The organism is Bacillus thermozeamaize, assembly GCA_002159075.1.
Classification (GTDB): domain Bacteria; phylum Bacillota; class Bacilli; order ZCTH02-B2; family ZCTH02-B2; genus Bacillus_BB; species Bacillus_BB thermozeamaize.
In genome coordinates, this window is record LZRT01000060.1 from 57,672 (window position 1) to 108,948 (window position 51,277).

Here is a 51,277-nt window from a genome sequence, read left to right on the forward strand (position 1 = left end):
AATCATGAGCAGCCAACGATGCGAAAAAATGACCCCAAACATGCTGTGAGGATCGGGATGTTGCGCACGGGACGAATCACGCAATTTATCCATCCTTTTGGGGATGATGAGCAGGAAAACACGGCACGGGTTCAAAACGCCCTTTACGATTTGTTTTCTGACCGGGGATTCTTGGATTCGAGGTGGCATTTTCTCCAGCATGATGCGATGATCGTGGGCTTTGATTATCTATATCCAAAGATAGAGTGGACGAGCGAAGAAGGGGCCAGGCTGTGGAAACGCGGTATCATTCCGATCATGAGCTGGGTCCGGAATGGCGAGGTTTATGTGAAAATCGGCCGGAGAAAATGGGAAACGTTTGACCGCGCATTGCTGAGTTTTGATCCCTATGCGATGAAGGAGCAAACGCTGGATCAAGGTTTGATTGAGGGGTATGTGGCGAAAGAGGTTCAAGAGATTCTGGCGCAAACCGAACAACAGGTGTATTTGTTTGTCAACGCCGCCCTTCGCCGCCACTTATGGCACAGATTGGCCAATGACCGCATTCAGCTGGATCAACTGCCATTTGAACACGCGTTTGCGGGTCAGGAAAGACTACGGGTGATCCGGATCAACACGACCGACGAGGTTCCTTACGCCGATGTGCCCAACGTGAAAGGGGAGCCGACGAGAGGTCAGGGATTGTTCAAGGATAGCCCTGGAATCTACTATAGTGTGGGTGCCAGACCCGACACGATGCAGATTTCCAAGGAGAAAAATAAGTGGGAGAATCCACGGACGATGATTGTCAAACAGCGGGTAGTGGAAATTATTCCATTAGGTTGTTCCACGGAAGAGGAAAGGGATCAACTGGCCATTCTGACCCATCAATTGCGGCAAGTCAGCCTAACATACAAGGAGCACACGATCCTGCCTTATCCGCTTAAACGGTTGCAGGCATTTGAGAAATATATGAAGTCGATGGATGAGGTTGAAACCGTGGATGGATTTGAGGAGTTGGGGGATGAGTCGGATTAGAATCTCGATAAAAAGCCTTTGTATGTTCTAGGATGAAACAACAAGACATTTGGAATTGAAAGGCGAGTTTCCATAGTTCGGCTTTCAACTTGCATATTTACATTTGTATTTGAATTGTATTTGGAGATTTGTATTTGGATGATTTAAGATATGAAACAGTATTTTTGATGTCGTCGATCGGCAATCATGCAAAAATCCTGGGAGATCGACGACACATTTATTTGGAAGTCTAAACATGTCTTCGATCCATGGAAGACGTGAGTTTCAAGGAATTTTGATTGTCCGTTATCTTCCAAAACGAATTAAAATCATCTATAATCCCTTTTAAGGAAAAGTATTGATATGATGGGACCGAAATGGGTTTGTAGCTTACCTATGAGGGATTGAAACGAGTATGACACGGATGATAAGATGGTCTCTTATAAGGGTTTGTAGCTTACCTATGAGGGATTGAAACACGGCTTCAGAAGATGACCAATTGGAAATCGTGGTGACGGTTTGTAGCTTACCTATGAGGGATTGAAACAAGGCCAAATACTTCACACGACCGCGAAAGTTGGACTTTGTTTGTAGCTTACCTATGAGGGATTGAAACCTCTACGCATAAAAATAGTTGACATCGTACGCTACAGGTTTGTAGCTTACCTATGAGGGATTGAAACCGGTATAGCGGTAGATTCTAATAAAAATATATATGGTTTGTAGCTTACCTATGAGGGATTGAAACTGGCATTTTCCTATCCATAAATCCAGCCGTTTACCGTTTGTAGCTTACCTATGAGGGATTGAAACTTGGATGCATACACCGTCCGGGTGCGCTGTTCTGTGAGTTTGTAGCTTACCTATGAGGGATTGAAACACCGTTGGCATACAGCAATGCGTCTGAACGCCATTTCCGTTTGTAGCTTACCTATGAGGGATTGAAACACCTTTGGCATGTCTCACACCCCTATTCCAGCGGCTCGTTTGTAGCTTACCTATGAGGGATTGAAACAGGGAAAGGTGGTGGATATATACGCAAATGCACCGAGTTTGTAGCTTACCTATGAGGGATTGAAACCCAAAGGCGTTTCATCCTTTAATTCCCACACCCCAAGTTTGTAGCTTACCTATGAGGGATTGAAACGGCGCATTCCTTCCGATAGGATTCCTTCAGAAGATACGTTTGTAGCTTACCTATGAGGGATTGAAACTAGTGCTCCAGTGTAAATTTCGCCATTTTAATCCTGTCGTTTGTAGCTTACCTATGAGGGATTGAAACACGAAACCTTGTCTTCATCGGCCTATGGATGGCGGCGTTTGTAGCTTACCTATGAGGGATTGAAACGTAATAGCCCTGGAGAGCAGGACAGAAACATTGCGAAGTTTGTAGCTTACCTATGAGGGATTGAAACTTCGGAAGGGGAATGTCCCGATCAACTCGGCCACGAGGTTTGTAGCTTACCTATGAGGGATTGAAACCCAGATGTTCCCGAACGCAACGCGGTTGTCACGGCAAGTTTGTAGCTTACCTATGAGGGATTGAAACTATTCCTCGCGGTGGGCTTCGTTGGCCGAATCGTAGAGTTTGTAGCTTACCTATGAGGGATTGAAACAGGTATGGTAAAAAGCACAACGGATTGGGCAATCCGCGTTTGTAGCTTACCTATGAGGGATTGAAACTGACGAAAGCTTCCCAATTTATGGCAAAGCGGATGCGAGTTTGTAGCTTACCTATGAGGGATTGAAACATGGGAACCTCGTTTACCGTTGTAAAACGACGGTCAATGTTTGTAGCTTACCTATGAGGGATTGAAACTCCTTCCTTCCGTTGACCACCTGCGCATCCGCATCACTGTTTGTAGCTTACCTATGAGGGATTGAAACTCCTTCCTTCCGTTGACCACCTGCGCATCCGCATCACGGTTTGTAGCTTACCTATGAGGGATTGAAACCGGGATAGTCGTTACACCTTACGGTTGTTTGGCATGTTTGTAGCTTACCTATGAGGGATTGAAACAAGGGGATGAAGCGGACGGCATCTTGCAGATCGATGTGTTTGTAGCTTACCTATGAGGGATTGAAACAATCCTTCCTCGCCCCGCCGATTTTCTCCCCGACATCGTTTGTAGCTTACCTATGAGGGATTGAAACGCTTCTCCTTTAATGTGATATGTACCGTAGGATCTCCAAGTTTGTAGCTTACCTATGAGGGATTGAAACGATGCATAATTCACGTAGTTTACGATCGTAATCAATGGTTTGTAGCTTACCTATGAGGGATTGAAACCTCATCTTTTCTTCGGCTATGCGGATGTCGGAAATGGGTTTGTAGCTTACCTATGAGGGATTGAAACGGGTATGGCCACTCCGGAAAAAGATCCAACTCTCGCGTTTGTAGCTTACCTATGAGGGATTGAAACCTTTCTTTCAGTCTTGGCACGTGCAACCGTCCCGGGTTTGTAGCTTACCTATGAGGGATTGAAACTTTTGCGCTGCATCGGCTTTGCGGCTTTGCGCTCTCAGTTTGTAGCTTACCTATGAGGGATTGAAACTGAAGCCTGCGGCTGGCTTCCGCCTCATCGGACGCCTGTTTGTAGCTTACCTATGAGGGATTGAAACGCGATCGCCCTAGCAATCTTACGCGTGACGTAAGCATGTTTGTAGCTTACCTATGAGGGATTGAAACTCCAACTTAACCATTCACTTCCCTAACGTCACATACACGTTTGTAGCTTACCTATGAGGGATTGAAACTTAGCCCGTCGAACAAGCCGTTGGCTGCAAGTGGCGTGTTTGTAGCTTACCTATGAGGGATTGAAACGCGGCGAAAAGAGGAAGCGCGTGGAAGTGTACCACAAGTTTGTAGCTTACCTATGAGGGATTGAAACGCGCAACCCCATCGCCAATCGTGCATGATAGTGGCCTGTTTGTAGCTTACCTATGAGGGATTGAAACATGTACCGGATGGGTGCCGTATCGAGCAATCCATCCAGTTTGTAGCTTACCTATGAGGGATTGAAACCCGGTTTCATGATGCCGCCTCCTGTCTTTTTCGCAGTTTGTAGCTTACCTATGAGGGATTGAAACTACCCCTCCAACAGGCAAACCTTGGAATGAAAGCCAGTTTGTAGCTTACCTATGAGGGATTGAAACGTCTACGTCATCACCTCCACACCTAGATTGCCTGTCAGTTTGTAGCTTACCTATGAGGGATTGAAACGACTCAGCCAACTGCCAAGCCCTTCCACTGCAGTCGCGTTTGTAGCTTACCTATGAGGGATTGAAACAAGCTTCCGGGCCACCGGTTACCGTCACCATAAAAGCGTTTGTAGCTTACCTATGAGGGATTGAAACAAGCTTAGCAATCAGTCCATCGTGATCCTAGCTGAAGTTTGTAGCTTACCTATGAGGGATTGAAACCGTCCGCGCATACATACCTGTCAGCAAGCATCTCTTTCGTTTGTAGCTTACCTATGAGGGATTGAAACATCCGATCAACACCAGTTATGTCGTCAAGCAATTTTGGTTTGTAGCTTACCTATGAGGGATTGAAACTTAGAGTCGGGGCTCCCGTCGTAGCATGCCCTTGCTGGTTTGTAGCTTACCTATGAGGGATTGAAACGCATTGGCTTCAGCTATGGATCTTTGCTGATCCGCATAGTTTGTAGCTTACCTATGAGGGATTGAAACATCCTGATCAACACCAGTATAGTCGTCAGCAATGTATTGGTTTGTAGCTTACCTATGAGGGATTGAAACAAGAGCAACCATTTCCTCAATGGTTTGCAACAATGGAGTTTGTAGCTTACCTATGAGGGATTGAAACGCTTGGTCAATGCCTCTCTAAGAGCCTGAAACGTCTTCGTTTGTAGCTTACCTATGAGGGATTGAAACAAGGAATCAATGCCCGTTTGGTTGATTTAAAGAACGGTTTGTAGCTTACCTATGAGGGATTGAAACCTCGGTCAAGGAATTCCCTTTGTCTGCTTGTTCATCCGGTTTGTAGCTTACCTATGAGGGATTGAAACGTGGATGAATAGTATTCGTGATCAGGTGGTGGTTAACGTTTGTAGCTTACCTATGAGGGATTGAAACTAAGGTTCACCACCATATTCAAACCACTCCGTGATCCGGTTTGTAGCTTACCTATGAGGGATTGAAACGCTCAGCTTCCATGTCGATTGAAACGTTGACTGTTTATGTTTGTAGCTTACCTATGAGGGATTGAAACTGCGCCTATACCTACGACGAAGCTGTGAAAACCCTCGGTTTGTAGCTTACCTATGAGGGATTGAAACGAAATATTTGGGGCAGACGCTTGGACAAGCAGGGGGGGGTTTGTAGCTTACCTATGAGGGATTGAAACGGGGTGGCCTTATGGTTGACCCTGAAGGATTCAAAAGTTTGTAGCTTACCTATGAGGGATTGAAACGATTCGTTCGCGCCGATAGGTAGCAGGTAGTCCCAGTTTGTAGCTTACCTATGAGGGATTGAAACAAGAACCTCGCAAGCCGTGACCCTTCCAGCTACTGTTAGTTTGTAGCTTACCTATGAGGGATTGAAACAGAATTTCTGAGATTTTCAATGCTGTTAATATACGGGTTTGTAGCTTACCTATGAGGGATTGAAACCGGCAGAGAAACGAGCTTGCCTACCGTCACGAGTACCGTTTGTAGCTTACCTATGAGGGATTGAAACATAATGGTATTATAAAATATGTCTAAGTTTCTTGTGGGAGTTTGTAGCTTACCTATGAGGGATTGAAACTAATATCACATTTTACGGGCATATGCCCGTTTTTTGTTTGTAGCTTACCTATGAGGGATTGAAACGTTTATCAGTTGATAAGGCATATGCATTACGTGGACTGTTTGTAGCTTACCTATGAGGGATTGAAACATCTTCATAGTCCAACTCAACAAAATTTGGAGCGTGTTTGTAGCTTACCTATGAGGGATTGAAACCCGCCTTGAATATTTCTTTGTAGGTTTTTGCGACAGTTTGTAGCTTACCTATGAGGGATTGAAACACGTATTTAAGCAACCTTTGTGCAACATGTTTCAATTCATGTTTGTAGCTTACCTATGAGGGATTGAAACACGTATTTAAGCAACCTTTGTGCAACATGTTTCAATTCATGTTTGTAGCTTACCTATGAGGGATTGAAACACAAACATATCTAGCAAAAGTGCAACCATATCCAGTGTTTGTAGCTTACCTATGAGGGATTGAAACCTACATACACCACTTCTTCAAACACATCATCCATGTGTTTGTAGCTTACCTATGAGGGATTGAAACATGTCGTAGACAACCCTTCGACTAACATCAAGCTGTTGGTTTGTAGCTTACCTATGAGGGATTGAAACAAGTCAGAGCGACATGAGGGATATACCGTTCATTGGGTTTGTAGCTTACCTATGAGGGATTGAAACGATTATGTCCGTGATCAACCATCTCTTGTGGCTTTTAGTTTGTAGCTTACCTATGAGGGATTGAAACCACTGAGTTTTCGGAAGTTGAAGGCGGAATGTACGGTGGTTTGTAGCTTACCTATGAGGGATTGAAACGAACAACATGGGCCTGATTCTGTTAGTTGTTCCTCTCCGGTTTGTAGCTTACCTATGAGGGATTGAAACTGTTTCCTGTACCTAATCCTAATCCTGTTCCGCAGCGTTTGTAGCTTACCTATGAGGGATTGAAACGCCGGAACCGGGCCCGGAACCATATCCGGAACCTGTGCGTTTGTAGCTTACCTATGAGGGATTGAAACTACTTCCTATCCCATACCCTGAATTTCATCTCCCTCGTTTGTAGCTTACCTATGAGGGATTGAAACGTGACGGCTGGAGATGGTTCTGTAGAGGTACATAAAAGTTTGTAGCTTACCTATGAGGGATTGAAACATATAGCTCCTGCATCCCCTTCCAGAGCACTGCGAGTTTGTAGCTTACCTATGAGGGATTGAAACACATGGTGGTGTTGGACGAGCTGTCGTCATTCAAAAGTTTGTAGCTTACCTATGAGGGATTGAAACCCGCATCCCTGAACAAGTGCGCGTCACCCAACGCAGGTTTGTAGCTTACCTATGAGGGATTGAAACCGGTCCGAACAGCCTCTTCAAAACCGACGCCAGTCAGTTTGTAGCTTACCTATGAGGGATTGAAACATGGTGTGATTGGTCACCGGAGCGCGGGTGTGAGTTGAGTCCGTATAATTGTGTAAAATTGGATCCTCTCTGTAAAAAAAGAGAGCCATTTTCAATTCCCCTCGGTTAGAATGTAGTTGACCTGACAACATTCCAAGGAGAGGGGAATTTGAAATGGCTCAATATCAGATTACCGTAGATTCGCAACTGTTGCATCAACTTTTTCTTAGTAACTCGCAGGATGCGGGAGTAACCAAGCTGCTGGAATCCGTATTGAACCAAGTGTTGCAAGCCCAGGCAACGGAACAGTTGGGGGCAGAGCCCTACGAACGGACGGAAGGACGCCAAGGATATCGAAACGGGACGTATCCGCACCAATTAACCACTCGTGTTGGCACCATTACGCTTCGTGTTCCCCGAATTCGTAACGGAAAGTTCTCAACGGAGTTGTTTGCCCGTTACCAACGCAGCGAACAAGCTCTGGTATTGGCTTTGATGGAGATGGTGGTCAACGGAGTGTCGACTCGAAAAGTGGCCCAGATCACGGAAGAGTTATGCGGTACGGAGTTTTCGAAATCCACGGTGTCGGAATTGTGCAAGCGTCTCGATCCTGTCGTGACGGCCTGGAACAACCGTCCGCTTCATGACAACCCGTTTCCCTTTGTCATCGTTGATGCGCTGGTACTCAAAGTGCGGGAAGAAAGTCGAGTGCGGTCCCGAGGCGCTCTTATCGGGATTGGTGTCAACACCGACGGATATCGCGAGGTATTGGGCTTGATGCTTGGCGACAGCGAGTCGGAAGCCAGTTGGAGTGAATTTTTTGGCTGGCTGAAAAGCCGCGGGCTTCGAGGCGTCGATCTGATTGTGTCGGATGACCACGGAGGATTGGTTCGAGCCATCCGCAGGAACTTTCAAGGCGTCACCTGGCAGCGGTGCCAGACACACTTCCTGCGCAATATTCTGGATGCCACGCCGAAAGCGCTGCAGGATGAGGTACATAGCCGGGTACGAGCCATTTTGGATGCACCTGATCACGATACGGCACGGCTGCTCCTGAATCAGGTACTGGAGGCATACGAAACGAAAGCTCCGAAAGCCATGGCAGTCCTGGAAGCTGGTTTTGAAGACGCGACGGCGGTCTTGCTTTTGCCGGAAAAGTATCGCAAGCGACTCCGTACCACCAATGCTCTGGAGCGCCTGAATGAGGAAATCCGCCGCCGTGAACGGGTGATTCGGATCTTTCCGAATCGTGAATCGGCCATACGTCTGATCGGTGCATTGCTCATGGAAATCGATGAGAAATGGGCAAGCGGCAGAAAGTATTTGGATATGGGTGAATATCTGGAGTGGCGCGAATCACAGGTCACCAACATGAGTGCCAAAGTCACGCGTATCGGCTAACGGACGTCTATCGCAGCCTGTCAAAGCCGCGAAGCGTTCCATTTGGCCTTGACAGGCAATTGCTCAACACACTATAACTGCCCAGCAATCCTTTGCTGGGCATGCCACACGGCGAGTGACGGGGAGCAGGGGGCGTGCTTCCTGCGTCTCCCCCTTCGGGGGAAGGAATGAGGTATTCTAACCGAGGGCGAATTTACACACAAATATGGACTTGATCCGGGTGTGTGCGAGTTTGTAGCTTACCTATGAGGGATTGAAACGTTGAATGTATAAACATTCAATCGTTAACTTTATCAAGTTTGTAGCTTACCTATGAGGGATTGAAACCTTGCGACAATTTGGCGAAACAACCGGTCAGCTTCGTTTGTAGCTTACCTATGAGGGATTGAAACCGATTTCTTCCGGTCTCATTATTATCACCCCCTTCGTTTGTAGCTTACCTATGAGGGATTGAAACTGAGTATGCCATATCCCTTCTGAGGGCGGTGGGATGAGTTTGTAGCTTACCTATGAGGGATTGAAACGAACAGCATCAAAAGGTTAATCGAAGAAAGAATGAGGTTTGTAGCTTACCTATGAGGGATTGAAACACGCTGGCGCAGGCCGCCGAAAAATTTGGGATCCACCGTTTGTAGCTTACCTATGAGGGATTGAAACTTGGAATTCAAAGTCACCACGGGATTCAGGAATTGAGTTTGTAACCTACCTGTAAGGGATTGAAACTTGATCTTGCTCTTTTAGTTTTCGAACCGATTTTTTTGTTTCCGATCCTATCTGTGAGTGTTGCCAGCGGTTGCAAATGACAAAAATACTATCCAAAAGAAGGTGTAAACATCCGTGTCCATTTCCGGTTTGTCTTTTTTCTGTTCCTGGAGCGGCGGGAAAGATTCCGCGTTGGCGCTTTACCATGCCTTGCGCGACAATGGAAAGGCGCGCTTTCTTTTCACCATGCTTCATGAGGATGGGCTTCGTTCACGTTCCCATGGCTTGCCCGTGTTACTCTTGGAAAAACAGGCACAAAGCTTGAACATTCCTTTGGTGACCAGAGCCGCCTCATGGAATGATTACGAAAAGGTTTTTACGGAAGAATTGCACCGCTTTAAAAAGTTGGGTGTACAGGCGGGAGTCTTTGGAGACATCGACCTGGAGGAGCACCGATTGTGGGAGGAGAAGGTGTGCCAGGCGGCATCCCTTTCAGCTTGTTTGCCCTTATGGCAGCGCCCGCGGCGGGAACTGGCTGAAGAATTTATCGATCTCGGCTTTACGGCTGTCATCGTGGCCGTCAACCACGATGTCGTTGACCCAGACTTTTTGGGCCGGGAATATAATAAAGATACTTTGGCTGACCTTGAAAGAGCGGGCATTGATGTGGCGGGAGAAGCCGGCGAGTTTCATACATTTGTGACAGGAGGGCCTATTTTTAAAGAACCCATCGCCATCCAGACAAATCGAACGGTTTCTTCAGGAAATTACAGCTTCCTCGATTGGTCTTGAACCTAGACGCACCCCGGTCCAGGTGTTTTTTATTTAAGTCCAGTTTTTCACTCATTTAAGATTTCCTTAAGAATTTCCTGATCCTTTGTTTAGCATGTCCTGTTTTTAGCATGCACAGTAATGCACGAAGGGAGATTTGCGGAAGACTTTGGGTAAAAGCTTTTGATTAGGATGAAATAGATATTGTTTATTGAACAATGAGAAAGGAGAGTTGGCTGGAATGGAATGCTTTGGGTGGTGCCGAAGATGACGAGCGAGAAAAGAGGAGAACTTCCATTGGTCCTTCGTGGTCCTGGCCTGATCATTCACCGGTATATTGGCAGGCAGTATGGGCATACCGTTCCCACCCATCGTGGCGCTTTTGGCAGGTAACTCACTCATCATGTCAAATTTATGACAAAGCAATAGTGAACATTGTTAGGGTATCCGCCCACTTATATACTTAAAGTGAAATGATGAAATGCCTGGGGAAGGTGACCCAGCACGTTTTCGTAATAGGGAGATGCATATCCGTGCATCATTAGGTTGAGGATGTCGTATCAAAGAAGATGTCGTATCAAACTCGGAATACCTGAAAAGAGGGGGGCGCGGCTTGCGAAAAAGGGACTTGAGTTTGAATAAAGGGTTTGTGGCGTTTGGCATTGTGTTGGCCTGCATGGTTCTCGTTGCCGGTTGCTCGCCTGGGCAGCAGGAGGAGCATCAATTGTCGCTGGAGCCCACGGTGCCCGTGAATGTGGAAGTGCAGACGGACCCTGAGACGCTGAAGGTGGGTACACCTGTCCAGATCATGGCCAAGGTGACGCAGGGCGGGGAACCGGTGGAAGATGCGGACAAGGTGCTGTTTGAGTTGTGGCGGGAGGGCCAGGCGGATGATCAGCATCAGAAGATGGAAGGGGAGAATCGGGGTCAAGGGATCTACGCCATCACCTACACCTTTGAGGAGCCGGGCACCTATTATGTGATTCCCCATACGGATGCGCGGGGGATGCACACGATGCCGACGGCCACGCTGACAGTTAACGAATAGCAGGCCCATATAGGCAGCTTGAAACGAATATACGAATCGATGATGGGGCGGATGAAGCAACGGTGGGGGACGACCCGTAAAGCATCCCATCACAAGACGCAAGAAAAGGCTTGTTCCGGAAGGGGCAAGCTTCTTTTTGATCGCGCAGGTCAAACCTTTGGTATAATCGTGACATGCAAACGAACGAATCGTGACATGTCATATGCGGTGTCCGCATCCGTTTTAGCTGTTCACATGCTTGCTTCAGCGAGGCGATCCGAATGAAACGGTCATTGTGGGAGTATTCCGATAAACAGCGCGTGATTCCGGGGATTGCCATGAGGGAAAATGAGGTGCATCCCACCATCCGCACGCGGCTCAGTTTTGCAGGCGGCAGCCGTATCCTTTACGGCCCGTCTCTGGCCCTGAGCCGGTTGTTGGCTGGTGAAGTGGCGGTCGGCACCGTGCAACAAGGGGGAGATCGCCTGTATCTCTGGGAGGCGCGGGAGAGTCCTGCGGCGGGTATGCCGGACGTTTTGCCGGCGCCAGACGTTTCGCCGGCGAATACGTCTGCGTCTGCGGAGGCACCGGCGGAAAAGCTGTTGGACAACAGCGCAGGGCCCGATTTCGGGACGAGGTATGTCGGGTTGTTTCACCCGATCCAGCGGCGGCTCTTCTGGGGCGTGCTGCCCCCGCCGGGGCACTCCAATGGACCGGTTCATTCCCAAGGGCCCGTGTCAGAAAAGGCGGAACCGCACTGGTCCATCTATGTGGGAGCGCTGCTGCTGGCTTACGAGGACGGGAAAAATCCGGATGTCTCGGAGATATGGCCGCTTTTGCAGGAGGAATGGCGCGAGCGGGGGCGCCTGGGCGAGACCGAAGCTTCGCGGGAGGCGCTCTTTTTGGTCAATGCCTTTCTCTGGCAAAACCGCTTTTTCTATATCCAGGATACCACCCAGCTGGAACCATTGCCGGCGTCGCTGCCGCGGAACGTGCGTGACCTGTCGGAGGAGCTGGTGGGGAAAAAGGTGCTGTTTTCCTGGATGGCATCGGGGAGAGGCCACGGATCGGATCATCCATCGGTTGCATCCGTTTCGGACACGAACGATGAATCAGCCCTTCTGGATGGTCGTTTCGCCTTGCCGGGGACGGAGCACTGGGGGGATGAAGCGCGGGCCATGATCCCGCGTTTTCGCCCGGACGAAGTGCGGTTGCCGGATTTTGTCGTGGCGCTGGCCCGGATGATCCGGGAGACCAGCGGCAGCCGGCGGCCGCTGCGCAATCTGTTGTTCTACGGGCCGCCTGGCAGCGGAAAATCGACGCTGGCGCAGGTTCTGGCCCAGCTTTTGAACCTGCCGTACTATTACGTCAACCTGTCCCTGAATGCCGAGGAGGAGGTGCTGCTGGGAAAATTTGTCCCCACCGAGGTGGAGGGCCGCTTCCGCTTCGAGGAACCGCCCTTTGTCCAGGCATTCCGGAACGGCGGGCTGGTGGAGCTGATGGAGCTGAACTTTGCCCGGCCGGGCGTCTTGGGCGCGGCCCACAGCGCGCTGGAGACGCCGTACCGCCTGACGCTGGCCAACGGCGAGGTGGTGCAGCGTCATCCCAACTGTGTGGTGGTGGCGACGATGAATCTGGCGATGGTCGGGACGCAACGGCTGAACGAGGCGCTCAAATCCCGCTTTCAACGCAAGGTGTACGTGCCGCCGCTGCCCCGCGAGGATCTGGTGGAGATCGTTGTGCAAGCCAGCGGATTGACCGATCGCGAGATGATCCGCCGGATGGCCGATGTGGTGGAGAAAATGCAGCGCCGGGTGGAGCAGGAAGGGCTTCCCGGACAAGTGGGCACGCGGGAGTTGATCGATTGGGCGCAGGATGTCCGCTTTACCGGCGATCCGGTGCTATCCGCCTGGCACACCATCTTGCCGGCCGCCGCCATGGAGCACAGGGACATCCAGGAGGAATTGGCGCAAGTGCTGGTGGAAAACGTGTTCGGCTTTGCGGGTGATGGACGTGCATGAGCGGCAATTCCTGCTCTCGGAAGCTTACCGCCAGTATCTGGAACGGGTGGTGCGGACAGTCAGCGGCGAATATGACCTGCAAGTGGTGTTTTCCGACCAGATCCAGACGGACGGGCGGGTGATCCAGATCAACCCGCTCTCGCCATTGCTCGCCAGCCTGCCCACCTTGGAGCAGAAAACGCTGGCCATCCTGGGACAGCTGGCTCATGAATATTTCCACATCGCCTACACCGATTTTCGCGCTTTCCGGCTGCTGCCCGCCAAGATGCGGGAGGAGACGCCGTTTCGCCGCGAGATGGCTTACCGGCTGTTGAACATCATCGAAGACGCGGCGGTGGAGCGGGAAGGTTGCGAGGCGTACCGGGGTTTGTTCCGGCGGGCGGTGTTTTTCAGCAATCATGTGGCTTTTTCGCAGATGCCGGGAATCGATGAGATGCAGCGGCGGGGCGCGCCTTCCTTTCAGGTGCTGTCCCAGGCAACGCTGATGCAGGCGATCTTGGGCCGGGTGAAAGGTCACTGGCGGGACGAACGGCTGGCCGCGGTGTTTGAGGAGGCCCTGCCGATCCTGGCGCAAGGCAGGGAGGCGGCCGATTCCATGGCCCGTTTGCGTCATGCGGAGGCGCTGTACCGGCTCTATTTGCCCTGGATCGAGGAGATGGAAAGGCAAGGAGCGGTGGCGGATCATTCCTTCCAGTATGTCAAGCCTGTCTTTCGTTATGAAGAGGGGACGGGCGGGCTGAGAAGCGTCCGCATCACGGAAAGCGGCCGCATGATCTCGGAAGACAGCCGTGTTTGGGAAAGCGGCCGCGGCGCGGAACGGGGGAACGGGATCGGCACGGGGCCAAACGCGGAGAGCGGGCGCCATGCACAAGAGGCACAAGAGGAGGCAGGTGGGACGAGGGAAGCAGATGGCTGGCGTTGGGATGAAGACGTGGGGCATCCTTCAACGGCGGGGAAGGCGGCTCAACTGCCTGGCCGGGAGGCGCCGGAGGCCCAGGAACCACGCAGCGAGGCTTCCTTGCAGGATGATCAGTCCCGTCTGTCAAACCTGCAAGGCGGGACGCGGCGGGAGAAATCATCCGTCCCCCGGTTGAAGTGGTTTCGCCTGGGACGGCGCAGACGGAATGCTGCCGCAGAGGCGCGCCATATGGTGGACGCGGAGGAGGTGCGGGCGGACGCCACGGGAGAGGGAGAAAAAGCGATGGCGCCGCTGGCGGACCGTTCCGCACCGGCGGCCGATGCGGCGAAGGCGACCGGAGCAAGTCCGGGAGCCGATCATGGCGCGGCGCCCGCTGGGCCAGCCGCTGTGGCCGGCCATCAAAGCGGACAAGATCATCAAAGCGGAGCAGAAAAGGACGCCGCGCCGTTTCCCGCAAGCGGGACGGCGCCAGATGATGCGGCGGCGGGTGAGTGGGCGCCGGTATTGAAAGAATTGGCGAAAGCGCTTGGTTCCGTGCAAGCCGCAGCGCGGCGGGAGCGGGAAGCGGGGGAAAAAAGCCGCTCCCTGGCCCGGGATGCCGCGTATCGGGCGGAGCGTCTGGCGACAGGCGTGCACCAGGGGATTCGGCTTTTCGCCAACCGGGATTTTGTGCTGGGGCAGGAGGAAACGGCGCGGTTTGCCCAGCTGGAGGCGGAGAGCCGCTGGCTTGTGCAGAGCATGGCCCGTCAGTGGCAGCACTGGCTGATGGGCGGACAGCCGGTGCGGCAGACGGGACTTTACAGCGGCAAGCTGGATGAACAGCGGTTGTGGCGCAGGGACACACGCCTGTTTTACAGGCGGTTAGAGGATGAGGCCGCCAATGAACTGGCCATTTTGGTCCTGGTGGATGAGTCCGGGTCGATGCAGGAGGCGGAGCGCTGGCGGCACGCGCAACGGGCCTGTCTGTTGCTGGAGGCGGTTTGCCGGGCGTGCCGGCTTCCCTTTGCGGTGATCGGGCACCTGGCCGTTTACGGACAACCCCATGTGGTCCACCATCATTACCTGGACTTTGGTCCCCGCCCTGTCAGCCAGCGGCAGCGTCTCGTGCTGCTGGGTCCCAAGGAGAACACACGGGAAGGATTGTCCCTGCGCTATGCGGGAGAATACATCCGTCAGGCCAGACAAGCGGGCTGGCTGGGCGATCCGGAGCGGGTCCGGCCGGTTCTCCTGTCCTTTTCAGACGGACAGCCGGTTCATGACGTGGAAGGATGGACATTGAAAGGGACAGCCGCGCAAGAAGATGCGCGAGCCGCTGTGCGTGAACTGGAAAAGGATGGGATTCAGGTGATCGGCGTGGCGATCGGGGAGGAGCCATCCGCGATCGGACAAATCTACCCCCATGCGCTGGAGGTGCGTCGACTGGAGGATCTGCCGCAGCGGCTGATCCGCAAACTGAGGCAGCTGGCTGAAGCGAATGGGTGAACGGGAAGACTGTGGCCGGGGCGTGAAAAAGGGACGGAACGTGAAAAAGGGCCGGGGCTGAGGCATGAAAAAGGGCCGGCGACAGGGATGTCATGTCGTGGGCCATTGCGAACGGGCGGACGATGGACGGCTGGGCACGAGAAATATGAAGCATCAGAAACAGGTTGCGGAAAAGATACCGGAGCGGAAAAGATACTAGAGGAAAAGATACTAGAAAGGAAGCAGGAGGTGGCGGGCGGGACATGACGGTGGAATTCGTCTTTGCCTTTCAGGGGGATGAACAAGCGGCGGAGCGGTTTCTGCAGGAGCATGGCGCCGGCACAGGGCTGCGCCTGTCCGGCCAGGCCGGGTTGTGGCGGCTGCGGGAGGGGCTGGAACAGAGCGCTTATGCGGCCGATGTCTGGAGTCAGCTGCGCCTGTTCGGTGAGACCGAGTGGCTTGCGCCCGAGAAGCTGTGGGAAGCGCTGGTGTCTCAGGATGTTGGTGCCCAGCAGGTGTTTCAGTGGCTGGGCGTGAAAACCCTTCAACAGCTGCCTGCGGCTGCCCGGCTGCCGTACGACCGTTACCCGCCGGTGTCCCTGTCGTTGGAGGTGGATCCGCAGGTTTCCCTGAAGGAGGTCATGCGGGTGTGGCAGGAACATCCATTGTTTGTCCAGGGGACGGGGTGGATGATGCTGCGTCCCTGGGGGCGGGGCCATGGTTTGATCGTCGAGGCGCACCCTTTTGCACCGGAAGCCGATGCGGAAGTGTTTTTTATCCAGATCCGGGATCTGGCCCGGATGGTGCCGCTTCGCACAGACCGTTGGGGGTTCCGCTCGGTTCGCGCCTGGCTGCCGCTTTCTGCCTGCCATGCATTGATGCGGCAAATCCGCACGGCATCCTAGAACCGGTTTGGCGTGCTTTGTGCTGACTGCCTTTTCGCCTGAAAAAAACCATGTTATGATGGGACTAAGTGACCGTGAAAGAAATTCGGATTGGAAAACTTGGGATTTGTTTCTAAACATCGGTTTTCCGAATCGGCCGGGGGTGATGGGCGTTGGCCAAATTCCGGGATCCCGTGCACAATTTCATCTCGTTTGAAAAGAAGGCGGATCGCCTGCTTCTGGATCTGATCCACACGAGGGAGTTTCAGCGGCTCCGCCATATCCGGCAGCTGGGGCTGAGCATGTTCACCTATCCGGGAGCCGAACATTCACGGTTTACCCACTCCCTTGGGGTGGCTCACCTGATGAAGCGGTTTCTCCATCATTTGATGGATGGAGAACGAACCAGCCCGCAATGGATCGCGGAGTTGCGCGAGCATCAGGAGGTGGCGGAAGCGGCCGCCCTGATCCACGACATCGGGCATGGCCCGTTTTCGCACGCGCTGGAGCGCCTGACCAAGGAGCGCCATGAGCAGTGGACCATCCGGATTTTGCTGGGGAATACGGAGGTCCGCCAGGTGCTGGAGGGACACCGGCGCGGCCTGGCGCAGGAGGTGGCCGAGGTGATCCGGCGCACCCATCCTTCGCGGCTGGTGGTCAAGCTGCTGTCCAGCCAGCTGGATGTGGATCGCACCGATTATCTGCTGCGCGATTCCCTGATGACCGGGGCCAAGTACGGGATGTTTGACCTGGAATGGCTGATTCACACCCTCCGCATCGGAGTGGTCAACGACCAGCCGGAAGTGGGATTGGATCTCAAAAAAGGCATCAGCGTGGCGGAAGATTTTGTGATGGCCCGGTATTACATGTACCTGCACGTTTACTTGCATAAAACGACACGGAGCGCCGACCTGATGATGGACAAGATTTTTGAGCGGGCGATCGAGCTGCAGCAGGAGGATCCGGCCTTCAGGATGCCGGAGGAGCTGCATCGCCTCCTCTACCATCGGGAGGGCGAGGAGGGACTGGCCAATTATTTGCGGTTGACCGACCATACGATTTGGCACACGGTGTATCAATGGAGCGATTCCTCCGATCCGATTCTCTCCACGTTATGCACCAATCTGCTCAAACGCCGTCTGTACAAGGCGATTGATCTGGAACAGGTGGATCCGCTGGTGCTCATGGACGTCATGGGAGAGGTTGCCGAAGGGGCGGACTGGCCCTTGAAATACCTGTTTCTGGAGGATGAGGACAGCAGCAGCCCCTACACCGATTCCTACCTGCTGGAGGAAGGGGCATCCGGGGAGACGGGCGGCCAAGAGGAGCCAGGTGAAGAGGAGGCTTCCGAAAACATCTATCTCTTTGACGAACAGGGGCGGGCGCATGAACTGTCCCGGACCTCTCCCCTGATCCGGGCGATTCGCAATCAGCGGACGGCGCTGAAGCGGCTTTATGTGCCGGAAGAGGTGCGGGAGCGGATTCTCCAGGCGATGGCGGCCAGGTCATAGGGCCTAGAGATCACAGGGCAATGGATGGCACGGTTGAGATCGTCGGACTGGATGACATCGATCAGATGGGAAGACTGGGCGACCGGATATGGGTTGTTGGGAAACGGAGGCGTTTCGATGTTTGAGAAGACATATCGCGTGTTGTCGCTGGTTGCGGCGCTGGGCGTGGTTCATGGGAGGAAGAAATTGCAGAAGACAGCCTTTTTGTTACAACATTGGGGCACCGATCTGATGTCCCGCTTCAGTTATCATTTTTACGGCCCCTATTCGGCCGATCTGCAGGCTGCCGTCAGGGATCTGGTGGACAGGGAGCTGCTGCAGGAGGAGCAGGAGAAAGGAAGCTATGTGTACCGCATTACAGAAAAGGGGCAGGCATTTATCCGGAAATGGGAGGGGCAATTTGGCGGGGAACACCCGTTTGCGATTCCGCAGGAGTTGCTGGAGAGGCTGCAGGGACAAAGCGCTCCCTTCTTGGAATTGCTCAGCACGTATGCTTTTTTGCTGGAGACGGGGGACGACCCGGAGGAGGCGCGCAAGAAGGCACAGCGTCTGAAGCCGCACCTGGCCCCGCTGGTGGATGAGGTGATCCGGTTTTATGAAGAGGTCCGCGCATAAACGCGGTTCAGGCGGCCGGTCATGCAGCGGTCCGCTGGTGAAGATTCGGGAGGGGGATGAGGTTGGAGCTGCGTCGTTTGCTGGGGGAGCGTCTGCTGGTGGGAGACGGTGCGATGGGAACCTACTTGTACCAGCTGGGGGTGCCGGTGGGTTCCTGTCTGGAAGAGCTGAACATCAGCCGCCCGGATCTGGTGGAGCGGGTGCACCGGGATTACCTTTTGGCAGGCGCGCATTTGCTGGAGACCAATACGTTTGCCGCCAACCGGGAGCGGCTGGCCAGATACGGGCTGGACGGGCAGGTGGATGAAGTAAACCGGGCTGCGGTGGAGCGGGCCCGGCGTGCGGTGGAACAGGTTCGGGCCGGGTGCCGGGAAGAGAAAAGCAGCCGTCCCGTTTTTATATTGGGTGCGGTGGGCGGCATCCGCGGCGGCAGGCATAGCGGGCTGTCGGAACATGGGCTGGCGGCGGTCTACAGGGAACAGCTGGCCGCGCTGCTGGACGCGGGTGTGGACGGGCTGATTCTGGAGACGTTTGTCGAGGGGGCGGAGCTTCGCCTCGCGGTGAAGGTGGCCCGGCAGCTGGATGAGACGATTCCGATCTTCGCCCAGCTGTCGGTGAAGGAGAGCGGCCGGACCGGGGAGGGACTGACCATTCCGGAGGCGCTGGCCGCGCTGCTGGATGAGGGGGCCGATGTGGTGGGCCTGAATTGTTACAGCGGCCCGTACACGATGATCCGCCTGTTGGAGCAGGTGGCTTTCCCGCGGGATCTGCATCTGTCCGTCTACCCGAATGCCGGGCTGCCAGGATACCAGGACGGCCGGTTCATTTATCCCTCTTCGGCCGCCTATTTTGCCGAGCGGGCGCTGGATTTGTGGCGCCTGGGGGCTTGCGTCATCGGCGGTTGCTGCGGAACCACGCCGGAGCATATTGCCGCCATCTCCCGGGTGCTGGCCGAGCGCGCCCCGCAGCCGCTGCGCCGTGATGGCCAGGTGAGCGAAGCGGATCGGGCGCCAAGGGAGAGAGGAGAAGAGGGCAACACCCCATCGTCCCAAGCGTCCGCCGGCTGGCCGGACCGTCAAGAAGCGAGGCGCTCTGTCCGGGTGGTCGGTGCGGGGGACAATCAGGGTGGCGCCCATCGCGCCGCTGAGGACAGGTGGCGAGGCACTGGCGTTTTTTCCCATCAGCGGGGACGGCCGTCCCTTACTTTGCCCGAACTGGCCCGGCAACGGCATACGGTGATCGTGGAGCTGGACCCGCCGCGGGATTTGGACATCGGACGCTTCATGGAGGGGGCGGCCGCACTGAAAGAGGCGGGGATCGACGCGCTGACGATGGCCGACAACTCGCTTGCGATGACCCGGATGAGCAATATGGCGCTGGGGGCGATTGTCAAGGAACGGCTGGGGATTCTTCCGTTGTTGCACATCGCCTGCCGGGATCGCAACTTGATCGGGCAGCAGTCCCACCTGATGGGCCTGCACGCGCTGGGCATTGATCATGTGCTGGCGGTGACGGGGGATCCGACGCGGCACGGGGATCTTCCGGGGGCCGCTTCGGTGTACGATGTCAACTCGTTTGACCTGATCCGGATGATCAAACAGTTGAACGAGGGGTTGTCTTTTTCCGGCAAGCCGCTGAACTATCGGGCCCGCTTTACCGTGGCGGCGGCTTTCAACCCCAACGTCCGCAACCTGGACAAGGCGATGGAACGGCTGGAGAGGAAGGTGGCTTGCGGCGCCGATTTTATCATGACCCAGCCGATTTACGATCCGGCGCTGTTCGAGCAGTTGCATGAACGGACGCGGGACCTTTCCGTGCCGATCTTTGTCGGGATCATGCCGCTGGTGAGCTACCGGAACGCCCTTTTTCTGCACAACGAGGTCCCCGGCATCCAGTTGCCGGAGCAGGTGCTGGAACGCATGTCCCGCTTCGAGGGAGAGGCGGCCCGCCGGCAAGGTGTGGAGATCGCGATGGAATTGCTGGAAGTGGCGATGCGATATTTCAACGGCATTTACCTGATGACCCCGTTTTTGCGTTATGAAATGACCGCGGCCCTGACGCGTCACGTTTGGCAGCGGGCCGGACGAGCAGGCATCCATGGGACAGAGACGAGAATGGAGATGGGGACAGGGATGAGGCCGGACACAGGGATGAGGCCGGACAGGGCCGGAGGCTAACGGTCGGAGCCTGTGAAAGAAAGGAGTAGAAGTGGAGATGGAGAGAGCGCAGGTACATGCAAGAAAAGCCGATGCCGGTGGGATTCCTGAGCGGGAAACATGGCTGCGGCAGGCGCTGGCGCAGCGGATTCTGGTGTTGGACGGGGCCATGGGGACGATGATCCAGCAAGCCGGACTAAGTGCGGAGGATTTCGGCGGCGAAGCCTATGAGGGCTGCAATGAGATCCTGGTTCTCACCGCGCCGGAAGTGATTCGCCGGATTCATGAGGCGTATCTGGAGGCGGGGGCCGACATCATCGAAACCAATACTTTTGGCGCCACCCGCGTCGTCCTGGCCGAGTACGGGCTGCAGGACCGGGCCTACGAGATCAACGTGGCCGCCGCCCGTCTGGCCCGTCAGGCGGCCGATGCCTGGAGCCGTCCGGAGAAGCCGCGTTTTGTCGCCGGGGCAATGGGACCGACGACGAAAACCCTTTCGGTCACCGGCGGGGTCACCTTCGAGGAGCTGGTGGCCGCCTACCGCGAGCAGGCGCTGGGCCTGATGGCGGGCGGCGTGGATCTGTTGCTTGTGGAGACATCCCAGGATACGCTGAACGTCAAGGCGGCCGGCTTGGGGATTCAGGAGGCTTTTGAGGAGGCGGGCCGCCGGGTGCCGCTGATGATCTCCGGGACCATCGAACCGATGGGTACGACCCTGGCCGGACAGAACATCGAGGCCTTCTACCTTTCCATTGAGCACCTCAAGCCGATTTCCGTCGGCCTCAACTGCGCCACCGGGCCGGAATTCATGCGGGATCACCTGCGCGCGCTCTCTTCACTGGCCGCCTGCGCGGTCAGCTGTTACCCCAACGCCGGGTTGCCCGATGAGGATGGCCACTACCACGAATCGCCGCAGGCGCTGGCAGGAAAACTGGCCGCTTTTGCCAGACAGGGCTGGCTGAACATCGCTGGCGGCTGCTGCGGAACCACGCCGGAACACATCCGCGCGCTGGCCCAGGCCTTGGAGGGGATTCCGCCGCGCCGTCCGGCCGCCCCTCACGGCCACGCCGTGGCGGGGATTGAGCCGCTCTTTCTCGAACCGGACAGCCGGCCGCTTTTGGTCGGGGAGCGGACCAACGTGATCGGCTCGCGGAAATTTCGCCAGCTGATCGCGGAGGGAAAGTATGAGGAGGCTTCCGAGATTGCCCGCGCCCAGGTGAAGAAGGGGGCCCATGTGATTGACGTCTGCCTGGCCGATCCGGACCGGGATGAGCTGGCCGACATGGTGAAATTTCTGGAGTTTGCCGTGAAGAAGGTGAAGGCGCCGCTGATGATCGACTCCACCGACCCCCGCGTCGTCGAGGCGGCACTGAAAATGTCCCAGGGGAAAGCCATCATCAACTCCATCAACCTGGAGGACGGGGAGAAGCGGTTCGAGGAGATTGCGCCGCTGGTCCACCGCTACGGGGCGGCGGTGGTGGTGGGGACGATCGATGAGGAAGGGATGGCCGTGACACGGCAGCGGAAGCTGGACGTGGCCCGGCGCTCTTACGATCTGTTGGTCCACCGCTACGGCATCCCGGCGCGGGACATCATTTTCGACCCATTGGTCTTTCCGGTGGGCACGGGGGATGAGGCCTATCTCGGTTCGGCGCTGGAGACGGTGGAAGGGATTCGCCTGATCAAGGAGGCGATGCCGGAGTGCCAGACCATTCTCGGGATCAGCAACGTCTCCTTCGGCTTGCCGCCGGCGGGCCGGGAGGTGCTCAATGCGGTTTTTCTCTACCATTGCACCAAGGCGGGGCTGGATTACGCCATTGTCAACACGGAAAAGCTGGAGCGGTTTGCCGCGATCCCCGAGGAGGAACGGCGGATGGCGGAGGAATTGCTGTTCCGCACGAGCGACGAGGTGCTGGCACGCTTTACCGAATTTTACCGGCAGAAGAAAGTGGTCAAACAGGTGGAAGTTTCCACGCTCAGCCTGGAGGAGCGGCTGGCCCGTTACGTGGTGGAAGGGAGCAAGGAGGGGCTTTATGCCGACCTGGATGAGGCATTGGCCAAGTACGGCGATCCGCTGGCCATCATCAACGGGCCGCTGATGGCGGGAATGGACGAGGTGGGCCGCCTGTTCGGGGAGAACCAGCTGATCGTGGCCGAGGTGTTGCAAAGCGCCGAGGTCATGAAGGCCGCTGTGGCCTATCTGGAACCGCACATGGAAAAAGCGGAGACGGCCGTCAAAGGGAAGATTCTCCTGGCCACGGTCAAGGGCGATGTGCATGACATCGGCAAGAACCTGGTGGAGATCATCCTCAGCAACAACGGTTATCAGGTGATCAATCTGGGGATCAAAGTGGCGCCGGAGCAGTTGATCGAGGCATACCACCGTGAAAAGCCGGATGCCATCGGCCTATCCGGGTTGCTCGTCAAATCGGCCCAGCAAATGGTGGTCACGGCACAGGATCTAAAGGCGGCCGGCATCGATGTCCCGATTCTTGTCGGCGGCGCTGCGCTGACCAAAAAGTTTACCGAGTCGCGGATCGCACCCCAGTATGACGGCCTGGTCCTGTACGCCAAGGACGCGATGGAAGGGTTGGAGCTGGCCAACCAGCTGAGCGACCCGGAAAAACGCCAGCGTCTGGTGGCGGCACTTCAGGAGGCCAAGCTGCGTCAGGCCCGGGAGACAGAAGAGCGAACTGGAAAGGGCGGGCAACAGGACAGACAGAGGCAGTCTGCCATATCCCGCGATCACAAGGTCCTGCCGGTTCCCGATTACGAGCGGCATGTTTTGCGCAATTACCCGATTGATTATTTGGTGCCCTATCTGAACTGGCGGATGCTTCTTGGGAAACATTTGGGGCTCCGGGGTCCGGTGGAGCGGCTGCTGGCCGAAGGGGACAGCCGCGCCCTGGAGTTGAAAGCGCTGGTGGAGGAACTGATTGCCGAAGGAAAACGGGAGGGCTTCCTGCGTGCCCACGGGATGTACCGATACTTTCCGGCGCAAGCCGACGGGAACGACATTCTGATCTACGATCCCGAGGACACCAGCCGGATCATCGAACGGTTCAGCTTCCCCCGGCAGGAGGTGGAACCTTATCTGTGCCTCGCCGATTTCCTGAAGCCTGTGGACAGCGGCGAGATGGACAACCTGGCATTGATGGTGGTCACCGCCGGGGAAGGCATCCAGGAGCGGGCGCAGCGCTGGAAGGAAGAGGGAGAATACTTGCGTTCCTACGCGCTGCAGGCGCTGGCGCTGGAGCTGGCGGAGGCCTTTGCCGAGCGGCTGCACCAAATCCTGCGGGATAACTGGGGCATACCCGACCCGCCGGAGATGACGATGCAGGAGCGGTTTGCCGCCAAGTACCGGGGCATCCGTGTCTCCTTCGGCTATCCGGCCTGTCCCGACCTGGAAGATCAGGCGAAGCTGTTCGGCCTGCTTCAGCCGGAAGCGATTGGCGTCCGCCTGACGGAAGGCTACATGATGGAGCCGGAGGCATCGGTCTCGGCGATGGTCTTCGCCCACCCCGAAGCGCAGTATTTCAACGTGGAAAAGAAAGCGCGGGCGTGAGGATGAAACGGAAACAGGGTTAGGAGGCGACATGTTTGCTTCCGTACACCCTGTTTTTCTTCTGTTATTACGTAATTTTATTTTGTGCGAAAGGTTTGCTGAGGTGCGAAAAAAGGTATAATCCGTAATGAGTAGTCACGAGACAGGTAAAGATGACAACCTTTTTATTTGAACGATGAGGGATATAAAGTTGTTGTTTATTGGTTTTTAAACAAAAAGTGTCGGATTATCTGAACGCTGCGGGCTATTAATCATTTGTTTTTCTTGCATTTGTACTGTCGCAGATTGGGAAGAAATCACATTCGTCTTCTCACTCTGTGACTTTTTTATTTCGACAAAATTACAAAGAATTCCGCTTCGTTGTCAAAAAATGATTGATCTTTTTTGGCAATTGTGGTAATATCATTAGCGGAAACAACAATTAATAAACCGATAAATAACAATGGAATGTAGAAAAAAGGAGGTGACATCGGTGCGTTTGTTCTGTTCCTTTCAGATTTCAGAGCTTCCGATTGCCTATCGCATGGGTTTGGTATCCTTGATTAAGGAGTCCTTACGCATTTCAGATGAGGATTATTACATGCGACTTTACGAAGGGAGACAGCAGACAAAGCCGTTTGTATTTGCTCCTTTTTTAAAGAACTTCAGAATTGAAAATGATCAGATACACCTGGACGAATGCCATTTGACAATCAGTTCTCCCGATCACGAATTTTTGCTTCATCTTTATAATGGTTTGCAAAAAATGAAGCGCTTTGATTATAAGCAATATGTATTCAACCGAAAGGCGATTCGTCTGTTGCCTGAAGTGACGATTCGTGAACCGTCGGTCGTCTTTCGGACACAGTCACCCTTGTTGGTAGAAGATGAGAATGGCAAACCGATTGCGCCTTATTCTCCTGAGTACGAACTGCATCTGCAATATTTGGCCGATCTGATTCTGCGAGCATACCGGGGATACGGTTTGGAATCCCCGCTGCGCGTGAAACCGCTTCAGATGAAGAAAGTGGTGATCAAGGAGCGCAATCACGAGTTTGAAGACAGATTTGGTCAATCCCAATATCTTTTTTTCACTGCCTACCAGGGCAGGTTGCTCATGACAGGGCATCCAGAAGATTTGCAATTACTTTATCAATTGGGTTTGTCAAAAAGAAGAAATCAGGGGTTTGGCCTGTTGCAGGTTGATTAAGCGTTTGGAGCAGGGAGGTGAGAGTGTGAAGATCCGGGTGGACATGGGAGACTGGATGTTAACCATGGGTCTAATCGGCTTGTGCCGGATTGTTGAATTTGGCTTGAAGGAGGGGCATATCCCTGAAGATGCCAGCACGCTCGTTAGAAAGCACCGGACCGGTGTGGAGATCGACACCGATGCGCTGGTGTACCTGCCGAAAGCATTCTTTCATTACATGTTGGATGAATACAGCATTGCAGAGCGAGAGAAGGAACGCCTGACAGAACAATTGAAATGGGCAGGCAGGGAAGAGTACTTTAGCAATGCCCTTTCCGCAGTCAAAAAGCTGATCAACGACAATACAAAAAAGATTGTCAAGTATTTTCCAGGCGAGGTAGCCCAGCGATTGGAAAAGGTTCAGGAACGTCTCAAGTCGGTCAAGAAGCTGGAACATTTGGAGGAACTAAGGCAATGCACTGAGGAATTTCTTCGCGTGTTGGAGCGGGAACCGGTCGACCAAAAATTAACCCTAAATTACTTTAAAGCGGCAGTGATGAATTCTTTTTTTGGTCAAGTATCTTTTCTCAATGTTTCAAAAAACGCTTTGGATCTTCAGGGACATATTGAAGAATTTCACAAAGATTATATTCGGCCTGTTCTATTGGAGACGGGCCTGTCGGAGTGTTTGCAGCATGCCCAATCTCCTGACGAGTTGTTGTCTTATCTGAATGAACATGCCGATTATGGGCCGTTTCGTAGTCTCAAGCGAAAGATGAAAAAGTTGTCCCTTGAGAAGATGCGGTCTTACCTGCAAGAAGATATGCCAAAGTGCTCCCTGATCCCTGGCCAGATCGCTTTTAACAATTTCGAAGAAATGACCTTTTCACCGTTGGGCGTATCCCGGAACAAGGCGTACAATTTTCACTGGAACTTGGATATCGGACAGCCGGTGCCGATTTCATCATTGGCCAAGCTGGTCCTCTTCTGCGCGCCGGCGGGTGGGGCTGTCTATACACGTCGTGACGGCAGCCTGGAACAGGGAGAGTATCGCACATATGTCGGTTTTGTGCAGACTGACAGCACCTTCGAAGATATCCTGAGGCGGAACAATGCGTTCAAAAATCACAAGGATCGCCAGGATCCTTTTGACAAAATCATCAGTACCCTGATTGAGGATGTACGGAAAGAAAGCCAGTTTGTGGTGAACCATCTGTTTTTCATCGAATTTTCGTCGGATTACCAAAGCAAGAAGACATTGATGGATTATTACCATTTGCCGAAGTATCTGGCTCGCTATTTTCATGAACACGGTAAGAAACTGGATGACATTTGGCCCTTTGACTTCCGGGAACAGTTTGTTCGCGCTGTTCTCTATGGATTGGATCCCAAACATGTGATTTTTCAGCAAATCAAAAGGCAAGTCGCGGAAGGCAGCCGAAGCGCTACCAACATTTATGTCGCAACTAGGGAACGGCATCGCATCATGCAGTATAAACGACAATCTGGAGAAGGGGTGAAGGATATGAAGCAGCAGGACAAGCTGGTCTATTCTTTATACCGCAGCGGAAGGGAGATCCGCCAGGTTTATGAACAGGCAGAGCGGACACGCGGAGAAGGGGAGCCTTATGCGGCTTCCGCGAGCAAGAAAATCACCGGTTTGGCCTATCGATTGCTGAATGCGGTAAAATCAGGCAATCAAAAAGCGTTTATGGATTCGCTCTTTCGCCTGCATATGTCGGTGGACAAGCCGATCAACCCGGTATTCTTGAATGCCTTGCACGAAAAAGACGTGGATTTTGCAACTGTGGGGAACGCGTTTGTGGCTGGTCTTTTGTCAACCGATTTTGGAAAAGAAGGAGAAGTTGCTGTGGAGGAGGAGATCACACATGAGTAAAGCATTGTCGATGACTGTGATTTTTCAAGCCAATGCGCTGAATTACGGGGAAGGTATGGCCAATATCTCGGAGTTGAAAAAGTTTCACCGCGCCAATGGGGAGGTGTATACGTTCGCCTCGCGCCAGAGCCTGCGTTACGACATCATCCGGATTGGCAATCAACTGTATGGTTGGAATCTGGATACGGTGGACAAGTCGAGTGGTGTGGTCCAGTTTCGCAAAGATGTGACGATTCAGGAATCGGTGGAGATGGATCTGTTCGGCTACTTGAAAACAGCTCAACAATCAGAAAAACGTCCGGCCGTTGTCCGGCTTAGCCATGCTGTCAGTCTGGAACCCTACCGGGGCGACATGGACTTTTTGAACAACATGGGACTGGCTGCGCGGATTGGAGAGAATCCAAACCTGGCCAATATTGAACAACATCTGAGTTTTTATACGTATACTTGTACAGTTGATTTGGAACGTGTGGGGATGGACGGCGAAATCCGATTGCCTGCAGAGGAAAAAGCGGAACGGGTGTGCCAACTGCTGTCTATCTTGAAAGTCCTCAACCGTGAAATCAAAGGGCGGCAGGAGAACTTGGCACCGCTGTTCGTCATCGGTGGGCTGTACCATGTAGCCAATCCCTTTTTCCTCGGGAAGATTCGCTTGGAGAAGACAAGGGATGGTTGGGGTGTCAACCGGAAGCCTATTGACGATACGATGGAACTCACTTTTGCCGGACGCGGGGTGGGTGAGCAGACAAAGATTGGCATGGTTCGGGGCATCTTCAGCAATGAACGGGAATTTGAAGATGCATATGGGGATAGAGTGATGTCCGTAGAAAAGTTCTTTCAGACATTGGATGAACAAGTGAAAGAAGCCTATGGGGTGACCAACGGATGAAAGCGTTGCGTCTTGGTTTGTTTCAGGAGACGGCTTGTTATAAGAAACCTTTTGCGTTTAAGGTGGGGGAGACGTATCCCCTGCCTCCTTATTCAACAGTGAAAGGCTGGTTGCACGCGTTGCTTGGGGCAGAACAACTGATCCCGATGCACCTCAGCATTCAGGGCAGCTATGAGGCAAAAATGCTGGATTATCAAGCCCATTATTTTGTGAAAGAACAGCAGAGCAACGAATTTCCTCTGATTCTCGACGGGCTTCCCGGGATTCAGGAATATCAATTTTCCGACATGACTCAGATGCCGTTGTATGTTCACTTGTTATATCGTGTTAAACTGCTGATTCACGTGGTAACTGAGGAAGCAATCTTACATCGGTTGATCCAACAGGTTGAAACAGCGAGCACCCATTTCAGTCTGGGACGTTGGGAAGATTTGGTGCGGGTAGACGAGTATGGTTTGGTTGATCTGGAGGAGCTTTCTGAATCGAAGGAGAACAGCTATGACGCGTATGTCCCTGTAGACAAGTTATCCTTTGAAACTCAAAGCATTCCTTATCGTTTGAATTGGACTTATGAGATCCGCAACGGTGTCCGCCACTGGCGTACTGTCGACGTGGGGTATGTTCCTAAAGGAACGACGTTTGATCCGGGCGATTTGCTGGTTGACGATCATGGCGAACTGGTATTTCTTTTTCCAGAAATTGATTTTTGAGGGTGAGGGAGATGTTTCTTGCCAAATCGAATCCGCCGCAGACGATCCGTGAACACACGGACAAACTGCTGGAGATGATGGAGTGGCTAAAGAATCAGTATGGTGATCGGATGCCGCTGATGGATCGGCGGATGTGGGAACTGCTTGAGATTGCTGTGCGGTATCACGATGTCGGAAAGGCGGACTCTGCATTTCAATACCGCGTGCAAAAGCGTTTGCAGGATCAACTGAAGCTTGAACCGGTTCAGCCCGTACACGACGAACAGGTTCCTCATAATTATCTTTCTGCAGGGTTAATTCCCCAACGTGAATTGAACCTGACGAAAGAGGAGCTATATTTATTGACGCTTGCGGTGGGTTATCATCATGAGCGTGATCAACTGCCCGAAAAAGAGGCCATCCGGCGCGTTCTTGAAGAGGACATCCGTTTACGCCTGAGAGATCTGGCTGCCCATATGGATTTGATTTTTCCGGAGGGAGAGATATCTTACCGCTTTGTCGACCGGTTGAGAAAACGATTGCGCCCTACGGACGGCGAACTTTTCTGGCGTTATGTGATGTTGAAAGGGTTATTGCACCGTCTAGACCACACGGCCTCCGACCCTTCTGATTATTTGACTGTTGAAGCTGACGTGGAACAGCACATTCAAACGTATGCCAAACGTTATTTCATGCAAAAAGGACTTACGCCAAACGAGCTCCAACAATTTGCCGCTTCCCACCAGGACAGGCATGTTATTGCAATTGCCCAGACCGGGATGGGAAAAACAGAAGCTGCCTTGTTCTGGATTGGCCAGGACAAGGCTTTTTTCACATTGCCGCTTCGAGTCAGCATCAACGCCATTTATGAGCGAATCACCGATCCGAAAGGAATTGGGTACCCCGCAGCAGGGCTTTTGCATTCCGCCAGTGTCGATTATTTGACGGAGAAGGGAGAGGAGCGCTGGGAGCAGATCCGAAATCAGTCCCGCCACCTTGCCTCCAAACTGGTGCTGACCACCATCGATCAAATCTTGAAGTTTCCCTTTCTGTATCGCGGTTTTGAAAAAGAATTGGCGACAATGGCCTATTCAAAAGTGGTGATTGACGAAATCCAGGCTTACGATCCAAAGATTGTGGCCATGCTGATTCGGGCGCTGGAGATGATCCATCACGTCGGCGGCAAGTTTATGATCATGACTGCGACGATGCCCGCAATTTATTTGGACAAGCTGCGTAAACGTGGGAATATTCCGCGAGAGATGATTGCAGAGGGCCAGTTTCTCGATCCAAGTATTGTTCGCCACCGCATTCAGCTTCGGGATGAACCGATCACAGACGCCCTGGAGGAAATCATCGAAAAAGGCAGAACCTCTCAAGTTCTGGTTATCGTCAACACCGTCCGTCTGGCGGTGCGCGTTTATGAACTTTTGTCTAAACAAGTGCCGGCAAATTTTCCGGTGTACCTTCTGCATGCCCTGTTTACCCTTGGCGATCGCCAGCGACTGGAACGATTCTTGCTGGAGTTCAACAAGCAGCGGGGAAAGAAGTCGGGTGTCTGGATTACCACGCAATTGGTTGAAGCCAGCTTGGATGTGGACTTTGACTGGCTGTTTACCGAGTTGTCGACGCTTGACAGTTTGTTTCAGCGCCTGGGACGCTGCTACCGGAAGCGTCTATGGACGGAGCGGCAAGCCAACGTGTATGTGTTTACCCAGGAATTGTCCGGGGTTCCGAGCGTCTATGATCGGTTTCTTGTAGAGGAAGGATTGGAACTTCTGAAAAACTATGATGGGAAAGTATTGGATGAACCGGCCAAGGTGGAAATGGTCAGGGAACTGTATTCCCGTCACCGTCTGAAAGGGAGCGCGTTTTTAAAGGAATTAGAGGAGGCGCTTGACTGGTTTGACAATTTGGATCCATATCAAATGGACAGAAAAGAAGCGCAAGAAAAATTGCGCGATATTGAACAAGTGATGGTGCTGCCCCGGCCTCTTTGGGATGCAATTGAACCGCTGATCCAGAAATACAAAGAAGCGGAGACCTTTTCTCAACGTCACGAATTAAGAAGGCAGATTGAACGCTGGACGGTCAGTGTGCGGTACAATCAGGTGCGGAACAAGTTATCCATGGCATTGCCCGAGGGACTGGAGCACATTTACCTCGTCGAGGCGGGGTACGATTTTGATGAGACAAATCTGAGAGGAAAAGGTTTGTTGCTGAATACTTACGATCCTTTCCTCTAAAATTGCTGTTTTTGTTCACGTGTCAATTTGTGGAAGATGGAGGGGGCCTTTTTGAGTGAAGCAATTACCGGGGTGCATGTGCATTATTATGTGGTCTGTCGACGGAAGCTTTGGCTTTTTGACAAAGGGATTGCAATGGAGCAAGAAAGCGATCGTGTGTTTGAAGGAAAGTTGCTTCATGAACGTTCCTATCCGTACCTTGAGTCGAAAGAGATTCTGATTGATAACCGATTTAAGATTGATGCGATTGATGGAGAATATGTGCGCGAAGTGAAACTGACAAGCCGAATGCAGGAAGCGGATCGATGGCAGATGCTGTTTTACCTGTATGAACTCAAACGCAGGGGTGTCCAAAAAAAGGGGTTGATCAGTTATCCGAAAGAACGAAGAACCGAAGAAATTGTACTGAGTTTTGAAGATGAGCAAAAGTTGGAACGAATGATGAAAGAGATTGAAGAGATTATCGCCTTGCCAACACCTCCCCCATTGAAAAGGCTCCGGTATTGCGCCAAGTGTTCCTACTATGAATTTTGCTTTGCAATGGAGCGTGAGGAAGAATGAAGGACTACTATATTTTTTCAAATGGAAATTTAAAGCGAAAGGATAATACCTTATACTTTGTCGATTCAGACGGACATTCCAAACCTTTGCCGGTCGCTGTTGCGGATAACATTCACATCATGGGTCAGGTTGATCTTAATACCTCTTTACTCAATCTTGTCAGCCAATATGGAATCCGGATTCATTTTTACAATTACTACGGGTTTTATTCGGGGACGTTTTATCCACGCCCCCGAAACATTTCTGGGCATACAGTGATTCAGCAAACAGCTCATTATCTGGATTACGGCAAGCGAATGTATCTGGCACGCTCCTTTCTGCAAGGTGGCATTCATCATATGCTGAGGCTTTTGCGAAGGTACAAAGAAAAAACGGCAGCCTATGTGGATACCATTCTTTCCGAGGCAACCAAGTTGGAAGATGCTCAAACCATTCAAGAGCTCATGGGGATCGAGGGGCGCATTCGTCAAATATACTATCAGTCATTTAATAACATATTGAATCATGGCTTTGTATTTGAGGCCAGGGAAAAGCGGCCACCGACAGATCCTTTGAATGCGCTCATTTCTTTTGGCAATTCCTTGGTTTACTCGGCCATTGTTTCTGAGATTTACAAGACACAATTGGATCCGACGATCAGCTATTTGCATGAACCTTCTAGCAAGCGGTTTTCGTTGAGTCTTGATTTGGCTGAAATTTTTAAACCCTTGATTGTGGATTCGGTGCTCATTTCATCAATCAATAATCGCATCATCAATCATAAGCATTTCTATTCACTAGATGGCATGGTTTTGCTAAATGAAGAAGGACAAAAGCGGTTTATTACGGAATGGCAGAAAAAATTGGATACCACCATCAGGCACCGTACGTTAAAAAGAAACGTTTCATATCGATATTTTATTCGCCTGGAATGTTATAAGTTGATAAAACATGTGATCGGTGATGAAACATATAAGCCGTTAAAAGCCTGGTGGTGATAGCAGGATTCAATAGGGGGCTAGCTTATGTTCGTGATCATCACCTATGATGTGGGAGAAAAGAGGGTTCAAAAGGTATGCAAGAAATTACGGGAGTATCTAACCTGGACACAGAATTCCGTATTTGAAGGGGAAATCACGAAGGGCCTTCTAATGAAGTGTCTTAGTGAACTGGAACGAATTATAGACAAAGAAGAGGATTCTATCTATTTATATCAAGTGGAAAATCCAAGGCATATTCGTAAGAACGTGTTTGGGCAAGAAAAGAATATGGATGAGTTGTTCTTATAAACGTGCTTGCAGATCCTAAAGCGGTAACCAAGGAGAGTTGAGTCCGTATAATTGTGTAAAATTGGATCCTCTCTGTAAAAAAAGAGAGCCATTTTCAATTCCCCTCGGTTAGAATGTAGTTGACCTGACAACATTCCAAGGAGAGGGGAATTTGAAATGGCTCAATATCAGATTACCGTAGATTCGCAACTGTTGCATCAACTTTTTCTTAGTAACTCGCAGGATGCGGGAGTAACCAAGCTGCTGGAATCCGTATTGAACCAAGTGTTGCAAGCCCAGGCAACGGAACAGTTGGGGGCAGAGCCCTACGAACGGACGGAAGGACGCCAAGGATATCGAAACGGGACGTATCCGCACCAATTAACCACTCGTGTTGGCACCATTACGCTTCGTGTTCCCCGAATTCGTAACGGAAAGTTCTCAACGGAGTTGTTTGCCCGTTACCAACGCAGCGAACAAGCTCTGGTATTGGCTTTGATGGAGATGGTGGTCAACGGAGTGTCGACTCGAAAAGTGGCCCAGATCACGGAAGAGTTATGCGGTACGGAGTTTTCGAAATCCACGGTGTCGGAATTGTGCAAGCGTCTCGATCCTGTCGTGACGGCCTGGAACAACCGTCCGCTTCATGACAACCCGTTTCCCTTTGTCATCGTTGATGCGCTGGTACTCAAAGTGCGGGAAGAAAGTCGAGTGCGGTCCCGAGGCGCTCTTATCGGGATTGGTGTCAACACCGACGGATATCGCGAGGTATTGGGCTTGATGCTTGGCGACAGCGAGTCGGAAGCCAGTTGGAGTGAATTTTTTGGCTGGCTGAAAAGCCGCGGGCTTCGAGGCGTCGATCTGATTGTGTCGGATGACCACGGAGGATTGGTTCGAGCCATCCGCAGGAACTTTCAAGGCGTCACCTGGCAGCGGTGCCAGACACACTTCCTGCGCAATATTCTGGATGCCACGCCGAAAGCGCTGCAGGATGAGGTACATAGCCGGGTACGAGCCATTTTGGATGCACCTGATCACGATACGGCACGGCTGCTCCTGAATCAGGTACTGGAGGCATACGAAACGAAAGCTCCGAAAGCCATGGCAGTCCTGGAAGCTGGTTTTGAAGACGCGACGGCGGTCTTGCTTTTGCCGGAAAAGTATCGCAAGCGACTCCGTACCACCAATGCTCTGGAGCGCCTGAATGAGGAAATCCGCCGCCGTGAACGGGTGATTCGGATCTTTCCGAATCGTGAATCGGCCATACGTCTGATCGGTGCATTGCTCATGGAAATCGATGAGAAATGGGCAAGCGGCAGAAAGTATTTGGATATGGGTGAATATCTGGAGTGGCGCGAATCACAGGTCACCAACATGAGTGCCAAAGTCACGCGTATCGGCTAACGGACGTCTATCGCAGCCTGTCAAAGCCGCGAAGCGTTCCATTTGGCCTTGACAGGCAATTGCTCAACACACTATAACTGCCCAGCAATCCTTTGCTGGGCATGCCACACGGCGAGTGACGGGGAGCAGGGGGCGTGCTTCCTGCGTCTCCCCCTTCGGGGGAAGGAATGAGGTATTCTAACCGAGGGCGAATTTACACACAAATATGGACTTGATCCCAAGGAGCTTACGCGTTTTATATAGTTATATGTTGAGTTTGGTGACGACAAATGATGATATTGCAGTGAAGTGCTTTTTTGCTTCCCTTACGCAGAATCGGGATAGGACAAGACTTTTTGACGTATTGGTTTTATTTTTGTAATAAAAGATTGGTGCCTTACTGCAAAACAATGTAAAATAGTTGACGGCACAAATGTCAAAAACCTTAAACTATAAAGGAGTTTTGCTGTAAGTCTTTAAGGGGGTTTTATCTGAACGTAGTGGGATATAAAATTGATTCTTTCTTGTCATTTTCGGTATTTTGCTGGTCGTGTTTTATCTGAACGTAGTGGGATATAAAACTGGGATTTCCTTGAATTCGTTCTGAGGAAGTATGCGTTTTATCTGAACGTAGTGGGATATAAAAAAGACATCGAAGAAGCGGAACTTGAACTTGATTGAGGTTTTATCTGAACGTAGTGGGATATAAAAATGGTCGATGAAACGAGTTGTGACATCCGTGATTCTGTTTTATCTGAACGTAGTGGGATATAAAAGTGAGTGGTGCACTTAATCAGTATCAGTATCGGCTTCGTTTTATCTGAACGTAGTGGGATATAAAATGTAAGACAGAAAGTTCTACCAAATCACGAGGAGAAAGTTTTATCTGAACGTAGTGGGATATAAAAGGGAAGGCGGTGATATGTCATCCCCTAAACACTTCGAGTTTTATCTGAACGTAGTGGGATATAAAACTGCCGGTCCAGCTCCGGCCGGCGCCAGATCAAGTCAGTTTTATCTGAACGTAGTGGGATATAAAATCAAAAAAATGCTGAACCATTTTAGGTACATCCAAAAGTTTTATCTGAACGTAGTGGGATATAAAACCGCAAACAGTATCCCTCGCATTTCAAAGTACAACGGTTTTATCTGAACGTAGTGGGATATAAAATGGAAATATTCTTCGCGTCAGCTACCGCCTGCTCTGTTTTATCTGAACGTAGTGGGATATAAAAAAATGTTCGCAACAAAAAAAGTAGCGTCCGCGTCGCTAGTTTTATCTGAACGTAGTGGGATATAAAATGTATCAGCACCTGGAAAAACTGCGTCGCGCCGGGGTGTTTTATCTGAACGTAGTGGGATATAAAAGTGATCGGGTTTCGAGTACACCCGCTGCGCTGAGTGTTTTATCTGAACGTAGTGGGATATAAAGCTAGCGAAAAAATAGTGGGAATGGAAGTGGGAAAACGTTTTATCTGAACGTAGTGGGATATAAAGCAATTATTCTGCTAAAAAATTGCCGAACAGTTCGGCGTTTTATCTGAACGTAGTGGGATATAAAGCATCGACGCGGATGATGATGTTTTTTTGCTTTTTCAGTTTTATCTGAACGTAGTGGGATATAAAGTACATCATTGGTCTGCTGCCTCTTGTCTACGTGCTAGTTTTATCTGAACGTAGTGGGATATAAAGCTGAAGCAAAAACTCCTTCGTCTCCTGAGCTGGGAACGTTTTATCTGAACGTAGTGGGATATAAAGCGGCGCAAGATACTTATCCCGCATCTCCTCGTACTGTTTTATCTGAACGTAGTGGGATATAAAGGGCATCCAGTTCCATGAGCTGCAGTTTCGTCGGTTGTTTTATCTGAACGTAGTGGGATATAAAGCGGCACGTAGATAGCTTCGTGCTGGACGACTCCGACGGTTTTATCTGAACGTAGTGGGATATAAAGCCGTCCCCTCATTGCAGAATCCAAATCAGACACCACCGTTTTATCTGAACGTAGTGGGATATAAAGTGATCCCCGACCTACGTTGACCCTTGTCATCGACAGTTTTATCTGAACGTAGTGGGATATAAAGAGCTTTTTGTCGTCAATGAGTCCCGCCTGTTCCAACCGTTTTATCTGAACGTAGTGGGATATAAAGGTTGTACGGTTGACGCTTGAACGGCTGTCATCTGTTGTTTTATCTGAACGTAGTGGGATATAAAGTAGAAGTGAATGAGGATTTTATGGGTATGCCTTTTCGTTTTATCTGAACGTAGTGGGATATAAAGCGGGTTCGGCTCCGGTTCCGGCTCCGGCTCCGGTTCGTTTTATCTGAACGTAGTGGGATATAAAGTGCTTTTTATGACTGGGAGCAGTTTATATCTATAAATAGTTTTATCTGAACGTAGTGGGATATAAAGAGGTTTCATCACCCATAGCGGCCCTGGCCATTCGTGTTTTATCTGAACGTAGTGGGATATAAAGATAGAGTTTGTGGACGTTCTCCATTTTTTGTATAAAGTTTTATCTGAACGTAGTGGGATATCAAAGAGATAAGCCATTCAGTTTCGCCGTGGCAGGTATCGGGTTTTATCTGAACGTAGTGGGATATAAAGTGTGCATGACGAGGTGGTTCTCGAAATGCCGATAGGTTTTATCTGAACGTAGTGGGATATAAAGTGATCCCTAATGTCGATCATCAAGTAATCACCTCGTTAGTTTTATCTGAACGTAGTGGGATATAAAGATGACGGCCGAAGAGCTTGCTTTCCGGGCGATGAAGGGTTTTATCTGAACGTAGTGGGATATAAAGGCGAACGGCAGATGCAACAGCAATTGCAAGAAACGAGTTTTATCTGAACGTAGTGGGATATAAAGCCCTGGCATGCGGCGCATGATATCACATATCTCTTTTGGTTTTATCTGAACGTAGTGGGATATAAAGCTGACTTGAGTAATAATCCCCGAGGATAACCGTCGCCGTTTTATCTGAACGTAGTGGGATATAAAGTGGCAATGAGAACGGAAACTTTGTCGTGATGAGTGCGTTTTATCTGAACGTAGTGGGATATAAAGACGTGCTTGCTTGGTTTTACGGCTGTTGGGAATCGGGTTTTATCTGAACGTAGTGGGATATAAAGAGGCAAGGAGCTCGCCCTTGCGCATCCCGGTGTAGGTTTTATCTGAACGTAGTGGGATATAAAGCCGGGATCACGTTCGTCACGCAATCAGGCAGCTCCAGGGTTTTATCTGAACGTAGTGGGATATAAAGCCGGTTCGTTAGGTTCGTCAATGAACTCACGGAAAATGTTTTATCTGAACGTAGTGGGATATAAAGGCGGACAGCGTGTTTATGTTCGTTGGGGTGACGATAGGTTTTATCTGAACGTAGTGGGATATAAAGCCGCATAGTTATCTTTCATGGCAGCTGCGGCTTCCTGTTTTATCTGAACGTAGTGGGATATAAAGCTATTGCATATCGCCCCTATCTCGTACCCTTTACGGTTTTATCTGAACGTAGTGGGATATAAAGTGACGAATACTATACACATATGCATACACATATACAGTTTTATCTGAACGTAGTGGGATATAAAGTGTTTTGGATGTCTTCAACAAACCGCTCGTCAAGGCCGTTTTATCTGAACGTAGTGGGATATAAAGCGGGCTTGCCCCGCCACCTATACGCAAGCAACCGCGTTTTATCTGAACGTAGTGGGATATAAAGTTGTCGCGGCTGTATGGCGGAACAAATGCGGATGGACGTTTTATCTGAACGTAGTGGGATATAAAGAAGTTATTGAGTAGTCAATACCCTTTTAAGTAAAATGTTTTATCTGAACGTAGTGGGATATAAAGCAGTTTACGAAACTGAAATCAGAGATGATGACGGGGCGTTTTATCTGAACGTAGTGGGATATAAAGGTGTTCTGTATGCGGCACCAGTTTTATGGAAGAGGGTTTTATCTGAACGTAGTGGGATATAAAGGGCGCTCACGTTCTTTCCTGTCTCTGGATGGACAAGGGTTTTATCTGAACGTAGTGGGATATAAAGTGAAGTCGCTCAGGAGTGTGGCTGTGCGTTCTTTTACGTTTTATCTGAACGTAGTGGGATATAAAGAGAAGCAGAGCAACTGGCCAATTTCATGGATGTGGACGTTTTATCTGAACGTAGTGGGATATAAAGGTTAAACGGCGTGCGGTTGAACGGGGAACGGTTGAGTTTTATCTGAACGTAGTGGGATATAAAGCATATTGAGCAAGCCTTAAAATCCACCTAACCCCATAGTTTTATCTGAACGTAGTGGGATATAAAGGTAGTTGGGGCTACCCTGCTGTATTTGTAACAGCAAGTTTTATCTGAACGTAGTGGGATATAAAGCCGCTCATACACCGCCGCCACCTTCCGCAACGCCACGGTTTTATCTGAACGTAGTGGGATATAAAGAAAAAATCGATAAGGTCGTCTGGTTCTGCCCCGTTTCGCGTTTTATCTGAACGTAGTGGGATATAAAGAAGGGAACCGTCTGTCCTGACTGCCGCAAAGTGACGTGGTTTTATCTGAACGTAGTGGGATATAAAGAAAAACGGATGCCTGTCTGAATCCATGCGCGAAATCAGGTTTTATCTGAACGTAGTGGGATATAAAGCGTCCTCCGGTGCTTTGCTGGCGATGTATGACGAGTGTTTTATCTGAACGTAGTGGGATATAAAGCTGTGTCAAAATCCCATTTGCGCCCACCGTTTTATCTGAACGTAGTGGGATATAAAGAAGGGAACCGTCTGTCCTGACTGCCGCAAAGTGACGTGGTTTTATCTGAACGTAGTGGGATATAAAGCACGAAACAGTATCTGCCGTCCTCTACCCGCCCAACGGTTTTATCTGAACGTAGTGGGATATAAAGTGAAACGGGCGAGGTTTACCGAACGAAGCAACGCTTGTTTTATCTGAACGTAGTGGGATATAAAGTCGGTGTCGTAGTAAGTAATTGTCCTTGTGGAATATTGTTTTATCTGAACGTAGTGGGATATAAAGCCAAATAGAAAGGCGACGCTTGCCGCGCCGCCGCCTGTTTTATCTGAACGTAGTGGGATATAAAGAAGTGTCAAAATGGTGCTAATTGTGTCGCTGTGACTGTTTTATCTGAACGTAGTGGGATATAAAGTTGGCTTAGAAGTATGACGCTCCCATTTTGCTTACGTTTTTTCTGAACAATGTGGGATAAAAAGTCGTTTTAAGCGTGGGATTACTCCATTTATTCATTCATTTACGAGGTGCTCCGGCTTTTAAAAATTGAATATTAAATATTATAACAATTACAAACTATTCTTGAGGAATAATTAGGAAAGATCCGGGGAGAATGACTAGTAGTGTGGATCGTACAGACCGGAGGTTGGACGATGCGGAGAAGGAATGACAGACAGCAGAAGTGGAGTCAGTTGCTCCGGGACGTTCAAGCAGCACTGGGTTCTCCTGCGGATCTGGTTTTTAGGGCTGTGTTGGCGAAAGAAGATTATACCGTACATTGTATGTATCTGGAATCACTGGCCGATAAAACGACGATTGACGATTATATCATGAAATCGCTGATGGGCGGTATCTTCACGGAAGTGGAACAACCTCATGTCGACGGGAACCGTTTTGTGCGTGCGCTGCCCTTTTCGTCCACCTCTCCTGAAGCGTTGCTCGAACATACGGTGGATGCATTGCTGATGGGCCAGTGCGCGCTCGTCGATTTTCACGCGGATCGCATTTGTTTTATCAATGTGGTCAGTCCGAAACATCGCCAGATTGAAGAACCGAAATCCGAATCGACGGTTCGCGGTCCGCAAGAAGGGTTTACGGAACATATCGAAACCAACGTCGGCTTGATCCGCAAAAGGCTCCGAAACCCGCACCTCCGGTTTGAGAAAATGATCATCGGAAATCAAACCCGTACGACCGTGATGTTGGTGTATGTGGTTCATGTCGCTCCCGATGCATTGATCATGGAAGCGAGGAGGAGACTTCAGGCGATACAGACGGACAGCGTACTGGAAAGCACCTTTATTGAAGAATATATTCAGGACCGGATGTGGAGCCTTTTTCCGACGTTGAACAATACAGAAAAACCGGATGTGGTGGTGGCGCAGCTGTTGGAAGGGAAAGTGGCCGTCATGGTGGATGGCACGCCAAACGCATTGATTGCCCCAATGACGTTTTTCGAATTTTTTACGTCACCGGAAGATTATTACCAACGGGCGGATATCGCCACGTTCATCCGCTGGATGCGTCTGTTTTCTTTTCTTATTGCGGTATTCGTTCCTTCCATGTATGTGGCCGTCACCACGTTTCATCAGGAATTGTTGCCCACGCAATTGCTGATCAACTTGTCGGCGCAACGAGAAGGCGTTCCCTTTCCTTCCCTGACGGAAGTGTTGCTGATGGAAGTGGTGTTCGAAATCATCCGGGAGGCGGGGCTTCGCATGCCCAGAGCGCTTGGCCAGGCGCTGTCCATCGTTGGAGCCATCGTGCTCGGCCAAGCGGCGGTGGACGCGGGCCTGATCTCCGCCGCGATTGTGATCGTGGTAGCCATTACGGGAATTACCAATATTGCCGTTCCCACCTACAGTTTCGGCATCTCTCAGCGCCTGATCCGTTTTTCGTTCGTGTTGTTGGCCGGTTTCATGGGTTTGGTGGGCATTTTGTGCGGCTTGCTTTTTCTGATTGCCCACCTGGCATCGCTCAAATCCTTCGGCGAACCTTACTTGAAGCCTGTCGCTCCGGTAAACGTAACCGATTTGAGAGAGGTGTTTGTCCGGTTGCCCAGACCGATGATGAAACCCAAACGATTGCCCAAGAATATGAAAAGTTTGATAAGAAAGAAGTGATCCAGGGGTGAATATGGGGACAGGATCGGTCGTGAAGGGGTTGATCGTGCCAGCTTTGCTGTCCATCCTTCTGACCGGCTGCTGGGACAAAATCGAACTGAACCAATTGGCGCTCGTCAGCATGATTGGAGCGGATATTGAACCGGAAAGCGGTATAAAAACGATATATTATCAGGTCATCAATCCATTGAGCGGCGCTTCGGCCATGGGAACGACAGGGGGGGATCAGGCACCCGTGTACACTTACAAAATCAGCGGCCGGTCTTTTGGGGAGATCCGATCCAACGTTTATCAACGATTGCCGCGCAGGCTTTTCGTCGCTCATTATAAAGCGGTGGTCGTATCGGAAAGAGCGGCGGAACACGGGATTCGCGACATCGTCAATTATATCGAAGTGCAGCAAAACGCCCGTTCTTCGATTCCCATGCTGGTGGCGGATGGTTCGATATCAAAAATCATGAAGACGTATACGCCGCTCGAATCTCTTCCTTCCGATTCCGTCGAATCCAGGTTAAGGTTTTTGGCTGAGGATTCGTTGTTCATAGGGAAGCATATCCGGGTGAAAGATGTCAGCGAACGGATGCAGCAATCCAGGCCGGTCGTATTGCCCTTGATCAGGGAGGCAGCGGGAAGTTCGTTTCATGACAGCGGTAAACGAGCGGCGGAGATTGACGCCAATAAAGGCATATTTCTTATCGGTGGAGGGGCGGTCATTCAGAATTACCGGCTGGCGGGACGGCTCAACGAGAACGATATGATTTGGTACCATCTGCTGACCGGTGAAACGGGAGAGCAGAAAATCATGTTGAAAGTGGGCGGGAAACAAGTGACCGTGGTGATGAAGCCAGTCCGTTTTGATCAAGCAGCCGCATACCGGCGCAACAAGCCAGTTGTATCGATCCGTCTGGATCTTGAGCTTTCGACCAGTCTTGCCACCGAATCCATTCCGCGTACTTGGGAGGATGTGGAACAGCTTGAAAGGGAAGTGAAGGAACAGATCACCGATGGGTTATACGCATTTTACAACAAAACGAAGGAGAAAGGGTGGGATCTTTTGGGGTTGAAGGAGACGGTAAGGCGCCATTTGCCGCAACTTGATCCCGGCAGCGCCGGTTTGAACGATGTGGATGTGGTGATCAACGTGGGCGCGAAATTATTGCAGCCCGGAAGCATCAACCAACCATTTTAGGAGGGGAGCAACATCCTATCGCGCTGGCAGTTTTATCTTCTGACGATCAATTATTTGCTGGGCACGACGTTTTTCGTGTTGATCCAGCAACTGATTGAACAGGGCAAGCAGGATGCGTGGCTGATGCCTTGGTGGGCGGGGGCGTTCGGGATGGTTGTCGCCTTGTTATGGGTGCTCCTTCATCGCCATTATCCCGGAAAAAGCCTGGCGCAAATTCCCATGGCGGTGCTGGGCCGTCCCTTGGGAATCGTGATTTCCATACTGTACTTCCTCCATTTTTGCCTCCTGACCGGGTGGGTGCTGCGTAATCTGAGCGATTTTTTGAACGGAACCATTATGCCTGAAACGCCGATGAGCGTTTTTCACACCATGTTTTTGTTTGTTGCCTCGTATACGGTTTCCCAGGGTGTCGAAAGCATTGCGAGAATGAACCAATTTGTCACGCCTTTTCTTTTCTTTCCGTTTTGGTTTGTCCTGTTGTTGGCAACGAATGATTGGGACTGGGGCCGCTTCCAACCGGCATTGCATACGGATATCTGGAAGACCATGCAAGGAAGTCATCCTTTTCTGGCTTTCCCTTACATGGAATGTGTGGTCCTGATGATGCTCTATCCGTTCGTCAAAAAGGGTGCGGGACGATCATTGGTTCTGGGGATTGGCACGGCATCCTTGTCGTTAAGCCTGACCCTGTTTATGATCATCGGCTTGTTGGGGGTTGAGCGGGCTTCCAAGCTGACTTTTCCGGTATATACCGTCGTACAGGAAGTTTCCCTCGGTGAAATGATCGTGAACGTTCATTCGATCATTTCCGTCATCTTATTAATCCTGATCTACATCAAATTATTGGTCTTGCTATACGGTGCTTATGAGAGCTTGAACCAGGTATTTCGTCCGGAAACGAAGTGGCCGATCCTAGTCGCATTATATCTGCTCCTTATCGCGCTTGCTTCATCGATTTATGAAAATCCGATCCAAAATGGAGAATGGATATCAAAATACATGTTTATATACGACGGCTTCTTTGCCCTTTTCATTCCCGGCTTGCTGCTGGTGACCATTTGGATCAAAAAGGCATTCAAAAAATCGCGGGGGGTGTCCGGCGGATAACATGTTCGCGTTTCATGCATGGTTCGTGCCGTTGGTTGTGTGGGTCCTGATTTGGCTCTTTTGGAAGAAACATCGTAGAGATGCTGTTTTATTTTTTGTCCTGTCTCTGGCCGCATACGGAGTATGGCTCGGCATCGTAAACCAGCGGCCGTTTATCATCACGATTTTCTTGGCAAAGGTTTTTGATAGCCTGAAGTTATGGGTGAGTTGACCTTTTGGTCCGTTTGTAACCTCTTGGTCCGTCGTCACATATGTTAACGCATGTCTTGGTTGAACGTATCTCTTGGGTGAAAAAGGCACGTCAAGACCTGATGGAGGGTACGGGTGATGTCTGTCAAAATTATCGGGCACCGTGGGGATCCGGAGCATGCGCCGGAGAATACGATGGCTTCCTTTAAAAAGGCGATCCAGGCGGGCGTGGACGGGATTGAGCTGGATGTACACATGAGCCGGGATCGGACGCTGGTGGTTCATCATGATGAAACCGTCATGACTCCGGATGGCGAACGGCCGATTGCTCATCTGACCTGGAGCCAGCTGAAGGCCATCCCTGGCGGGGCGGGGGAACGGATGCCCGCTTTGACGGAGGTTTTACGCTGGGCGAAGCGCAAGGGAGTATGGCTGAACCTGGAGCTGAAAGGCGGGCCCGGGCGATACCCTGGCATGGAGCAGGCGGTGCATCGGCTGGTCAAGGCGCACGGATTGATAAATCAGGTGCTCATTTCTTCCTTTCACGCCGGCATGCTGCAAGCGCTGAAACGAATGGATCCGGGTGTGTCCGTCGGTCTGCTGCATTACACGGACGGGTTCGATCCGCTGGGGACTGCCTTGCGTATCGGCGCGCAGGCGTTGCATCCTTTTTTTACGAGTGTGTCGCCGCAGCTGGTGAATGATTGTCACAGGGTCGGGTTGAATGTGTACCCATGGACAGTGGATGACCTGCATCTTGCCAAAGGCCTGATCCAGATGGGGGTTGATGGCATCATTACCAACACGCCGAAACAGATGGTGCGGCTCCGTGATCAATTGCAGCGTTCTCCCCGACGGAAAAAAGGACGAAGCGGGGAAGGCAAGCGTTTGTGAAGCTGTATTACTACTAATGAAGCACCATGAGTAGAATCATGACGATGACCGACAGCGCCAACAGGATGCTGAAACGGCTCAGTTTTTGCAGTTGGCGGGAATGGGGCTGTCTGCTTTTGGCGGTGTCGGCCACTTCACGCAGCGACTTGGCAGTGATCCCGAGCAAAGCGCCGAGAACGATGAAAACGAGCAGTACGACCCAAAACCAAACTGAGGAAAAGTCTGGCCTGAGAAGCAATCCTGTGACAAGCGCAATGACGAGGAAAAGGTGGGCCACTTGCAGGAAAATGCGCCATGGTTTGAGGGCGACGGTGATTTTTCCAGGTGTCATCCGACGCAGGCGCATGGCCTGAATGGGCAACAGAATGAGGATGGCAAAAACCACTGCCGAAAAAGAGTGGATTCCGTGCACCGGCATGCGTTATATCTCCTCTCGTTTCCCTATTTGAGGTGATTGTACCACGACCTTGTGATAAAATCACCAATGAGAATGACGGATACGGAGAGGATGGTTCAGGGGGTGTTGTCTGGTGGGACAAACACTGTTCGGCATTGGCATCCTGATCTGGATGGTTCTGCTGGTGGTCCTTTTTTCAATCGGCGGCTATTTCATGTTCCGCAAGTTTCTCAAAAGCCTGCCCAGAGCCGATGGCATGTCCGAACTGGACTGGCAACAGTACTATATTGAACAGACACTCTCTTTGTGGACAGAAGAAGGGAAGGCGTTGCTCAACGACCTGGTGAAGCCGGTTCCCTCTCCCTTTCGGGATACGGCCAAACAGACCATTGCGGCGAAGATTGGCGAGCTGGCACTCAAGGAAAAAGCTGACGTGATTGACCGCGACTTGATTTTGCGCGGGTATATCATGGCCACGCCTAAGCGGGATCACAAGGCGCTGTTTGCCTACCTGGAAAAGAAGGGGATTGATTACACACCGTACCTCGAACAGAACCGTTGATTTTGTGTTGCCCATCCTTTCGTTATGGGATTCGTTGTTAGGAACAAAGGGCTGGCCTGTTTTTAGGCCAGCCCCAAATTTTTGGCGATGATGGATTTCATGATTTCGTTGGTTCCGGCGTAAATGGCGCTCACGCGCAGATCCCGGTAATGCCGTGCCACCGGATATTCCTCCATGTAGCCGTAGCCGCCGTATAGCTGCTGGCACTGATAGGCCAACCGGTTGGCCATTTCGGTGACCCACCATTTGGCCATCGAGACCTGGGTGACCACCTCTTGACCAGCCATGTGATCCCGGATCAGGTTTTCGACAAAGTTTCGGGCCAGGGCGAGTTCGGTGGCCATTTCCGCCATTTTGAAGGCGTTGTGCTGGAAGGTGCCGATGGGCTGCCCGAAAGCGGTGCGTGTTTTCACGTATTCCAGCGTTTCCTCAAACATCACTTCAGTCTCGGCCAGGGCCTGAATGGCGACGATCAACCGCTCCTGCTGCAGCTTTTCCATGAGGTAGTAAAAGCCTTTTCCTTCTTCGCCGAGAAGGTTGGAAGCAGGTACCCGGCAGTTTTCAAAAAACAGTTCTGCCGTATCCTGACTGTGCATGCCCATTTTTTCCAATTTGCGGCCGCGTGTAAAACCGGGCGTGCCGCATTCTACCATGATCAGGCTGATGCCGCGGTGCGGCGGCTGGGCATCCGGATCGGTCCGGCAGACCACCAGTATCAGGTCAGCCAGGATGCCGTTGGTGATAAAGGTTTTGGCGCCGTTGATGATGTAGCTGTCGCCGTCGCGGATGGCGGTGGTTTTCACGGCCGCCAAGTCGGAGCCGGTGCCCGGTTCGGTCATCGCCACGGCGAGAATGGCCTCGCCGCTGACGCAGCGGGGAAGCCAGGCTGCCTTTTGTTCCTCGGTGCCGTAGGACTGGATATAGGGGGCGACGATGTCGTTGTGCAAGGCGACACCAATCAGGCTTGCCCCGACGCGGGCCAGCTCTTCGGCGATCACAACGGAATAGAGAAAATCGGTTTCCGAGCCACCATAACGCTCTTCGGCCCAGGGGACCAAGTATCCCTGTTCACCCAGTTTTCTCCAGAAAGAACGGGGGATTTCCCGTTCTTTTTCCCATTGCGCGTAATAGGGAACGGCTTCTTTTTCGAGAAAGCGGCGAAAGGTGTCGCGAAAAAGCTCATGCTCTTCCGAAAATAGTTTCGGCATGGTAGGATTCCTCCTGCTCTTTAGCAACTGAGCGCTCGTTCGATTTCTGGCGTCAATAAACTGAGCGCTCGCTCGGAAAATCGCGATTTTATTATATCATATCTGTAGAGGAGATGAATATATCGCTTGATTTTGATATCGCTTGATTTTGCAGTTTTTTATCATCATCTAAATAAATACAAAAAAGCCGCAATCCCTTTTGAACGGGGATTGCGGGAAATGTTCTCGGCAAAGGAAATGGGTGTCATCCCGCATGGGAGCGGCTCAAGGCGCGTTGCGCCCATTTTCGTGCAAGGACGCCGTGCCGGGGCGAGAACAGGAAAGACAACATAAACATCAGCCCGCCGACCGTGGCCATGGCTCCCGAGATGGAGACATCGAAAGCCGCGGCTGCGGCATATCCCAGGACGGATGAGGCCACGCCAAAAACGATGCTCAGGATCAGCGCGGTAAGGAGCCGGTCGGTGAGAAGATAAGCCGTCGCGCCGGGCACCACGATCATGGCCACAACGAGGATGGATCCGACACTTTCAAAAGCGGCTACGGTGTTCAACGAGACCAGGCTCATCAGCAGATAGTGGATAAAGGCGACCGGCAAACCGAGTGCTGCCGCCATTTGCGGGTCGAAGGAGGTCAGTTTCAGCTCCTTGTAGAAAATGCCGACGATGAGTAGTGTGATCAGGAAGACAGCACTCATGCTCCAAACCGCTTTCGGCATCGTGATGCCAAACAAGGTGACCAGGTCCCAAGGGGTGTAGGCAATTTCGCCGTAGAGGACGTGTTGCAGGTCCAGATGTACCTGATCGGCATAACGAGTGACCAAGACGACCCCGCAGGCGAACAGGGAGGTAAAGGTGACGCCGATGGCTGCATCCGACTGGATGCCGCGATGGTGGAGGAGCTGGATGAGAAAGGTGGACAATAAACCCACCAGTGAGGCTCCGACGAGCACATAGAGGGTTTCCAGATGGTTGCTGAATAGAAAGGCCAAGACCACCCCGGGAAGGATGGCGTGGCTGATGGCATCGCCCAGCATGGCCATCTTCCGCAGGATCAAGTAGCAACCGATCAAGCCGCAAGAGGCGGCGACCAGTGAACCGGTGAGGATAATCCATAGCGCATGTGTCAAATGAAGCGACCTCCTTTCTCTCTGTGGATTGGCCTTTCGGATCCTAAGTTTGATGTCCTAAGTTTGATGCGCGTGTCAGTGGGAAGTTTGTCAAGGGTTAAGCTTGGGTTCGCGGTTCAACGCCTTGAGATAGGACCAGAGCTCGGAGAGCACCGATTCTGGAATCTGATCCTGCAGGCGGGTGCCATTTTGGTTCGGGTTGATGTTGCCGAAGCGTTCCGCGTAAATGAGCAGCAATTCGGCAAGCCGTTCCTCCAGCGTGACGGCATACGCTTCTTGGATGCCACGCGGAGTCAGGGTCCACATGCCGGGTTGTGTCTGCACAATCCATCCTCGCTGCGCAAGCTTGTTGAGACACCGCTTTACAAGCCGTTCCGGCATGGGACGTTGTTTTTTTATTTGCTCCAGAGTGTAGGAACGGATCGAATGGCCGTTGACCACATCATGTTCCGCCAGTTCATAGAGGGTTTGCAGAATATGGTTCATGCTCACCTCATAGCGCAGTTGCAAATGCCGTATCATCTTCGCCGCCAAACCCCGGTTTGGTGCAAACAACAGGGAGATGACGAACATGGCAGCCGCCGTCAAAACGATGACCGGGCCTGTGGGCATACGGGGCGTGAGCGCACTCAAGAAGGTTCCCAAAAATCCGGCACAGGCACCTATGGTACCGGCAATGATGACCATGATGTGCAGTTTTTCCGTCCAATAGCGGGCGGCGACCGCCGGGATGATGAGCAAGGCCGACATCAGCACGACCCCCACGGCCTGCAAGCCGATGACGACCGACAGAACCAGCATCAGCATCAGCAGCACTTCAAGAAAGGTCATGGGCAAGCCAATTCCCCGGCCGAAGTCGGGATCAAATGCCAACAGTTTCATTTCTTTAAACAGCAGAAAGGATACTAGGATGAGCGCACCTGTGACGATGGCCATGATCTGCACATCCGAACCAATCAGCGAGGCGGCTTTGCCAAACAGGAAAGCGTCCAGTCCGGCCTGGTTTCCTTTGCCGCTCTGGGCGATTTTTGTCAGAAGCACAGTGCCGAATCCGAAAAAGACGGAGAGGATGATGGCCAATGCGGCATCCTGTTTGATGCGCGAATAGCGGGTGATGAGGCTGATACAAAGCGACCCGATTAGTCCGGCGATGGCCGCGCCGATGATGAAAACGCCGAGGGATTTTGCGCCGTAAAGGATGAAGGCAATGGCGATGCCAGGCAGGGCGGCGTGGGCCACGGCGTCGCCCATCAGGCTGTACTTTCTCAAGAGGGCGAAACATCCCAGGATGCCGCTGCTGATGCCGAGGAGGACGCAGGCCATCATGACCCACTGAAAATTTTTGTCTAAAAACATACTGAAAAGTGTTTCCATTTTGCCTCTCCTCACTGTGAAAGGGTTAGCTGTTCCTGTTCCAGATAGACCAGGCGGCCGCCATAGGTTTTTTGCAGATTTTCCTTGGTGAATGTTTCTTCGGCCGGTCCAAAAGCAATCTTGCGCAGGTTGAGCAAGAGTACCCAATCGAAATAGTCGGTCACCGTTTGCAGATCGTGATGCACGACCAACACCGTTTTTCCCTGCCCTTTCAATTCGTTCAACAGGGTAATGATGGCCCGTTCGGTGGCGGCGTCCACACCGGCAAACGGCTCATCCATGAAGTAAATTTTGGCGTCTTGCGCCAGCGCGCGTGCCAAGAATACGCGTTGTTGCTGTCCTCCCGAGAGTTGGCTGATTTGCCGGTTCGCAAAGTCGCTCATTCCCACTTTTTCCAGGCAAGCCCAGGCAATCTCACGGTCCTGTTTGCTCAAGCGGCGCATCAGGCCGGCATGGCCGTAACGGCCCATCATCACGACATCAAGGGCATTGGTCGGGAAGTCCCAGTCGACCGAGCCGCGCTGAGGGACGTAACCCACAATGCTGCGACTGGCCTTGTAAGGCTGGCCGTAGATGTATACCTGTCCGGATGTGAGGGGGACCAGGCCCAATATCGCTTTGATCAGTGTTGATTTGCCGGCTCCGTTCGGACCGATGATGCCGATCAGCTTTCCTTCCGGTGCCTGAAAGGAGATTTCCTTCAATACCGGTTTCTTATGGTAGGCCACGGTGAGGTTTTCCACCGCGACGGGGCAAGCTTCGCAGGTCATGTGTATCCTCCCTTCCGCAGTTTAACGTAATGCGGAGACGATGGTGTCGATGTTGTGACGGAACATGCCGATATAGGTGCCTTCAGGCGTTTCTTCTTCACCCAAGGCGTCGGAAAACAATTCGCCGCCGATCCTCACCTCATGCCCTTTTTCTTTCGCCCCTTGGACCACCGCTTCAATCGCTTTCGGTGACACGCTGGATTCGATGAAAATCGCCTTGACCTTCCGATCCACCAGCAGCTTCACCAAGTTTTGCACGTCCTTGACGCCGTACTCGGCATCGGTGCTGATCCCCTGCAGTCCGCGCACCTCCATCCCGTAGGCCCGTCCGAAATATCCGAAGGCGTCATGGGCGGTGACCAAAATGCGGGATTGTTCGGGGATCTGTGCAATCTGTTTTTTGGCATAAGCATCCAATTCATCCAATTGTTTCAGGTATTGATCCGCGTTTTGTTCATAGGTTGCTTGATGTGCCGGATCCAGTTCAATCAGCGCATCCCGCACGCGTTCCACCGCATGCTTCCAGAGAGAGATGTCAAACCAGACGTGCGGATCATAGTGGCCGTCGAACGCTTCCGGTTCAAGCAGCCGGTCCTCAGGGATCGTTTCGGTGACAGCGACGGTGGGCTTTTTGCTGGCCAAGCGAACGAAAATATCCGCCATCTTTCCTTCGAGGTTAAGACCGTTGTAGAAAATGATGTCAGCCGATTCCAGCTTTTGGATATCGCTTTGAGTTGCCTTGTACAGGTGAGGGTCGACCCCTGGGCCCATCAAGGCTTGTACGTTTACGTTTGTACCGCCGACGTTGCGGACGAGATCCGCGACTTGTCCCGTGGTGGCGACGGCTTGAATCTGCTGATTGCCTTCAGATGTTCCAGCAGCGGAACCTGAAGCGTTTGTTTCCGCAGCGGAACTACAGCCTGCCAACAGGACAAGGCCACAGACGAGAAAGAATACCCATTTGAAATGACGATGAATCAAATGGATCAACGAGATACACTCCTTTCAAGCATGGATTTCCTAATGCTAATTTTGTTAGTCTAGACAAACATTTGGCGAAAAAAGAAAAACAGTTAGCCAAGTCACTAGCAAGGGAGTTTGATTACGCAAAGAAAGTTTCTCTATGCTAATATTATTTGCTATGAACAACATACGGCAAACAACACCTTTTGTCAATCATTTGTTACACATTTTTTTATTTTTATTTGTAAGGTTCATTGTAAAATCAAATGCAACAAAAGAAATAAACAAAAGCCATGGTAATTCCGTTATGATTAAGTCGACGAAAACCTTCATAACAGGAGGAATTACCGATGGCTCACTCCCATGATAACACAA

The 51,277-nt window shown here is 51.6% G+C and carries 31 protein-coding genes, 1 pseudogene and 3 CRISPR repeat arrays (1 of these 35 running past the window's edge); of the genes and pseudogenes, 26 read left to right on the forward strand and 6 right to left on the reverse strand.

Going from position 1 to position 51,277, the window contains the following annotated elements:
• The 25 genes and pseudogenes from BAA01_05380 to BAA01_05500 all read left to right on the forward strand — a co-directional run.
• Positions 1-1,017 carry the 3' portion of a hypothetical protein gene (locus BAA01_05380; GenBank protein OUM88531.1) on the forward strand. It extends 1,473 nt beyond the left edge of the window, so the window shows 1,017 of its 2,490 coding nt (coding positions 1,474-2,490); the start codon falls outside the window, past its left edge; its stop codon occupies positions 1,015-1,017.
• Between the two features lie 360 nt (positions 1,018-1,377).
• Positions 1,378-7,168: a CRISPR direct-repeat array (repeat unit 30 nt; unit sequence GTTTGTAGCTTACCTATGAGGGATTGAAAC).
• Between the two features lie 153 nt (positions 7,169-7,321).
• Positions 7,322-8,548, forward strand: coding sequence for a transposase (locus tag BAA01_05385; GenBank protein OUM88532.1), 1,227 nt, complete (start codon positions 7,322-7,324; stop codon positions 8,546-8,548).
• Positions 8,549-8,778: 230 nt separating this feature from the next.
• A CRISPR array of direct repeats spans positions 8,779-9,271; the repeat unit is 30 nt; unit sequence GTTTGTAGCTTACCTATGAGGGATTGAAAC.
• A 120-nt stretch (positions 9,272-9,391) separates the two neighbouring features.
• A complete protein-coding gene (locus tag BAA01_05390) occupies positions 9,392-10,042 on the forward strand; it encodes an adenosine nucleotide hydrolase (GenBank protein ID OUM88561.1) in 651 nt (216 codons plus the stop codon).
• A 655-nt stretch (positions 10,043-10,697) separates the two neighbouring features.
• Positions 10,698-11,069, forward strand: a complete 372-nt coding sequence (locus BAA01_05395) for a hypothetical protein (protein ID OUM88562.1) — start codon at positions 10,698-10,700, stop codon at positions 11,067-11,069.
• Between the two features lie 260 nt (positions 11,070-11,329).
• Positions 11,330-13,069: a hypothetical protein gene (locus BAA01_05400; GenBank protein OUM88533.1), complete on the forward strand. Its 1,740-nt coding sequence runs from the start codon at positions 11,330-11,332 to the stop codon at positions 13,067-13,069.
• Positions 13,056-15,470 (forward strand): hypothetical protein, encoded by a 2,415-nt coding sequence (locus tag BAA01_05405; GenBank protein OUM88534.1) that lies wholly within the window; start codon positions 13,056-13,058, stop codon positions 15,468-15,470. The genes BAA01_05400 and BAA01_05405 overlap by 14 nt, the downstream gene beginning before the upstream one ends.
• Before the next feature lie 242 nt (positions 15,471-15,712).
• Complete coding sequence (locus BAA01_05410) at positions 15,713-16,354, forward strand: hypothetical protein (GenBank protein ID OUM88535.1); 642 nt, start codon at positions 15,713-15,715, stop codon at positions 16,352-16,354.
• Between the two features lie 152 nt (positions 16,355-16,506).
• Positions 16,507-17,844, forward strand: coding sequence for a phosphohydrolase (locus BAA01_05415; protein ID OUM88536.1), 1,338 nt, complete (start codon positions 16,507-16,509; stop codon positions 17,842-17,844).
• Between the two features lie 117 nt (positions 17,845-17,961).
• A complete protein-coding gene (locus tag BAA01_05420; protein OUM88563.1) occupies positions 17,962-18,459 on the forward strand; it encodes a hypothetical protein in 498 nt (165 codons plus the stop codon).
• Between the two features lie 1,193 nt (positions 18,460-19,652).
• A pseudogene (locus BAA01_05425) lies at positions 19,653-20,546 on the forward strand (bifunctional homocysteine S-methyltransferase/methylenetetrahydrofolate reductase).
• Positions 20,547-20,784: 238 nt separating this feature from the next.
• Positions 20,785-24,180 (forward strand): methionine synthase, encoded by a 3,396-nt coding sequence (locus BAA01_05430; protein OUM88564.1) that lies wholly within the window; start codon positions 20,785-20,787, stop codon positions 24,178-24,180.
• 472 nt (positions 24,181-24,652) lie between these two features.
• On the forward strand, positions 24,653-25,369 hold the full coding sequence (locus BAA01_05435; GenBank protein OUM88537.1) for a CRISPR-associated endoribonuclease Cas6: 717 nt from the start codon (positions 24,653-24,655) through the stop codon (positions 25,367-25,369).
• Between the two features lie 25 nt (positions 25,370-25,394).
• Positions 25,395-27,245, forward strand: a complete 1,851-nt coding sequence (locus BAA01_05440) for a type I-B CRISPR-associated protein Cas8b1/Cst1 (GenBank protein OUM88538.1) — start codon at positions 25,395-25,397, stop codon at positions 27,243-27,245.
• On the forward strand, positions 27,238-28,134 hold the full coding sequence (locus BAA01_05445; protein OUM88539.1) for a type I-B CRISPR-associated protein Cas7/Cst2/DevR: 897 nt from the start codon (positions 27,238-27,240) through the stop codon (positions 28,132-28,134). Before BAA01_05440 ends, BAA01_05445 begins: the two co-directional genes overlap by 8 nt.
• Positions 28,131-28,844, forward strand: coding sequence for a type I-B CRISPR-associated protein Cas5 (locus tag BAA01_05450; protein ID OUM88540.1), 714 nt, complete (start codon positions 28,131-28,133; stop codon positions 28,842-28,844). The genes BAA01_05445 and BAA01_05450 overlap by 4 nt, the downstream gene beginning before the upstream one ends.
• Positions 28,845-28,855: 11 nt before the next feature.
• The gene (locus BAA01_05455) at positions 28,856-31,069 is read left to right on the forward strand and encodes a CRISPR-associated helicase/endonuclease Cas3 (protein OUM88541.1); all 2,214 of its coding nucleotides are present in this window, start codon (positions 28,856-28,858) and stop codon (positions 31,067-31,069) included.
• Between the two features lie 36 nt (positions 31,070-31,105).
• Positions 31,106-31,630 carry a CRISPR-associated protein Cas4 gene (locus BAA01_05460; GenBank protein OUM88542.1) on the forward strand — a complete coding sequence of 175 codons (525 nt, stop codon included), beginning with the start codon at positions 31,106-31,108 and terminating at the stop codon, positions 31,628-31,630.
• Positions 31,627-32,607 (forward strand): subtype I-B CRISPR-associated endonuclease Cas1, encoded by a 981-nt coding sequence (locus BAA01_05465; protein ID OUM88543.1) that lies wholly within the window; start codon positions 31,627-31,629, stop codon positions 32,605-32,607. The genes BAA01_05460 and BAA01_05465 overlap by 4 nt, the downstream gene beginning before the upstream one ends.
• Before the next feature lie 27 nt (positions 32,608-32,634).
• The gene (locus BAA01_05470; protein ID OUM88544.1) at positions 32,635-32,898 is read left to right on the forward strand and encodes a CRISPR-associated endonuclease Cas2; all 264 of its coding nucleotides are present in this window, start codon (positions 32,635-32,637) and stop codon (positions 32,896-32,898) included.
• A 156-nt stretch (positions 32,899-33,054) separates the two neighbouring features.
• Positions 33,055-34,281, forward strand: coding sequence for a transposase (locus BAA01_05475; GenBank protein OUM88545.1), 1,227 nt, complete (start codon positions 33,055-33,057; stop codon positions 34,279-34,281).
• A gap of 463 nt (positions 34,282-34,744) precedes the next feature.
• A CRISPR array of direct repeats spans positions 34,745-39,479; the repeat unit is 28 nt; unit sequence GTTTTATCTGAACGTAGTGGGATATAAA.
• A gap of 171 nt (positions 39,480-39,650) precedes the next feature.
• The gene (locus tag BAA01_05480) at positions 39,651-41,120 is read left to right on the forward strand and encodes a spore gernimation protein (GenBank protein OUM88565.1); all 1,470 of its coding nucleotides are present in this window, start codon (positions 39,651-39,653) and stop codon (positions 41,118-41,120) included.
• A 13-nt stretch (positions 41,121-41,133) separates the two neighbouring features.
• Positions 41,134-42,309, forward strand: a complete 1,176-nt coding sequence (locus tag BAA01_05485) for a spore gernimation protein GerC (protein OUM88546.1) — start codon at positions 41,134-41,136, stop codon at positions 42,307-42,309.
• Between the two features lie 12 nt (positions 42,310-42,321).
• Positions 42,322-43,416: a spore gernimation protein gene (locus BAA01_05490; protein ID OUM88547.1), complete on the forward strand. Its 1,095-nt coding sequence runs from the start codon at positions 42,322-42,324 to the stop codon at positions 43,414-43,416.
• 1 nt (position 43,417) lies between these two features.
• Positions 43,418-43,627 (forward strand): hypothetical protein, encoded by a 210-nt coding sequence (locus tag BAA01_05495; GenBank protein OUM88548.1) that lies wholly within the window; start codon positions 43,418-43,420, stop codon positions 43,625-43,627.
• Positions 43,628-43,743: 116 nt separating this feature from the next.
• Positions 43,744-44,499 carry a hypothetical protein gene (locus BAA01_05500; GenBank protein ID OUM88549.1) on the forward strand — a complete coding sequence of 252 codons (756 nt, stop codon included), beginning with the start codon at positions 43,744-43,746 and terminating at the stop codon, positions 44,497-44,499.
• A gap of 13 nt (positions 44,500-44,512) precedes the next feature.
• Here BAA01_05500 and BAA01_05505 read toward each other — a convergent pair whose 3' ends face one another.
• The gene (locus BAA01_05505) at positions 44,513-44,917 is read right to left on the reverse strand and encodes a hypothetical protein (protein ID OUM88550.1); all 405 of its coding nucleotides are present in this window, start codon (positions 44,915-44,917) and stop codon (positions 44,513-44,515) included.
• 151 nt (positions 44,918-45,068) lie between these two features.
• Here BAA01_05505 and BAA01_05510 point away from each other — a divergent pair, with 151 nt between their 5' ends.
• Positions 45,069-45,458, forward strand: coding sequence for a hypothetical protein (locus BAA01_05510; GenBank protein ID OUM88566.1), 390 nt, complete (start codon positions 45,069-45,071; stop codon positions 45,456-45,458).
• Between the two features lie 62 nt (positions 45,459-45,520).
• Here the strand turns inward: BAA01_05510 and BAA01_05515 are convergent, their stop codons facing one another.
• From BAA01_05515 to BAA01_05535, 5 genes are all read right to left on the reverse strand, one after another.
• Positions 45,521-46,666 (reverse strand): acyl-CoA dehydrogenase, encoded by a 1,146-nt coding sequence (locus BAA01_05515; GenBank protein ID OUM88551.1) that lies wholly within the window; start codon positions 46,664-46,666, stop codon positions 45,521-45,523.
• A gap of 244 nt (positions 46,667-46,910) precedes the next feature.
• Complete coding sequence (locus BAA01_05520; protein ID OUM88552.1) at positions 46,911-47,795, reverse strand: iron ABC transporter; 885 nt, start codon at positions 47,793-47,795, stop codon at positions 46,911-46,913.
• A 90-nt stretch (positions 47,796-47,885) separates the two neighbouring features.
• On the reverse strand, positions 47,886-49,169 hold the full coding sequence (locus tag BAA01_05525; GenBank protein ID OUM88553.1) for a hypothetical protein: 1,284 nt from the start codon (positions 49,167-49,169) through the stop codon (positions 47,886-47,888).
• Between the two features lie 11 nt (positions 49,170-49,180).
• A complete protein-coding gene (locus BAA01_05530; protein ID OUM88554.1) occupies positions 49,181-49,939 on the reverse strand; it encodes a manganese ABC transporter ATP-binding protein in 759 nt (252 codons plus the stop codon).
• A gap of 21 nt (positions 49,940-49,960) precedes the next feature.
• Complete coding sequence (locus tag BAA01_05535; GenBank protein OUM88567.1) at positions 49,961-50,917, reverse strand: manganese transporter; 957 nt, start codon at positions 50,915-50,917, stop codon at positions 49,961-49,963.
• Positions 50,918-51,277: the final 360 nt, after the last annotated feature.

Coding starts and splice junctions, on each gene's coding strand:
- BAA01_05430 (OUM88564.1), top strand. CDS start 20,785: ATGGGGACGATGATCCAGCAAGCCGGACTAAGTGCGGAGGATTTCGGC.
- BAA01_05495 (OUM88548.1), top strand. CDS start 43,418: ATGTTCGCGTTTCATGCATGGTTCGTGCCGTTGGTTGTGTGGGTCCTG.
- BAA01_05465 (OUM88543.1), top strand. CDS start 31,627: ATGAAGGACTACTATATTTTTTCAAATGGAAATTTAAAGCGAAAGGAT.
- BAA01_05410 (OUM88535.1), top strand. CDS start 15,713: ATGACGGTGGAATTCGTCTTTGCCTTTCAGGGGGATGAACAAGCGGCG.
- BAA01_05395 (OUM88562.1), top strand. CDS start 10,698: ATGGTTCTCGTTGCCGGTTGCTCGCCTGGGCAGCAGGAGGAGCATCAA.
- BAA01_05480 (OUM88565.1), top strand. CDS start 39,651: ATGCGGAGAAGGAATGACAGACAGCAGAAGTGGAGTCAGTTGCTCCGG.
- BAA01_05530 (OUM88554.1), bottom strand. CDS start 49,939: ATGACCTGCGAAGCTTGCCCCGTCGCGGTGGAAAACCTCACCGTGGCC.
- BAA01_05400 (OUM88533.1), top strand. CDS start 11,330: ATGAAACGGTCATTGTGGGAGTATTCCGATAAACAGCGCGTGATTCCG.
- BAA01_05455 (OUM88541.1), top strand. CDS start 28,856: ATGTTTCTTGCCAAATCGAATCCGCCGCAGACGATCCGTGAACACACG.
- BAA01_05525 (OUM88553.1), bottom strand. CDS start 49,169: ATGGAAACACTTTTCAGTATGTTTTTAGACAAAAATTTTCAGTGGGTC.
- BAA01_05460 (OUM88542.1), top strand. CDS start 31,106: ATGGAGGGGGCCTTTTTGAGTGAAGCAATTACCGGGGTGCATGTGCAT.
- BAA01_05485 (OUM88546.1), top strand. CDS start 41,134: ATGGGGACAGGATCGGTCGTGAAGGGGTTGATCGTGCCAGCTTTGCTG.
- BAA01_05420 (OUM88563.1), top strand. CDS start 17,962: ATGTTTGAGAAGACATATCGCGTGTTGTCGCTGGTTGCGGCGCTGGGC.
- BAA01_05505 (OUM88550.1), bottom strand. CDS start 44,917: ATGCCGGTGCACGGAATCCACTCTTTTTCGGCAGTGGTTTTTGCCATC.
- BAA01_05445 (OUM88539.1), top strand. CDS start 27,238: ATGAGTAAAGCATTGTCGATGACTGTGATTTTTCAAGCCAATGCGCTG.
- BAA01_05470 (OUM88544.1), top strand. CDS start 32,635: ATGTTCGTGATCATCACCTATGATGTGGGAGAAAAGAGGGTTCAAAAG.
- BAA01_05475 (OUM88545.1), top strand. CDS start 33,055: ATGGCTCAATATCAGATTACCGTAGATTCGCAACTGTTGCATCAACTT.
- BAA01_05385 (OUM88532.1), top strand. CDS start 7,322: ATGGCTCAATATCAGATTACCGTAGATTCGCAACTGTTGCATCAACTT.
- BAA01_05405 (OUM88534.1), top strand. CDS start 13,056: ATGGACGTGCATGAGCGGCAATTCCTGCTCTCGGAAGCTTACCGCCAG.
- BAA01_05450 (OUM88540.1), top strand. CDS start 28,131: ATGAAAGCGTTGCGTCTTGGTTTGTTTCAGGAGACGGCTTGTTATAAG.
- BAA01_05510 (OUM88566.1), top strand. CDS start 45,069: ATGGTTCTGCTGGTGGTCCTTTTTTCAATCGGCGGCTATTTCATGTTC.
- BAA01_05500 (OUM88549.1), top strand. CDS start 43,744: ATGTCTGTCAAAATTATCGGGCACCGTGGGGATCCGGAGCATGCGCCG.
- BAA01_05515 (OUM88551.1), bottom strand. CDS start 46,666: ATGCCGAAACTATTTTCGGAAGAGCATGAGCTTTTTCGCGACACCTTT.